The organism is Lewinella sp. W8 (assembly GCF_004375085.3).
In the GTDB taxonomy this organism is placed as follows: Bacteria; Bacteroidota; Bacteroidia; order Chitinophagales; family Saprospiraceae; genus Neolewinella.
Map to the genome: position 1 here is coordinate 230,687 of NZ_SNAQ03000002.1, position 57,671 is coordinate 288,357.

Here is a 57,671-nt window from a genome sequence, read left to right on the forward strand (position 1 = left end):
GAACCGCTCCAGTAATCTGGTGGACGCCTACAAGCGCAATGAGCTGGACCGGGCTTCCGGCATCGGCATCTTTGCCCTGAGTGCGATCATCGTAGACAAAGCCGAACCCAGCGAGGCGTTGAAGGCCAATATCGTGTGGTCCCTCGGGCTCGAAAATCCAACCTACCTGGTTTCTTCGCGCCAACTGGAGGCCTTCCGCAACGGAGAAACCCTCCGGGAAGAGACCGACGTAAAGGGAGAGAAGGGAGCCTACTTTGCCCATCAACAACTGGAGCTTGCCGCGGTAGGCCAGCAATCGTGGACGATGGTGGCCAACGTCAACCAGAATCACGCCGCGGTGGCCCGACTGCAGCAAGCCCTTGAGCACCCTCAGCGCCTGGAGGTGGAGGTGCGCGAAGACGTGGCACTGGGCACGAAACGCCTGGTTGGCCTGTGTGCCGCGGCGGACGGCATTCAGCAGACCGCTGACTCCAAGCGGGATACCCGCCACTTCTCCAACGTGCTGTTCAACATCATGCGTGGAGGCATATTTGACGACAACTACAACATTGAGCGGCAAGACTTCCTTCCCTACCTGAAGAAAGCCAACCAGGCCGCCTTTGCGGCCCACCGGGAGCTACTGGATAGCCTGCCGGCCATTTTCACCCTGGAAGAACTGAAATCCCTCCTGGAGCAATCCACTGATCCGGATTTCCAGCGACTATGCCTGGAATATCTCCCCCTGAAATTCAGTCGGCGTCACGGTGACCCCAGCCGCCCCTGGAACCGCTTTTCGATCAACACCAACAGTGAGATTGACGGCTCAAAAATCCTGGATTACGAAGGGAACTGGCGGGATATTTTCCAGAACTGGGAGGCGCTGGCCTACGCCTATCCGGAGTTCATCGAGGGGATGATCAGCAAGTTCGTCAACGCGACCACCTTTGATGGCTACAACCCCTACCGGGTAACCAAAGACGGTTTTGACTGGGAGACCATTGAGCCCGACGACCCCTGGTCCTACATCGGGTACTGGGGAGATCACCAGATCATCTACCTGCTGAAATTCCTCGAACTGATCGAGAAACATCAGCCGGGTCAGTTAGAGCGTTACTTCTCGCGGGACTTGTTCGTGTACGCCAACGTTCCCTACAAGATCAAGTCGTACGAGGACATTCTGGCGAACCCCAAAGACACCATTGATTTCGATCAGCAACTGGACGCCGCCATCCGGAAGCGGCGGAAAGAAATGGGCGCCGATGGCGCCTTGCTCACCGACCGCAGCGGGGACATCTACCGGGTGAACTTTATGGAAAAATTACTGGCCACCCTGCTGGCCAAGCTTTCTAACTACATTCCCGAAGGGGGCATCTGGATGAACACCCAGCGCCCGGAATGGAACGACGCCAATAACGCCCTGGTGGGCAACGGCGTCTCCATGGTCACGCTGTACTACCTGCGTCGTTTCCTCAACTTCTTCGACGGTTTACTGGATCAGGCGGCCGACGGCCCCTACGCCGTATCCCGGGAACTGAAGGAACTTTTTGAGCAGATCACCGCGACCCTGTCCAGTAACGAAAACCTTCTGCAGGGTTCCATCAACGACAAGGATCGCAAGGCTGTCCTAGACGGCCTCGGGAAGGCTGGCGACCGTTTCCGGACCACCATTTACCAGGAATCCTTTTCCGGCGAGAAGGAAAAGCTTTCCCGGGAAGAACTCCGGGCGTTTACCCGGACGGCCCTGGCCCACATTGACCATTCCGTTCGGGCCAACCGCCGCGAGGACGGCCTTTACCACGCCTACAACCTCATGACGCCGGAGCCCCAGGGCGTATCGATCAGTTACCTGAGCGAAATGCTGGAGGGACAGGTAGCCGTACTGAGTGCGGGATCGCTGACGCCCACCGAAGCCCTTTCGGTACTGGATGGTATGAAGCAGAGCGCCTTATTCCGTCCGGATCAGTACAGCTACATCCTGTACCCGAACAAGCAGCTTCCCGGCTTCCTGTCCAAGAATGTAGTTCCCGCCACGGCGGTCGACAACTCCCAGTTGCTGAGCAAGATGGTAGCAGCCGGAGACGGGCGCATCGTGGAGCGGGACGTCCACGGGGCGTACCACTTCAACGGCAACTTCAAAAATGCCGCGGACCTGGGGGCCGCACTCGACACGCTGGAGGATCCCACCTACGCCAAGCTGGCCGAGGCGGAGCGCAAGCAACTCCTGGGCGCCTTTGAGGCCGTCTTTAACCACAAGGAGTTCACCGGTCGATCGGGCACCTTTTTTGGCTACGAGGGGCTGGGGTCCATTTACTGGCACATGGTATCCAAACTACTGCTGGCCGTTCAGGAATGCTGCCTCGACGCCATCGAGCAAAATGCCAGTGCCGAAACTACGGGCCGGCTGCTGGAGCACTACTACGAAATTCTGGAGGGGATCGGGGTTCACAAATCCCCTACCCTATACGGGGCTTTCCCGACGGATCCCTATTCGCACACACCGGCAGGAAAGGGTGCCCAGCAACCCGGCATGACCGGTCAGGTAAAGGAAGACATCCTGAGTCGGATTGGCGAACTGGGCGTGATCGTGCACCGGGGGCAGCTCACCTTCCGTCCGGATTTGTTGCGAAAGGCGGAATTTCAGACATCCGCCACCGAGTTTGAATACGTGGATTTGGCGGGCAAACGCCAAAGCATTGACGTGCCCGCGAAGTCTCTCTGTTTTACCTACTGTCAGGTGCCGGTGATTTACTCCATCTCCGGAGAAGAAGGGTTAGACATCCACTTTACGGACGGCAGGAAAGAATCCCTCCAGGGAGCAAGTCTGACGCAGGACTACAGTCGGCACATCTTCCAACGGACCGACGCCATCCACCACCTCCGGGTGAAGCTGGCCGAAAGTAGCCTGAAATAGTTCACTCCAAACGATGAACAGTAAAACAGAACTCATGCAAAAAATTCACGTTTCGTTACTGTTTTTGGCCGTACTATTCATGGCCGCATGTTCTACTAAAAATCAACCAGTTATGGAGGTGAACAGCCTCACTGCCGCCGATATTCTTGGCAACCCCGATTACCAGGCCATTTCCTACGGAGGATACCGGGGAACCACCAGAGACGAGCAACCCACGATTGCGGAGTTGAAGGAAGATATGCTGATTCTATCCGCCATGGGTATCAAGGTATTGCGGACCTACAACGTACAATTCCCCCACGCCGGAAACGTGCTCAAGGCCATCCGGGAACTAAAGCAGGCCGACCCGAATTTTGAGATGTACGTGATGCTTGGCGCGTGGATCGACTGCAAAAACGCCTGGACCGACCTTCCCCCGGATCACGATCAGGAAAGTGAGCAAAATGCCGGTGAAATTGACCGTGCGGTTGCCCTGGCGAACGAGTACCCCGACATCGTCAAAGTAATTGCGGTAGGAAATGAGGCCATGGTGAAATGGGCCACCAGTTACTTCGTCCAACCGGGCGTAATCCTCAAGTGGGTCACGCACCTTCAGAACCTGAAGGCCGAAGGAAAGCTGGCCAGTGATTGCTGGATAACCAGCTCCGACAACTTTGCCTCCTGGGGGGGCGGAGATGCCGAATATCACGTTCCGGACCTCACGGCACTCATCAAAGCGGTTGATTACCTGTCCATCCACACTTACCCCATGCATGACACCCACTACAATCCCGTATTCTGGGGGGTGCCAGCCGAAGGGGAAGGAAGTAGTGAAAAAGAACAGATCCAGCTGGCCATGGACCGGGCCAAAGACTATGCGGTATCCCAGTACAATGCGGTCGTTGAGTACATGAAGGCGCAGGGCGTTGACAAACCCGTACACATCGGAGAAACGGGATGGGCGAGCAGCTCCAATGGTTTTTACGGCGATCCTGGTTCCCGGGCCACGGACGAGTACAAACAGTCGCTGTTCTACCAGCAGATTCGCGACTGGTCCGACGAAAATGGCGTTTCCTGTTTCTTTTTTGAAGCCTTCAATGAACCCTGGAAAGATGCGGCCAACCCCGGAGGGTCGGAAAACCACTTCGGACTGTTCACCGTCGACGGTAAGGCAAAGTATGCCCTGTGGCCGCTGGTGGACGAAGGCATATTTGACGGTCTGAGCCGGGGAGGGAATCCAATCGTAAAGACATTCAACGGCAACGAAACGGAACTTTTCCAGACCGTTGCGCTTCCGCCTGACGCCACCGCCGTTGCTCAGTAAAACAATCAAGTCGCATGAAGTATCTGATTCACTTTCCTCTTTATCTGGCGCTGCTGATATCCGGATGTGCGTCGGATGCTGACCCCGCCAATCGTGACGCGAGTATGTCCACCGCCGCCTTTACCATTGTCGAAACTTCCGCTGCGGGCAACAAACTCCAGGAAATCATTCCGGAAGAAAACCTTGAGCCCCGCGCATCCCTGACGCTACGCCCCCAGGAGACCTTTCAAACCATTACGGGTATCGGGGGCTCCTTTACTGAAGCATCGGCCTACCTGCTCAACCAACTCAGTGAGGATAAGCGAAGGGAAATCCTGGAAGCCTATTTCGGTGATGCGGGCGCCCGGTATTCCCTGACGAGAACGCACATTAATTCCTGCGATTTCTCCCTGAGTAATTACTCTTACGCTCCCGTAGCGGGTGATAAGGAACTGGAGAATTTCTCCGTCGAAGAAGATCGGGAAGACCTTATTCCAATGATCAAAGATGCCCAGGCAACGTCCACCGAAGGGTTCAGGATCATCGCTTCCCCCTGGACGGCTCCCCCCTGGATGAAGGACAACAATGACTGGCGGGGCGGAAAGTTGCTACCAGAATATTACGACACCTGGGCGCTGTTCTTTTCGAAATACCTTGATGCCTACCGGGCTGAGGGCATTGACATTTGGGGTGTCACCGTCGAGAACGAACCGCTCGGCAATGCGAACAACTGGGAGAGTATGCACTTTTCCCCCGAAGAAATGACGGCGTTCGTCGCCAATCACCTGGGACCAAAGCTGGCCGCTGATGGGCAAGAGGTCAAAATTTTGGGCTACGACCAAAACCGGGAGGAACTTGACAAGTGGGTGGACGTCATGTACGCCAACGAGGCCTCCGCCAGTTACTACGACGGTACGGCCGTCCACTGGTACGCGAGTACCTTTGACTGGTTTCCCGAAATGCTGCAGTACGCTCACAAAGCGGCGCCGGACAAGCATTTAATCCAGACGGAGGGCTGCATCGACGCGGAGGTTCCCGCCTGGCAGGACGATGACTGGTACTGGAGCAAGGAAGCCACCGACTGGGGCTGGGACTGGGCCCCCGAAGACCAAAAACACCTCCACCCCAAGTACGTACCCGTTTACCGGTACGCCCGTGACATCATTGGTTGCCTGAACAACTGGGTGGATGGCTGGATCGACTGGAACATGGTGCTTGATCGCCAGGGCGGCCCCAATTGGTTTAAAAACTGGTGCGGTGCTCCGGTAATCGTAGATCCCGACGCCAACGAGGTGTACTTCACGCCCCTGTACCACACCATGGTTCACTTCAGTCGGTATATCCGCCCCGGTGCCCGACGGATTGGGTTTACCCTCTCCGATGACAGCCTCATGGCTACAGCTGTGCAAAATCCTGACGGGAGTATCGCCGTCGTGGTTCTCAATCAAACGGAAGAAAAGAAGACGTTTACCCTCACCCTGAACGAACACACACAACCGGTGAGCATCAGCCCCAGGGCCCTACAGACTATCCTGATTTCACGGGGGTAGTCAACATCCATTAAACCGCTTAAATTCTAGATCATGTCACAAGTCGAGCAGGCAGTCAAAAAAGTACCCTTCATTCAAAAAGTCGCCTTTGGTCTTGGCATGCTGGCCAACCAAATGTTCCCCGCCATCCTGGGGATTTTCATGGTCGTCTTAATTGAAAACCTGGGCTTCCCGGGCTGGATGTACGGCCTCATCGCTTTCGCCCCGCGGGTTTTCGATTCGATTACCGACCCCATTATGGGTTTCATCTCCGATAATACCCGGTCAAAGTGGGGCCGGAGGCGTCAGTACGTTTTGATTGGGGGCGTCGTGATGGGAATTGCCTTCATCTTCATGTGGCAGCTCTTCAAGGAGAACTCCCTGCAGTTCAACTTCTGGTACTTCTTCCTCTGGTCCATCGTCTTTTACCTCGGCCTCACCATCTTCAGCGTGCCCTACGTGGCCATGGGATACGAAATGAGCGATGATTTTCACGAACGGACCAACATCATGGCCACCGCCCAGTGGATCGGGCAGTGGGCGTGGGTGATTGCCCCCTGGTTCTGGATCATTATGTACGACCCGGAATGGTTCGCTACCGCCGAGGAAGCGACCAGGACACTCGCATACTACGTGGCCATTCCCTGTGCGATTTGTGCCATCATACCGGCCATCTTCATCCCCGGAGAGTCCACCGTCGACCGGGAAGACTATGAACCTTTGACGCTGTCAAAAATCGGCGGCAGCCTGACGAAGATTTTCGGCGGATTCAGAGATGCCTTCCGGATCAAATATTTCCGCCAGCTTTGTTTCTCCACTTTCCTGATCTTTAATTCCTTCAATACCGTTGCGGCGCTTACCTTTTTCGTCATTGTTTACAAGTTATTCAACGGTGATGCGGCGGCAACGGGCGTCTGGGTGGTCCTCTTCGGCAGCATTGGGGCACTGTGTACGACCTTCATCGTTATCCCCATCGTAACCTGGATGTCGAAGGCCATCGGTAAGCGTAAGGCATTTCTGCTTTCTCAGGGTATTTCGCTTATCGGCTATACCCTGATGTGGTTTCTTTTCGTCCCCGGAAAGCCCTGGCTTTATCTCATTGCGCTCCCCTTCTTTTCCTTTGGTATCGGCAGTCTGTTTACCATCATGATGTCCATGACGGCCGACGTGATTGACATCGACGAGCTCAACACCGGCCTGCGGCGGGAAGGAATTTTTGGGGCCATTTACTGGTGGATGGTCAAATTCGGCTTTGCCATTGCCGGCGGACTGAGTGGTTTGATGATTGCCGTCGTCGGTTTTGATTCTTCGTTGCCCACTACGGAACAACAGGGAGCGGTAGATGGCCTGCACGCCTTTTTCTGCTTCTTCCCCATGCTCGGCACCATCGGGGCCATCCTGATTATGTGGTCCTATGACCTCACGGAGGAGAAGGCCAACAAAATCCGCGCCACGATCAACGCCAGAAAACTGGGCATCACCGGTTCCTCCGCTTACCTGCCGGGTAAGCTGGTGGCGCTCCACGGCCAGGCCATTCCCGCCTTCGGGGTGGACTTCAGCGGATTCTCCTCTCCCGACCTTCACCGGGGATTCACCGGTGCGCTGGAAGACCAAATCCCGGGTCTTTGTTTCAGTCCCTATCTGGAAGGTCAGGATACGGATGACGTACTCTCCGCGGCCCAGATTCGGCACCGGATCAGCATCATCAAACCCTACACCCGAAGTCTGCGGTCCTTCTCCTGTACCGGGGGTAACGAACTTACGCCCGGCATTGCCCGAGAGCACAATCTGGACACCATGGTAGGGGCCTGGATCAGCCGGGACAAAAAACGGAATCAGGAAGAAATTGCGAACCTTATCCAACTGGCCCAAGCCGGCGAGGTCAACATTGCCGCCGTCGGGAACGAGGTGCTGCTCCGGAATGAACTGGCTCCGGGAGAGATCATCAAATACTTGAAAGAAGTAAGGGCTCAAGTCCCCGCTTCCGTCCCCGTTGGCTACGTCGACGCCTACTACCAGTTCCTCGATCATCCGGACCTGATTGAGCAGAGTGACGTCATTCTGATCAACTGTTATCCCTTCTGGGAGGGCGCCACCATTGAAACCGCCCTGGGCTACCTGGAAAGAATGTACGAAATGGTGAAGGCCGTAGCCAAAGGCAAGGAGGTAATCATTGCCGAAACGGGTTGGCCGAGTAAAGGACAGGAAGTAGAAGGTGCCCGGCCCTCCGCCGAAAACGCCATGAAGTACTTCATCAACGTCCAACAGTGGTCCAAAGAGAACAACATCACCGTGTACTACTTTACGTCCTTCGACGAAACCTGGAAAACCCAGCAGGAAGGCGAAGTAGGAGCCCGTTGGGGACTCTGGAACAAGGACGAACAACTCAAGTACGGTGACAACAATTAATTCCACTACTCAACTAACCATCGATCATGTCATATAAACCAGGTAAAAACCTCGCCCTCTCCGGGGTCAACTTCACGGATAAAAGCCGCGAGGAGGTGGCCGAAGCCTTTCTGAAAATGCTTGAAGGCGGAATGCATGGCCTTTGTATGAGTCCCTACGTGGAGGGGCAGCAGCCCGGAGATCTGTTGTCGGAAGAGCAGGTCCGGCGCAGAATCGGGATCATGCAGCCATTTACCAACTGGGTCCGTTCCTTCTCCTGTACCGAAGGCAATGAGCTGGTCGCCAAAGTAGCCCGGGAAATGGGCCTCAGCACCATGGTGGGGGCCTGGCTCGGCAAGGACCAGGAAAAGAACGAAGCCGAAATCGAGGGGCTGATTAAACTGGCCAAAGCAGGCTTTGTGGATATTGCCGCCGTCGGCAACGAGGTGATGTACCGGAAAGACCTGACCGAAGACGAGCTGCTCGAAGCCATTGAACGGGTAAAACAGGCCCTTCCCGGCGTACCGGTGGGCTACGTGGATGCCTACTACGAGTTTTCTCACCGTCCCCGGATCACCGCCGCCTGTGACGTCATCCTGGCAAATTGCTACCCCTACTGGGAAGGCTGTCATATTGACTACTCCCTGGTGTACATGAAGCAAATGTACCACCAGGCCAAAGCCGCCGGTCAGGGTAAAAAGGTAATCATCACCGAAACGGGCTGGCCAAGTCAGGGCGAGGGCCTGGAGGGGGCCATGCCCTCCGAAGTGAACGCCATGCGTTACTTCATCAACGCCCAATCCTGGGCCCGGGAAGAGAACATCGATATTTTCTATTTCTCTTCCTTCGATGAATCCTGGAAGGTGGGCGCAGAAGGTGACGTCGGGGCCTACTGGGGCATCTGGGACAAGGACGAAAAGCTGAAGTTTGTCTGACGCCTACGCTGCTTCGAGGGGATTTAATATCTTCCACGCGGATGGATAGGATCACGATCATCATCATTGCCCTGTTGGTGGGTCTCCCGTCGCTGCGGGCACAAAAGTTTCCCAGCAAGGGCATTCCGCAGGTGAGCAATTACACCCCGGAGGCCTACGGCAATGCCGGAAAGGTTTGGCGTATCGCATCGGCCGACAACGGTATCGTGTATTTCGCCACAGATCGCGGGCTCCTTGAATTTGATGGCGCCCGGTGGCAGCGGTTTCCGGGTAGTAAAGGTTTCACGAGATCAATTGCACTGGCCTCAGACTCTATCTTCTATACCGGGGCCGACAAGGACTTTGGTCGCTGGCGCAAGGATGAACTGGAAAGATTCCGGTACACTTCCCTCAACCCTTTCCGGGAAAGCACCAGAGGACTAAATCAGGAGTTCTGGGGCACCCACCGAATTGATGAGGACATCATTTTTGTTTCCTTCGACAACATCTACGTATACCGGAATGAACAGCTCACCCAAATTGCTGCCCCCAGCCGTTTTACCGGAAGCTTCTCCTCAAGTAATAAGGTTTATCTGCACGATGAGGCCGAAGGATTAATGGTCTTTGATGGCCTCTCGCTCACTCCCCTGCTTGACTTATCCACGCCCACCGGTTTCTCCATGGAAGTGGTAGGCATGCAGGAGAATGAAGGGGGCGCCCTGGTGGTTACGCGCAACCAGGGGCTTTTCCAGTTTAACGGCGGCACCCTGGAGCCGATTGACAATGAGGTGAGCAGCTTCCTGCGGAGAGATCAGGCCTTCTCCTTCACGGTCATCGAGGAAACCCACTATGCCTTTGGTACCATCCTGAATGGCGTTTACATCACTGATGCCGAGGGAAGGATTATTCAGCACATCAACAAGCAAAAAGGACTACTCAACAATACCATCCTCAGCCTACACTACAGTGAGCAGGGGAAACTATGGGTGGGCATGGACTTTGGCATCGCTGCCATCAGCTTATGGAGTGACCTGGCGTATTTTCTGGACCAACGTGGCCAGGTGGGTACCGGCCAGACGGCCTTACTGGTCGATGGCGTCTTTTATTTAGGCACCAATCAGGGACTCTACACCATCCCCTGGGAAGACCTCGAAAATGATGACCAGGTCATCGACTTCCAACTGGTTCCCGGTTCCTCCGGTCAGGTGTGGAGCCTGGAGTACGTTAACGGAAACATCCTCTGCGGCCACGACCTGGGACTCTTTCAACTCCAGAACGGTCGCCTGGAACCCCTCCACGATGAGCCGGGGGTGCTCTTCATCACTTCCCCCGACGACGACCACCTGATCACGGGAAACTATAATGGAGTATCCCTCTTCGAGTTGCAGAACGGAAAATGGACCTTCCTGAGAAAAATACCGCCCCTTCAGGGAGCCGTAAATCAGGTATTCGTCCGGGATAACCTTCTTTGGGCCAACCTCCCCAACTTCGGGGTGATCAAAGCAAGTCTCGGAGAAGACTACCAGATTCTGGATCAGGTCATTTATCCCCTTGATACCTTCGGGGCCAGTCAAGTCGAACTGGACCTTTCGGGAGAGTCGGTGCGGGTGGTCACCCACCGGGAAATTTACGGCCTGGGGGAAAAAGGAGACCAATTCATGCCCCAGGGTATTACGCCTCACCCGGACCGGATCAACAATCTCCTCCCGGGCACCCTGCTGCCAAGAAAAATTAACGAAGACTTTGGCTTCTACCCCGTTTCCAACGGATTCGCCCTCGAAAACATCGCATATACGGGACAGGCACCTGCTCCCCCACCCCTCAAAATCCGCACCGTTACGGCCTTCAACAACGATACCATCAGACCGCTGCAGAACGGGGAAGAAGTACCCCGTAGAATCGGTAATCTGAGGTTTGACTACATCGTGCCCCAACATGACGGTGTATTGTACCAGTATCGCCTGGTAAATTATGACGATACCTGGAGTGAGTGGACGCACCAAAACTCGGCCGAGTTCCTCAACCTTGATGCCGGGGTGTATGAGTTTCAGGTCCGGGCCAAGACGGAAGAAGAGGTCGGCACACCAGCTACCTTTTCGCTTAGCGTGACCGTTCCGTGGTACCGAAGTAGCGCGGCCTTCATCGGATATGGATTACTGATTCTGGGGGGCATTGTCCTTAATCACCGGTGGCAAAAGCGGCGGATCAGAAGGCAACAACAGGCCGTTCTTGAGCGGGAGAAACATTCTCTTCAGGAAAGGGCCATCATCCAGGAGCGGGATAACATGACCAGACGTTACCAGATGATGGAAGACGCTATTGCGGACGTAAAAAAACAATTACGGAGCAAGACCATCGAACTGGCCAAAAAAGCCAAAGAAAGTGAGGAAAAAAGTCGCGTTCTGATCGCCATGAAGGAGAAAATAGCGGCCCTGGACAAAGGGGACGGTGCCCCGCAGCGGCTGGGGGAACTCAAGCGGATGCTGGCCCATTTTCCCGAAACGGAAGACAGCAGTTTTGAGCTCCAGATGGAGGAGCTGCACAACGAATTTCTCTCCATCATGAGCAGCCGGTATCCGGACCTGACCAATTACGACCTCCGGCTTTGTGCCTACCTGAAGACCGGCCTCAGCACCCGCGAAATCGCCGGGCTGATGAATGTGCTGCCTTCGAGTGTCAACGTCAGTCGGTCGCGACTGCGCAAAAAACTTGGCCTGGCCCCCAAGGAGGATTTGTACAAGTTCCTGAATGGGGTGGCGAAAGCCTAGGCAGCTAAATTATCGCACGAGCCTGGCTCTTTTTCGCATCCGCTCGGCACCTGCACGCCGTGGCCGATGAAAAGACCTTGCAGCATTAAAGATAGTTTTGGGCGTGACCGCAGGTGCTCAGGTATTGGGTCCGGCAAAGTCGCGCCCCCTTTAACGCCCCACCCGGGTGGAGTGCATCATGCGCAGCTTCCAGCCATTGTCCGTCCGTACGGCCACGACACTTTCCAGCCATTCGTAGGCACTCACCGTATCCTGGGCGGCATTCACCCAGTGCCCGTAATTGTGGTAGGCCGTCCAGATTTCATCACCGTTTTGCTCCGTGCGGAAAAAGGAGAAGCTGTTCTTGCGCGCCGGGGCATCCGGTTGCGCATTGGCGGCCTTGCGCAGCTGATAATTTCGGATGGTATCGTTGGTCCATACTTCGCCGTGCTCCAGCAACACAAAATCCTCCGTGTGATATCTACCTACGTAACTGGTGTCGGTTCCCGACCAGATATTGTCGAAGATGTCCTGAATCAGTTGGTGCACCGCAGCCTGATCTTCTTCCGGGTTAGTGGTGACTTCGGCCGCTTCTTCTGCCGGTTGGGGAGAGCAGGCAAAGCAACAACTGAAAAGGGTCAGGGCAATTATTAATCGCATGAGTCAGTGGATTTGGGACAAATGTAATCAGCCCTGACACTCCCTACGGAATCTTTGTCTTAGAGTTCCTGGGAGCGGGAAGTAAAGGAAGTTGACGGGTCAGGCATGGTAAAGTGACGCAGATGCTCAATACTGATCGCTCCGGGCTTTCGGAGCAATGAATTGCGTTGTTCCGGACCACTTTGGTCGTACTTCTACATATTTACGTTCTTTACCGGTAAGTTCTCCCTCTGACAAACCTCTCTTCAATGCGCTACTTACTCTTCGCCATCTGCTTATCTCTGGTCACAACTACCCTGGAAGCCCAAAAGATATCTCCTCAGGAAATCCTCAACCGCCTGGACCAACGGTCAGCAGCCTACGGCACCCTGGCGCACACCATTTGGGAGTACGCTGAGGTAGGCTATCAGGAAGAAAAGTCTTCGGCCCTCTTACAGGAAAAACTGCGCGCTGCCGGATTTTCCGTAGAAGCGGGGGTAGCGGATATTCCTACTGCCTTCGTCGCAAGCTACGGTTCAGGTAAACCCGTCATCGGGTTACTGGCGGAGTTTGATGCCCTCCCCGGTGTTTCTCAAGAGGCCGTGCCCGAGCCCCGGCCCCGACCGGGCAGTTCGGCCGGTCATGCCTGCGGGCATCACCTGTTCGGGGCCGCCTCCACCGCAGCGGCCATCAGCCTCAAAGAATGGCTGGAAGCCAATGGTGGGTCCGGCACCATCAAACTATTCGGCACGCCCGCCGAAGAAGGTGGCGCGGGAAAGGTATACATGGTACGCGCCGGACTGTTTGACGAGGTGGATGCCGTGATCCAGTGGCATCCGTCCGATGGCAACTCCGCCGACGCCGGTACCTCCTTATCGAACAAGTCGGCTAAGTTTCGCTTCTACGGGGCCGCCTCTCATGCCGCCGCTGCACCGGAGTCCGGGCGGTCCGCCCTCGATGGGGTGGAAGCCATGAACTACATGGTCAACCTCATGCGGGAGCACGTACCGGAAAGCACCCGTATCCACTACGTCATCACCAGTGGCGGCGAAGCACCCAACGTTGTGCCCGCCTTCGCCGAAGTATTCTACTACGTCCGGCACCCCCAAATGCGGGATGTGCGCAGCATCTTCGAGCGCGTGGTCAAAGCCGCTGAAGGCGCCGCCCTCGGCACCGGAACCACCATGGAGTACGAAGTCATACACGGTTCCTTTAACCTCATGCCCAACGAGACCCTGGCCCGGGTCATGCACGCCAATTTGGAAAAAGTGGGCGGCATCACCTACGACCCCGAAGAGCAGGCCTTTGCCGAGGCCATCGTGGAGACCCTACCGGAGGCCCGAAGAAAGCCCCTAACCTCCGCCGGAGAAGTCCAGGGGTTCCGCATGCCCGAAAAGGCCTATCCGGCCTCCACGGACGTAGGGGACGTCAGCTGGACGGTGCCCACTGCTGGTCTGCGCACCGCCACCTGGGTGCCCGGTACCCCACCCCACTCCTGGCAGGCCGTGGCGGCCGGCGGCACCAGCATCGGCACCAAGGGCATGATGGTGGCCGCCAAGACGCTTACCCTGACCGGCATCGATCTGTTTACCAATCCCGAACTCTGCACCAGGGCCCAACAAGAACTTAACCGCCGCCGGGGCGCCGACTTCAAATATGAAGCCCTGCTAGGTGATCGGGAGCCTCCGCTGGACTATCGGAATTAAGCGCACAATGGTTAAGACGCTATGCGTCGACCTAAAATCCCGAAACATAACCTCAAACAGGAGAGTAGCAAAACCAGCATTCAAGCCCATATGCTTCCCCGCAAGCCTGGCGGACGCGCAGCGTCGCCACCACAATGGTCAAGACGCTATGCGTCGACCCAAAATCCCGAAGCATAATCTAAAGCAGGAAGGTAGCAAAACCAGCATTCAAGCCCGTATGCTTCCCCGCAAGCATGGCGGACGCGCAGCGTCGCCACCACAATGGTCAAGACGCTATGCGTCGACCCAAAATCCCGAAGCATAATCTAAAACAGGAGGGTAGCAAAACCAGCATTCAAGCTCGTATGCTTCCCCGCAAGACTGGCGGACGCGCAGCGTCGCCACCACAATGGTCAAGACGCTATGCGTCGACCCAAAATCCCGAAGCATAATCTAAAACAGGAGGGTAGCAAAACCAGCATTCAAGCTCGTATGCTTCCCCGCAAGACTGGCGGACGCGCAGCGTCGCCACCACAATGGTCAAGACGCTATGCGTCGGCCCAAAATCCCGCAGCATAATCTAAAACAGGAAGGTAGCAAAACCAGCTTTCAAGCCCGTATGCTTCCCCGCAAGCATGGCGGACGCACAGCGTCGCCACCACAATGGTCAAGACGCTATGCGTCGACCCAAAATCCCGAAACACAATCTTCATCATTTCATGACTCTGCCCGTCCGGAAAAGCAAGTCGTAATCAGGATTTAGATAAGTTCCGTTCCAATTCCTCCAATCAGCAACCAAGCCTGCTTTTACCGGATTATTGAGTACATACCACATCACCCTGATGAATTTCCCTTTCCGAATCACCCGATCAAAGTAAAAGTGTTCCCAGAACCGAGTCCCTGTTTTCCCCAAAATTTTGTTGCACTCCCTTGAAGTATGGGCTTTGTGCCGATTCATTAATCCTCCAATGTCTACGGATTCCTTCCCTGGAGGCGTACTTACAATTACGTGAACATGGTTACTCATTACACAAACAGCATACAGATAAATGTCTTTTTGTAGATGCAGAAATTTCCACGAGTCGATTACAATCTGTGCCAATTGAGGATGCTCTAAATGAAAGGGGCCTTGCTTAGTATGATGAAGCGCCTCGTCGATTTCCCATTCAAACTGGGCCATGACCTTTGCTTTTTCGTTGGAATAAAGTCCAGAATGTAATACATCAGATTGCCGTTCAACTTCAAAGGCCAGCTTCTTCTTTTTCGCTAAAAAATCGGCCCGAATTCTGCTTACAATCTCCTTAGGCAGAGAACCCTCAAGCCGATAGGTGATGTGCACTGGCATAAGACCAATGTCCCAATGTGGAACCCTGGAATACTTACTTTCCATGCAGGAAAATAAACAATTAATTTTAAATTAACTTATAAATAATAAATTATTTAAAACAAGCTCTCTCCACCCTGGTCAAGACGCTATGCGTCGACCAAAATCCCGAAGTATAATCTAAAACAGGAGGGTAGCAAAACCAGCATTCAAGCCCGTATGCTTCCCCGCAAGCATGGCGGACGCGCAGCGTCGCCACCACAATGGTCAAGACGCTATGCGTCGACCCAAAATCCCGAAGCATAATTTAAAACAGGAGGGTAGCAAAACCAACATTCAAGCCCGTATGCTTCCCCGCAAGCATGGCGGACGCAAAGCGTCCTCACCTCCTCATCACTTTATCACCTGCACCCGCGGATTCACCGGATAAATCCACTCCACCCCACGCTCCGTGACGATGGCGTCATCCTCCAACGCCACCCGAAGTTTTTTCCCGCCCCACTCCGGCAGACGCGTGTAGGCAAACAACTCGATCGACAGCAAATTCGTGGGCCTAATTTCGTACCCCAACCGCACGGGATTAAAGAAGGCAATCGAGGGCCCTACCCCGTGTCCCCAGTTTCCGACGGAGTGGCAACCGATGATCACGTCGGTCACGTCCCCGTCCGTAAACTGGTTAAAGCCCTTCATCTTGTTGAAACCCGCCGCCGTCAGGGCGGCGTAGACGGCCTCTTCGGCTTCCTTCGCCGTCACTCCCGGCTTAATCGTTTCCTTGATGATTCGCCGCACCCGAACCGCCTGGTCAAAGGCATTCTGAATGCCGGGAGGGACGCTGGTTTCCCCCTCCCGCAGCACGTAGGCCATCCGCTTCATGTCCGTGTACATGTTCATCAGTCCCACCCCCCAATCGATGAAGAGTACGTCACCCCGCTGAATGATGCGGTCACTGGAAGTCGCCAGGATGCCCCGCACCCCGGTTACGTAAACGGAAGGCATCCCGAACGAAGAGGCGAGGTTGTGCCGAAAGAGTTGTTCCTTCATCCACCACGCAACGTCTTCCAGCGTCGTCACGCCGGGCGTAATGACCTCGTTGGACAGGGCGCGTTCCGCAATGGTATACGCCAACTCACAGGCTTCTCCGTACACCGCCACCTCACTGGCCACCCGACGGGAACGAAAATCCGAAACCAGTTTTTCTGCGGACACAAATCGGGCCGCATATTTTTCGCCCAACACTTCCGTAAGTTCCAGGTAGCCCGAATGGGAAAGTCCATCCGCTCCGCCAATGTGCCGGGAATAGTTCAGGCCAATGCGCTGCGGATCACGCTCTTCCACATAGGCTTTCAACTCCAGGTCGGAGCCGAAATAGTCGTAAGTATTTCCCTCCTCCAGCAAGTAGCCACTGATACCCAACGCCGCGCGTTCAATGCGGCCTTCTCCACGATCCGTGAAAACGTAGTACCCAGTGGACGCCACGTACCCCTCGCCCAGATCCGGATACAGCGGGTCAAAACTACCCTCCCGACACATGACGATCCACATATCAATGTCGTTCTCCCGCATGACCTCGGGCAACACCAGGTCAAATTTATCCTGACGGATCTGGTTCATTTTTCGCCAGCGTCGATGGGCCTCCTGGGCCGACAGGCTGGTAGATAGAAAAAGGAGGCCAAGGAGGAAGGAGAGGCTGAGGAAACGGAACATTAATCAGTGATTATGGTGGTAGCAAAGAAAACAACTGCAAGCTTATTAAGTAGGAAGTGAACTTGAGTACCCGCAACAAAAAACCCAATCACAGCGTATCTTTAGTGACCCAACTACGTATGGCAATACGATTTTTCAATATTCTCCTGGCGTCCCTGGTCTTTTTTGGATCGGTAGGTATCCCCGTGAACCGGCATTTCTGCCGGGGAGAATTAAAGTCCTTTGCCGTCTTCTCCCAGGCCGAAAAGTGCCACCAAAATCAGCAGCGAAAGCACTGCCCGCTGCATCCACCAGCAGCGGATGAGAAGCCCTCCGACGAAAAAAAGGGCTGCTGCGACGACGAGCATGAGTTTTGGCAGACCGAAGCCCAGGAAACGATCAGTGCGGCGGACTTTCCCGCAATTACCCCTCCGCTCGCCGATCTGCTGCCGAACATTTCCCTCCCTTACCGGGCACTTCCCCTCCACGGGAAAACCCCGAATTTCGAAGTCTATCGGCCGCCTCCGCTGGCCCGCGACCACCGCGTCGACTTTCAAGTATTCCGGCTTTAACGACGTCACCAGACGCTCCGTCTCCCCTTTCCTGTAATGGTCTGGGGCTTTTGTGATTTCCGTTAAGCCTTTCCTTTATGCTTCAAGGTTTCGTCCGTTTTTTCCTCGAGAACAAACTAGTGGTCTGGTTACTCCTGGTCCTTTTTGTGGGCTGGGGCCTGGCCACCGCCCCCTTTGACTTTTCCCTCGCCGGTCTCCCCCGCGACCCCGTTTCCGTCGACGCCATTCCCGACATCGGTGAAAACCAGCAAATCGTTTTTACGAGCTGGCCGGGCCAGTCTCCCCAGGATGTAGAAGACCAGATCACCTATCCCCTTACCGCTACCCTACTGGGAATTCCCGGCGTCAAATCCGTCCGTTCCAACTCGATGTTCGGTTTTTCCAGTATCTACCTGATCTTCGAAGAGGAGGTAGAATTTTACTGGTCCCGTAGCAGGATCCTGGAAAAGCTCAACGCACTTCCTCCTGGCTTGCTGCCCGCCAATGTCGCCCCCACCCTCGGCCCCGACGCGACCGCCCTGGGACAGGTTTTCTGGTACACGCTCGAAGGTCGCTCTCCGGATGGTGAGCCCGTCGGGGGCTGGGGACTCGAGGAACTGCGGAGTATCCAGGACTTTTACGTCCGCTACGGCCTCAGCGCGGCTGATGGCGTCAGCGAAGTCGCCAGTATCGGCGGGTTTGTCCGGGAATATCAGGTGGACGTCGACCCGGATCAGCTCCGGATTCACGGCCTTTCCCTCGGGCAGGTGATGGAGGCCATTCGGGGGTCTAACCTGGACGTAGGCGCCGCCACGCTGGAAATCAACCTCACCGAATATTTCGTCCGCGGCCTCGGTTACCTTCAGAACCTGGATGACCTGGAGCTTACCGTGGTGAGTGAACGTAACAACGTGCCCGTTTACCTCCGCGACGTAGCCCGCGTCACGACCGGCCCCGCCGCCCGCCGTGGCATTCTCGATAAATCCGGCGCCGAAGCCGTCGGGGGCGTCGTGGTTGCTCGTTATGGCGCCAACCCCTTGGCGGTGATCAACAGCGTGAAGGAAAAGGTCAACGAACTCGCTCCCGGATTACCGAAAAGAATGGTCTTTGACCCCGTCAGTGGAGACAGTACGCTCAGCCAGGTGACCGTCGTCCCCTTTTATGACCGTTCGGAGTTGATCCGGGAGACCATCGGCACCCTCGAAGAAGCGCTGACGCTGGAGATTCTCATCACCGCCATTGTCGTCATTCTGCTCCTGTTCAACCTCCGCTCTTCGCTGCTGGTGGCCGGCACCTTACCGGTCGCCGTGCTGATGTGCTTCATCGCCATGCGGTACCTGGGCGTTGACGCCAATATCGTGGCGCTTTCCGGCATTGCCATTGCGATTGGCACCATGGTTGACGTCGGGATTGTCCTGGCCGAGAGCATGGTCTATCGATTGCAGGACCCTCCGGACGGCGAAACGCGCCTGGAAAGCATTTTCGCGGCCACCATGGAAGTAGGATCCGCGGTGCTGACGGCGGTGGCCACCACCATCATCAGCTTCCTGCCGGTATTCACCATGGAAGCCGCCGAGGGAAAACTGTTCCGCCCCCTGGCCTTCACCAAGACCTTTGCGTTGATCGCCGCCATCCTGGTCGCCCTGGCCATCATTCCCGCCGTGGCCCACACGGTATTGGGGTGGGATCGGAACGACTGGCGGAAAAAAACAGGACTGAACGCCTTGCTGGTCGTCGGGGGCATTTTTGCCGCCTTCTACGTGGCCTGGTGGTTGGCCGCCGTGGCCATCCTCGCGGGCAGCTACGGAGTCATCAGGGGTATTCTTGGGCGAAAAACCGAAGAAGAGATTAGTGGGCGACGCAGCGCAGGTGCCGTGAAGTTCCTGCGGGGGCCGTGGATGCAAACGATAATCAACCTCCTGATCGCCGGAGTCCTTGCCTGGCTACTGGCTGGCTACTGGCTCCCCCTCGGAGTTACCCCGGGCGTAGGCAAAAACTTCCTCTTCGTAGTGGTAGTGGCGGGCGGATTGCTGGCCTTCTTCTGGCTGATGATTCACTTCTACGATCACATTCTGCGGTTCCTGCTCCGGGTAAAATTGCTTTTCCTCCTCCTGGTAGGACTATTGCTCTACGCCGGCTACCACACCTACCGGGGGCTGGGGGAAGAATTCATGCCCACCCTCGGAGAGGGTGCCTTCCTGCTGATGCCCACCAGCATGCCCCACGCAGGTATCGAAGAAAATCGTCGAAACCTGCGCCTCCTGGACATGGCCGTAACCACCATTCCCGAAGTCGAAACGGTGGTCGGCAAGGCCGGCAGGGTCAATAGCGCCCTCGATCCCGCTCCGCTATCCATGTACGAAAACGTCATCCTCTACAAACCCGAATACGCCACCGACGCCAACGGACGCCGCCTGCGGTTTCGGGTAGACCGGGAAGGAAATTTCCTGACGCCCTCCGGACAAGCCGTCGGATCCGATGCCCGCATCGACCCGGCGAAGGACCTTATTCCGGACGACAATGGCCAGTACTTCCGACAGTGGCGGGACCACATCAAATCTCCCGACGACATCTGGAACGAGATCGTCAGCGTCGCTCAGTTACCCGGAGTCACTTCCGCCCCGAAACTACAACCCATCGAAACCCGCCTGGTCATGTTACAAACGGGCATGCGGGCACCGATGGGCATCAAGGTCCGGGGACCGGACTTGAAAACCATCGAATCCTTCGGGCTCGACCTCGAACGGGAGCTCAAGGAGGTGCCCGGGGTAAAGGCTGCTGCCGTCTTCGCCGATCGCATCGTCGGGAAACCCTACCTGCTCCTGGACATCAAGCGAGCGGCCATCGCCCGCTACGGACTGAGGGTAACGGAGGTACAGCAACAGATCATGGCCGCCGTGGGCGGTATGACCATGACCACCACCGTCGAAGGGCGCGAACGCTACGCCGTTCGCCTGCGCTATCCCCGGGAGCTACGGGATGAGCCGGAAGCCATCCGCAACATCCTGATCCCCACCCGCAGCGGACAGATTCGGTTGGGAGAACTCATCGAGGTCCGATATGAACAGGGACCGCAGTCCATCAAATCCGAGGATGGCTTTCTGGTGGGCTACGTCCTCTTCGACCGGGAGGAGGGATTTGCCGAAGTTGAGGTGGTAGAAAATGCCCGAAAGTTTTTGGAAGAAAGGACCCAGGCGGGCGCCCTGAACATTCCCCAGGGGGTCAGTTACCGCTTTGCGGGGAATTATGAACAACAGGTACGGGCCAGTGAGCGGCTGGCCCTCGTCGTTCCCATTGCCCTGGGCCTCATCTTCATCATTCTCTACTTCCAGTTCAAATCAGTATCCACGGCCCTCATGGTGTTCAGTGGGGTGTTCGTAGCCTTCTCGGGAGGATTTCTTCTCCTCGGGGGCTACGGGAATCCCGGCTTTCTGGACTTCAACTTCTTTGGCACCAACCTGCGCGATCTCTTCCAGATGCAGACGGTTAACCTGAGCGTGGCGGTCTGGGTGGGTTTTCTGGCCCTCTTCGGCATCGCCACCGATGACGGCGTTTTGGTGGCCACCTTTCTCCGCGACAGCTTCCGCCGGAACACCCCCCGGACCATCACGGAAGTACGGGAGGCCGTCGTTGAGGGCGGCCTCCGTCGGGTCCGCCCGGCCATGATGACCACCGCCACCACCATCCTGGCGCTGCTGCCCGTACTGACCGCTACCGGTCGGGGCGCCGAAATCATGGTACCCATGGCCATCCCCAGTTTTGGCGGCATGGCCCTGCAGGTAGTGACCATGTTTACGGTTCCCGTCTTGTGGAGCCTCCGCGAGGAATGGAAAATTCGCCTCACCCCAAAAGACCCAGATCATGACAATTAAGCACCTCTTTTGCCTGCTGTTGGCCAGCTTTTTTTGCACCTGCGCTTGCGCCCAACCCCTGGATACGCTGCGGGCAATGCTCCGGCAGAACAATCCGGAAATCAGGGCACTGGAACTTGACTACCGGGCCGCGCTCCAGCAATCATCCCAGGTCAGCCAGCTTCCCGACCTGGAGCTCGGGGCCGGGTTTTTCATCCTGCCGGTCGAAACGCGGACGGGGCCCCAGCGATTTCGGGTGGGCGCCTCCCAGATGTTGCCCTGGCCGGGAAAACTGGCGGCCATGGCCGCCGTAGCCGACGCCCGCGCTCGCCCCCTGCTGGAAAAGGTCGCCGCCCGCCAGCTCATGCTGATGTATCGGCTGGAAACGGCCTATTATCGATTGGCCGACAAAGCGGCCCGCGCGGAGGTTTTACGGGAAAACCTCGATCTCTTTGACGGCCTCGAGGCGCTGGCCCTCAGTCGACTGGAAAGTGGCCGGGGCAGCTCGGTGGACGTTTACCGCCTCCAAATGGAACGCCGACAACTGGAGCGACAACTGGAGGAGTTTTCCCAGGCCGGACAGCGGGAAATGGCCACGATCAATGGTCTGCTGAGCCGACCACCAGACGTCCAGATCAGTCCGTCTCTCGACCCGGTAAACCGGGTGGCACAGATTCTGGAGTATGCCCCGGATCTGGCCAACGACGACCCCGATTTAAGCGACCATCCGTCCCTGCGGATTTTTGCGTGGCAACGGGAGGCCAGCCGCTCGGCCATCGCGCTGAGTGCGCTGGAGCAACGCCCCGATTTTGGCATCGGTCTCGACTACATCGCCGTTGGCCGAAGAAGCGACCTGGATCCTCCCGGCAACGGCCGGGACATCCTCCTACCACGGGCCATGGTCAGAATCCCCCTCTCCAAAGAAAAATACTCGGCCCGCCGCCAGGAGGAAGAGATCCGGATGGAAGCTCTGGAGGCCCGCAGGCAGTCCACCGAAGATGAGCTTCGTGCCGAAATCCGCCGGGCTCTGGTGTCCATTGACGAGGCGGCCGGCGAATTGCTCTTCCTCGAAGAACAGAACCGGACCCTGGCGGCCAGTTTGACGATCGCCAGAAGTGAGTTTGCCAACGGGAAACGCCCCCTCGACGAGCTCTTACGGTTGGAATATCAGTCGATCCAGTACCAACACCAGGCCGTCATGGCCCGCACCACTATTCTTTTACAAGACGCGGCGATCAATCGCCTGCTGTACAACCAATAAATATGAATACGCGAACTGTTCTCCTTCTGATCGCGGCCCTGGGGCTAGGCCTGGCTGCCGGATACTTTCTGTTTGGCGGATCAGCCTCCGTGCCGCCGCCGGCAACCCAGGCGCACGATCACTCCGCTCACGAGACGGGGGGTGCGGAAATCTGGACGTGCTCAATGCACCCACAGATTCAGCAGGACGGCCCCGGTGATTGTCCGCTTTGCGGAATGGACTTGATCCCGCTGGAAGTGGGCAACAATACCGATCCGGCGGTGATGACCATGACCGAAGCGGCCGTAGCGTTGGCCAGGGTCCGCACGGTCCGGGTCGGGAACGGCGGAGACTCGACGGAGGGTGGTCAGTCCAGTGCGTCCCTGACCCTCACGGGGAAGCTGGCCGTCGATGAGCGGACCACCGCCGTGGAAGTCACGGAATTTGGCGGACGCATCGAGCGGCTCAACGTCTCCTTCAGCGGCGAACCCGTGCGGGCGGGTCAGCGGATCGCCACGGTATATGCTCCCGACCTGGTCGTTGCGCAGGAAGAATTCCTGCAGGCCCGGCAATTCCGGGACCTGAACCCGGACCTCGTCTCCGCCGCCCGCACCAAACTGCGCAACCTCGGAGTGACGGAGGAACAAATTACCACCCTCGAAACAACCGGCCAGGTCATCCGGGACTTTCCGATCTACGCCGATAATTCGGGGACCATCCTCGAAACCAAGGCGGAGGTGGGCCAGTATTTACCCGCCGGCGGCTCGCTGTATACCTACACCAACCTGAGTCGGCTGTGGGTGCTGCTCGATGCCTACGAGGCGGATCTGGCCAGCATCTCCGTTGGTGACCGGGTGAATTTCTCGGTGCCCGCACTGCCGGGGCAAAACTTTTCTGCCCGGATCACCTTCGTGGATCCGGCCATTGACCCGGCTACCCGCACGGCAGCCGTGCGGGCGGAAGTCATCAACCGAAACGGACGGCTGAAACCGGACATGTTCGTGGAAGGAACCATCATCACTTCCCCCGCCCGGCAAGAGGACACGGAGGAGGACTTACGCGTCCCGCGCAGCGCCGTGCTGTGGACCGGGGAGCGGTCCGTGGTCTACGTAGCGTTACCGGATACGGAAGTCCCGACCTACGAATTCCGAGAAGTCACCCTGGGGGACCGCGTCGGAGACCAGTACCGCGTGCGGTCCGGGCTGGCCTCCGGAGACCGGGTGGTGATGGAAGGGGCTTTCCAGATTGACGCCGCCGCGCAATTGAACAACAAGGCCAGCATGATGAACCGTGACGTCCTGATTGCCGGCCGGCCGGCGCCCGAGGCCGTGGCTGAGGCCATTCCCGACTTTCGGGAAAACAGCCCGGAAAAACTCCGGAATCAATTGGGCCGCGTCGTGGAAGCCTACCTGCCCCTCAAGGACCGCCTCGTGGCTACGGCCACCGCTGACGCGGCCCTCATCACCTCCCTGCTAACTGCCCTGGAGGCGGTGGACGGGGATTTGCTCACCGGTGATGCCCGTGACTACTGGAGCCAGCAGCGGGAAGCGCTGGACAGCCACGCAAAACTACTCCTGGAAAACCCGGAGGTAGCGGGGCAGCGGGAGCAGTTCGACTATCTCTCCCGGGCTCTCATCAAGGCCCTCACGGCCTTCGGCGTGAGTGGAGACTATTACGTACAGCATTGTCCGATGGCCTTCAACAATACGGGGGCCGACTGGATCAGCAACGAAACCCAAATTCGCAATCCCTATTTCGGTGACCTGATGCTTAAGTGCGGACTGGTTACCGATGAACTCTAATCATCACATTCATTTAACCGGCCGTCCTACGGGGTGGCCACCAAACTTGCTTTAAGATGCGCTTTACCCACTATTTTATTGCCTGCTTATTCCTCCTGTCCTTTGCCATCGTCAGTTGTAGCGATGCTCCCGCAGCGGAGACCGACACGACCGAAACCACGACGGAAACGACCACCGCTGCCCCGCACGGTAAGGGCAAGGAGTACACCTCAGCCTACGTCTGCCCCATGCATTGTGAAGGCAGCGGAAGCGACACTGCGGGAGAATGCCCCGTATGTGGCATGGCTTACGTGGACCAGGAGGAACACGTAAAGAACGGACACAGCCACTAGGGTGAAACCCCGAACCTTACGCATTGAAAACATGGTTTGCCGCCGTTGCGAGATGGCGGTGAACCAGGTTTTCAGCCTGGACTAATCAATCGCCTTCTGGCCTTCATTGCCGGGTGGCAAAATGCTCTTTATGAATACCCAACATAAATCCAACCCCTACCTAAAATTCGGGCTGATGATGGCCACCTCATTTATCGTTATGTATGCCGTCATGTACCTCAACGTGGACAAGTTCGACCACGTCTACACCGCCCAGACCAGAACCTACATGACCATCCTTATGATCGCACCAATGGCCATCTCCATGCTGCTGTTTATGTGGAAGATGTACCCCAGTAAGCGGATCAATTACCTCATCATCGTTGGCGCGTTACTGGTGGGAGCTGGAACTTACCACATCCTCCGGCAGCAAACCTTTGTGGGTGACGTCGCCTGGATGCGCGCCATGATCCCCCACCATAGCTCGGCCATCATGGTCAGTCAAAAGGCCAGGCTTAAAGACCCGGAAGCCATCAAACTGGCGGAAGAGATTATTGCGGCGCAGAAGCGGGAGATTGCCCAGATGAAGGCCATGATCAGTCGCCTGAAGGAAAACCAGTAAGCCGGCACACAAGGTGGGCGCGGAGCGCCGGTGCAACGTACACCCGAAAAGAGCCGTGAACGCAACCCGATTTCCCACGCCCCACCGGGCATGGTAAAAAATTTTGCTTTCCCACTAACACATCCGGTCCGGGCGGTGATCTTGTAGGTAGAATCGGGATGTAAACGGGAAAAATAACCGAAATGACTACGAAAAACCTATCACCAAAACTCCTTGATGGGTCCGCTGCATTCGCAAATATTCCCCTTTACCCCAACGAATGAGGGATGGTAAACCGTCCATCATGAGGCACCAGATGCCTATTCGGCTGATCTTCCACCCGTAAAGCGTCAGCCCGTTGACACATTTCTCGAGCGGAGAGCTTAAAATCCGCGGAGGAGTTTTGTTGACTGGACAATATTGCAAGAATCGCCTATTTTTAAGTGGTTCTTGTTCTCCAACCTAAAATACTAAACCTCGCCAGCCCATGCGCCCATACCTACTACCCTTTCTGCTTATTGTCCTACTGTTTACTGGCTGTCGCGAAGACGGCGAGACCATTTCCGTAACGACGGGAGAGTTACCCGTACCAAACGTCGTGCGGGGCACCGTTACCTCCGTGGTCATCAATACCAGCGGAGAAAGCGTGCAGGACTACTCCATTACCGGATTAAGCGAGATCAACGATCCCAACCCCGATGGTTCCCTCACCATTCCCTCCGGCATGCTGGATCCGAATGGAACAGTGGTACAGGTTACCAGTCCGGGCCACTGGCCCGAAACCCGGGTCCTCATGCCCGGGGGAGACGGAGACCTTCGGGAGACCTTCGTCCTGGAACCCAAAGTAAAGGCCGGCACCCTCAATCCTGCCGAGGGTGGGACCATCACCCTCGGGGATAATTTCTCCGTGACCCTGCCGGAAAATACCGTGGCCACCACCGAGGACGGGGAGGCCTACGATGGTCCGATCGACGTGTACGTTAACCACGACCCGCCGGAAGACCAGGAAGAAATGCTCAACAGTCCCATCAACGCCCTGGCGCAACTGGAAAACGGAGAAATGGCTGCACTGGAAAGCTACGGCATGATGGACATCGCCCTGGAAACCCCCGAGGGAGAGCTCATCGTGCTGGACGAAGCTACTCCCGCCGAAGTACGGCTGCCCCTTAAGGCCGCCACCGAAGCCAATGCTCCTCTGGAAGCTCCCTTCTGGTTCCTTGACCCCGACGGGTTCTGGTTACCCGACGGCGTCGCCACCCTGGCCCCCGGTTGCTACGTGGTCTTCATCGTGGCCAGTGGTGGGTATAACGTGGATATCCCCCACCCCGTCACCCGACTTTGTGGTCGCTTTCTGGATGCCGGAGGCTTCCCCCTTACGCACTCGCCCTTTAGTGTGAACGTGGTGGGTGGCATGGTCTGCGGCGCCAGCCGCGTAGACTGTAACGGAGAATGGTGCATCAACGTAGCGGCAGATACCCCCCTGGCGATCATCGTGAAGGACCCCTGCGACACCAGCAACGTCTTTATTGTTGAAGTGGATGGGGTTCCGGCAAATAATAGCCGAGACCTGGGCGATATCGTCATTGATCTCAGCAACGCGGCCTTCTTCGCCGACGTGGTCAACTGTGAAGGTGGCCTGGTATCCGGTGCTGCCCCCGTAGAAATCTGGGCAAAGGGTTACGGAGGTAACGACGGACAGTACTTCGCCCCGGACGAAGAAGGACGTACCGTCGTCTCCGTCGTAGAATGTGATGAGGGAGAAGTGGTGGTGCAGGCCTTTACCAGCGACTTCCGGGCGGCATCTCCCGTCTACCGTCGAACTTCCGAGGATGCCCTGCCTCAATCCTTCGTGGTTTGTGGCGATTTGGAGGACGACGAAATGTTTGAGCTGAGTATCGGTGCCGAAGACATTAGCATTACGGAACTGGCGGCCATTTATTGGCCCAACAACGAAGCATACAACTGGCAGGTCCGGGCCGCTGGCCTCCACAAGGGAGATGAATACGTGGTATTTTTCAACTTCAGTGAGCCCCAGGAGGGAGCCTTTTCCGCCGAAGACGCCCGGGTGGTCATCTACCGACTAGCTCCCGGTCAGGAACTGGCTGACGGCCGGGTCTACGTAAGACCAGACGGTGCCATCAACCTGGAGGGTACCTCCGTTTCTTCCACGGGCGACGAGTTTAGTGGAAACTTCTCCACTACAATGAACCTACAAAACAATGCGGCCCAGACCGTAGAAATCGTTGGCGTCAATATCCAGGCCAGTTTCCGGATCAACCTATGAACCCGCTGAAGGACTGGCGGCCTGACCAGCCGCCAACCGCCCTCAGTCGATACCGGACCTGGGAATTTACCCTCCTACTACTCCTCTTCGGAGGAACCTCCTTGTTCGGAGGGACTACAACATTCCCGGATGTTGCGCCCCGCCCGTTGGTCTCAGCCACGGATTCTATCCCCCTTCCGGACACTACTCGTACCCGGGCGAGGCCGGCCAAACTGACGAGTAAAGGGGTGGAACCCGCACCAGAACCTGCCGCCCAAAAATCTAAAGTTTACTCCGAGGCCGAGCAGCGGGCACGGACGGCCGACATTCTGGAGGCCACCCGCAAGGGCGTAGTCCCCGGAGCCCACCAGGATTGGAACACGGAGGATGCCGCTACTGGACGGGAGGCTCGCCGTGCAGAAATTGCCCGACGAAAGGAGCTCCGTTCGGCGCGTATCGCCGCCATCCTGGCCGAGAGAAAAGCCGCGGCCGATAGCTTGGCCGCCGAAAAAGAGCGCCCCCGCCGCGAACGGCAGGCCGCACGGGCGGAACGGCAAGCGGAAAAGCTTCGGCGAAAAACGGAACAGGAGAAGCTTGCCCTGGAGACCCGGGCAAAGCGAGCGGCGGCCAGGCGCGCCGCTCAGCTCCAGCGGGAGCGTCGCCGGGAGGAAGCCCGGCTGGCGGCCGTTGCCAAAGCGGAAGCCAAACGGATCGCTGAAGCGGAGCTATCAAGGAAAGAGGAGGCCAAACGCGTTGCCGCCGAGGAGGCTCGATGGGAAGCACTCGCCCAGCAGCGGGCGCTAGACCGAGCGCGTGCCGAGGAAGCGCGACTCGCCCGCGAAGAACAACTAAAACACCTGGAAGCCGAACGCATCGCCGCCGAAGAGGCCCGGCAGGAAGCACTCGCCCAGCAGCGGGCGCTTGATCAACAGCGCGCCGAAGAAGCACAACGCGCCCGCGAGGAACAACTGAAACGCGAGGAAGCCGAACGCATCGCCGCCGAAGAGGCCCGGAAGGAAGCACTCGCCCAGCAGCGGGCGCTCGAGCAACGGCGCGCCGAGGAAGCACAACGTGCCCGCGAGGAACAACTGAAACGCGAGGAAGCCGAACGCATCGCCGCCGAAGAGGCCCGGCGGGAAGCACTCGCCCAGCAGCGGGCGCTCGATCAGCGGCGCGCCGAAGAAGCACAACGCGCCCGCGAGGAACAACTGAAACGCGAGGAAGCCGCCGCGGAAGCTCGTGCTCTGCAAAAACGTCTTGCCGAGGAAGCCTGGCGACAACGGCAAGAGGCACGATTGGCGATGCGGGAACGGCGACTGGCGGAGGCCGAAGCCCGACGGGCTGCACTCGCTCAGCGACGCCTTGACGCTCAGGCCCGACGAGAAGCCCAGCGAGAAGCAGCCGCGGAGCGACATCTCGCCAGAATTGCCGAGCGAGCCGCCCGCCAGGAGGCAATGGCGCTGGCCGCAGCAGAAAAACGACAACGGAAGGCAGCACTCCGGGAGGAGCGACTAGCCAGTCGGGAAGCCAAGCGACTAGCATTAGAAGAACGTCGGTTGGCGCAAGCCACCCTAAAGGCCGACCGTAAAGAAGCCCGGCTACTGGTTCGGGAGGAACGGCAGCAAAGAAAACAGTTCGCCAGAGACGAACGGATGGCCCAGCGGGAAGCCCGGCGATTGAGCCGGAACGAGCAGCGATTGGCCCGGTCGCTGGCCAGGGACGAACGCAAAGCAGCCAGGTTGTTGGCCCTCAACAATCGGCGGTTAGAAAAACAATCCGCCAGGGACGAACGCCTGGCGCAGCGGGAAGCCAGAAGACTCGCCAGGGCAAATGACCGACTGGCTCGCCGGGAGGCCAAACGACTTGCCGCCGAAGAACGGCGCCTGGCCCGGGTGGCCCGGCGGGAGGCCCGCCGATCCGCTCGACTGGCCGCCAAAATGGTCAGACACAGTGCCAGACTGGCTCGTCGCGAAGCGCGACGACTTCGGCGGGAAGGCCGACGGATGTTCCGGGTCCCGCCCTACTGGACCGTAGAACCCAGCCTTGCTTTGGGCCTCCCCACCATGAATACATCCAGTGGAGAGTCCCAACTGGAGGGCATCAACGGTGAAGTGCTGATTGGCCACCACCGCGCCAGGGGGCTCAGTATCCGTACGGGACTTTCCTTCAGTCAGCTCAACACCAAAATTGAAACTACCTCCACCGAAACAACCACCGTAACCCGCACGGGAGTCGTCACCATCATCGAATACGATGACGGTACCCGGGTGGAACAAACGGGGACCGTGGAGGTCCCCCAAACCATCACGACGACCTCCCGCTACTTCAATAACGTGAACAGCCTGGACGTCCCAATTCTACTCGGCTACCGGATGCAGGAAAGCCGACTGAGCGTATTGCTGGAAGCAGGTCCTTCCCTTAACCTCAGCAGCGGGGGCGACGGCCATCGTTTCGAGGGGCAGTCTCCGGTCAGGATTCCCGGCAATTACTACGTGAATCGTCGCGTCGGATTAGGTTTCCTGGGGCAGATTTCCGGAGAGTACGGGCTCAAAAACGGCCATGCCCTCACGGGGGGTATCCGCTTCCAAAGTTTCGGGGGGAGTTTCGTAAACCCGGAGCTTGGCCGCGCCGGTGGCGCCGGCATGTTTTCTCTGCGGGTGGGGTATCGGATACGGTTTTAGTGTTTTGTGTCCCGAAGAGGGTGGACATTCTTCCATGTTCGGCAGTGCGGACGCTCCCGGCACCTCGGCAAACATGCTGATTGCTCCCTTCGATGATCCTTGCACCTGCGGTCCCACGACCAAACTCCTGATTCCGTAAGGGAAGGAAAAGAGGGCGCAAGCGCAGGTGCAAAGTTGATCAGTAACGCCACTGATGCCGGACGCAATGGTCAGCTCACCAGTGTATGGGTAGGTTAGCCCGGCAAATTCCCCGAGCCCAGGAAAGGCTGACGGTACTTGCGTTCTCCCGTGGCCTTGTACAGCGCATTGGCCACGGCCCCGAAAATGGGCGGGAAGGGCGGTTCGCCAAGTCCGGTGGGATTGACGTCACTTTCCACGAAGTGCACGTCGATGGCCTTGGGTGCTTCCTCCATCCGGATCATCCGGTACTGGTCGAAGTTCCGCTTGTCCGGCACACCGTCGGTGAAGGTCAGCTCCCCGAAGAAGGCGTTGCCGATACCGTCCACGATGCCGCCCTCGGCCATGTTGACGGCCGCGTCGGGATTAACGACGATCCCGCAATCAATGGCGCAGGTAACTTTCTGTACCACCGGTCGGTCGTTCTCCACGGTGAGGTCCAGTACGTGCGCAGCGTAAGAATTGTGGCAGAAGTAGGCAGACACCCCCCGGTGCACGCCGGGAGCCGGCTGGCGCCAACCGGCCTTATCCCGTACCAGTTCCAGCACCCCGGCATAGCGGGCCGCGTCGTAGTCGTTGTTCTCCCCTACCGGGTCATTTTCGGCGCGTTGCAGGAGTTCCAGGCGGAAGTCAATGGGGTCTTTGCCCATCGCTTCGGCCAGTTCGTCGAGGAAAGACTGCTCCGCTCCGGCCATGAAGTTGGAGCGGGGTGCCCGGAAGGCACCGATGGTGATGTTGGAATCCAGCGACCATTCTTCGGCCAGATAGTTATCGATGGCCCCCGCGGGGAACCGATTGGCGAAGAGCGGGCTCTCGGGAATACCCCCGGCCTTGACGTGGAAGGCCAGCAGTTCATTGTTCTCGCCCAGGGCTGCCCGGTAGGTCGCCTGGTAGGTCGGGCGGTAGATGCCGTTGGTCATGTCGTCTTCCCGGGTGTACATCAGCTTGACGGGAACACCCGCCTGCTGGGCGATCAGGGCCGCTTCGAGCATGTAGTGGGAGTAGGCACGGCGGCCGAAGCCGCCGCCCATGCGCGTCATCTCGATGTCGATGTCTTCCGGAGTAAGGTCCATTCTGGCGGCGATGGTCCCCTCGATCAGGCCCGGGGCCTGCAGCGGTCCGGCAATCCAAACCTTACCGTTCTCCACCTTGGCGAAGCAGTTGATGGGCTCCATGCAGTTGTGCGCCAGGAAGGGCGCCGAGTAGGTGCGTTCGATGACGCGGCTGGCGCGGGCGAAGGCGCCCTTCGGGTCGCCGTCTTCCCGGACTACTTCCCCGGGACGGGCCGCAGCTTCCTCCATGGCGGTTTGGTGGGCGGCGGTGCTTTCCAGTCCGGCGGGCACTTTGCGGGTAGACGTATCTCCCCGGAAGCCCATTACCGTTTCGGTGTAGTCGGCAAAGGGTTCCCATTCCACTTCGATGGCCCGTTTGGCCTGCATCACTTCCCAGGTGGTTTTACCGACGATGGCCACCAGTTCCGGGAAGGCGTTGGTGTCAAAGCCGCCCTTGGCGAAGCCGTCCTTGTAGGTCTTGATCGGAAAAACGTCGTGGATGCCCGTCATGGATTTGACTTCATCCAGGTTTTTAATGCTCACGTACCGCTGGCCGAAGGCGGGCGGATGCACGATCATGGCCACGTGCATACCCTCTTCGTAGTGATCGAGGGCGAAGAGGGGTTGTCCGGTGACGATCTTCTTGGCGTCCACGTTCTTCTTGGAATGGCCGATGATGGAAAAGTCCTTGATGTCTTTCAGGTCCACTTCCTCCGGAACGGGCAGGGTGGCGGCCAGTTCGGCCATTTCTCCGTAGCCGGCCGAGCGTTCGCTGGCTTCGTGGTACAGCATGCCGGCGGCCGTGGTTACTTCCGCAACGGGTACCGACCAGGTCTGGGCGGCGGCTTCCCGCAGCATCTGCCGGGCGGTAGCGCCGGCCATCCGCAGGCCTTCCCAACGGGAGCTGATACCCCGGCTACCGCCGGTAAACTGGAAGCCAAACTTTTCGGCGTTGTGGGGTGCTTGCTCAGAGATGACCTGCTCCCATTCCACGTCCAGCTCTTCGGCGACGATCATGGGCATGGAGGTCTTGATGTTTTGTCCGAACTCCGGATTCGGCGTCATGATGGTCACCGTGCCGTTTTCCCCGATCTTCAGGTAGGCGTTTACGTCGTACCAGTTGTCGGGTAGTGCGGGTCCGGTAGCCACCTTCGTTTCTTCCGGCCGACAGCCGGAAAGCCAGCTAAAGCCCAGCACCATGCCGCCTCCGGTGACGGCCATGGACTTCAAGAAAGAACGGCGATTGTAGGAGGTATTGATCTTGGTCATGGGAATTAGCTTTTGGCGGCGGCCGTCTTAATGGCTGCTTTGATTCTCGTGTAGGTTCCGCAACGGCAAATGTTGCCGGACATCATCGCGTCGATATCTTCGTCCGAGGGATTGGGGATGTCCTTCAGTAGGGCGGCCGCGCTCATAATTTGTCCGGCCTGGCAGTATCCGCACTGGGGCACGTCATGCTCCCGCCAGGCTTCCTGCACGGGATGCGTGCCCTGCTCCGAGAGTCCCTCAATGGTGGTGATGGCCCGGTCCGCGGCCTGACTGACGGGAAGAGAACAAGAGCGCATCGCCACCCCGTCTACGTGAATGGTGCAGGCTCCGCACTGAGCGATCCCGCAGCCGTATTTCGTGCCGACCAACCGCAAATGATCCCGCAGGACCCAGAGAATGGGCGTATTGGGGTCTACGTCTACCTGATGGGTTTTGCCGTTGACGGAAAGAGTATAAGATGCCATATTGATACAGTCTATTGGTATTCAGAGGAGGAAACATTACTAACTTTCTCACCACGTCAAAAATAGTTCTTGTCCGTTGCATTGTACCTACCCAGATTACGGATACTTCGATAAAGTATTCCAACCGGCGGGTGATTCATCCGCTAATCCAGTCGATTTCGGAATTGCGTGGGCGTCATTCCGAGCAACTTTTTCACGTAGCGGGTGAAAAAAGAGCGGCTGGAGAAAGCCATTTCGTCGGCGATTTCGGCGACGTTCAGCTTATCGTTTTGGAGCAAGATCACGATGCGATCCCGTGCGTATCGCTGAATCCAGGCGGATGCCGTAATACCGGAATTTTGTTTACAGATAAAATTCAGGTGCTTGGCCGAAACGTGTAAATGGTCCGCGTAAAATTGAACCTTTCGCTCCCGCAGGCAGTGGGCCTCCAGTAAGTGGATGAAGCGTTCGTAGAGTGTGCCACTCTGAACCGTTCGCTTCCGTCGCTCGTACTCATTGGCGAAGGTATGCCACATTTCCAGGATGAAGAGGCGCATCTGTAATCGAAGCACCTCTTCATAAAATCGATGATCAGTATCACCGAAGCGGTCGTTAAGGCGATCAAAATTGGTCAGCACCCGGCGACGGTCTTCTGGATTATCCAGCTTCTTTACCGGGTACTGCCGGGAATAAAGGGTCGCATCAATGCCCCATTGTTGATCCGGGACGTTGTTGATCATGAAGCTATCCTCCACGAAAAGCCAGGTCGCCCGAAAGTTTTTAGAGAAGGACAACTCCCCCAGTCGGCTACCGGCAAACCAAAAAACAAATTCTTCCTTTCCGCAAGCTATTTGCCGTTCATCCAGGGTAAAGGTCATGCTTCCATCATGACAAAAGACATGGACATGGTAGTGATTAATAAAGTCCGTAGGCAAGTCGTTTCCGTCGGACAGTTTCCGCAAAACTATCCGGGGAGAAGGTTCGACATTTAGGGGATTATCATTAGAAGAGGCGGGCAAAATACGTGATATTTGACATCAAATACGAAAATAGTGTAACAAATGTAATTAAACCAGGGCGTAATTTTGGGATGATCAAAACGCGCAATTATGAAAACTACTTCTCTATTCGGACCTGGGCTTATGGTACTTTTGCTCTACGCATGCGCCCCGACGTCGCCGGATGAACCAACAGAATCAACGGCAGAGGAGAATACCCTCCAGGCCATTTTTCCCCGTGGCCAAAAAGGATCCGAGGATCTTTTTAAGGGGAATGCTTACCACCACGGATTAATCGCTCCCGACTCCATTTTTACGACCTTGGCGGGCAACGTCTACTTTGAGCCCGGCGCCCGGAGTAATTGGCACTGCCATCCCGCGGGCCAGATTCTGATCATTACCGACGGTATTGGCTACCACCAGATTGAGGGACAGGACATTGAAATCATTCGTAAAGGAGACGTCGTGACCTGTCCTCCGGGAGTAAAGCACTGGCATGGTGCCAGCCCCGACGTTGGGCTGCAGCAGCTTTACGTAATTCCTAATACCGAAAAGGGGATCGTAAACTGGCAGGAGGCCGTTACGGAAGACCAGTACAGCATTGACTGATAAACAATAAAACAATCTATTAAACCTACTAAACGAAAAACCAAATGAAAGATTTAAGTGAAAAGGTAATTATCATCACCGGAGCCTCTTCCGGCATTGGGGAAGCAACGGCTAAATTATTGGCAGAAAGGGGTGCTAAAGTCGTCCTGGGTGCCCGCCGGACGGAAAAGCTGGCGCAGATTGTCGAAGATATTCAGGCGGCGGGAGGCGCGGCCGCGTACGGAAAACTGGACGTTACCGTTCCGGAGGATAATACCAACCTGGCGCAATTAGCAAAGGATAACTTTGGTGGTATCGACGCGATTTTCCTCAATGCGGGAATCATGCCCACCGCACCGCTTTCTGCGATGAAAACGGACGAATGGCGGCAAACGGTAGACGTGAACGTCAACGGCGTACTCAATGGGATCGCTGCTGTCCTCCCAACTTTTCTGGAGCAGAAATCCGGTCACGTCATTGCCGTTTCTTCGGTCGCCGGTCTGAAGGCTTATCCCGGTAGTGCCGTTTACGGTGGTACCAAATGGTTCGTCAGAGACTTTATGGAAGTCCTGCGCATGGAATCGGCACTGGAAGGTACCAACATTCGCACGGCAACGATTTATCCTGCAGCCATCAACACTGAGTTGCTAGATAGTATCACCCACGAACAATCGGCCGAACAAATGGAAGGCCTTTATCAGCAACATGGAATTGCCCCCGAACGGGTGGCGAACGTAGTAGCTTTTGCCCTTTCTCAACCCGAGGACACAAACGTCAATGAATTTACCCTGGGTCCCACAACACAGCCGTGGTAAGGGTTCGGTGACCACAAAGCTTTTCGATCATTCATCTAAACTTTCAATCCATCTTCCTATGTCTAAGCATTCCTTTGGTCTTCCCTTGTTGTTCCTGATGGGCCTTCTTCCTGGCTTGATGTTCGCGCAACAGGATATTTTTGGTGCGGCCGGCCTCGTTTCACCCCAAATCAACGAAGACAACTCCGTCACTTTCCGGCTAAAAGCTCCTAAGGCAGACACGGTATTGCTATCCGGCAACCTACATGTGGAAAATGCCTTTTCTCCGATTACGTATCAAATGACCAGGGGGGAAGATGGCATTTGGACGTACACGACGTCCCCCCTCCCTTCCGAATTATACCGCTATAACTTCGTGGTAGATGGTGTCCGTACGGTGGATCCCAGCAACGCCCACGTACAGCGGGACGTAGCCAACATCTCCAACATTTTCCTTATCGGCGGTGGAAAGGCGGAGGACTATAAAGTACAGGATGTCCCCCACGGCACCGTTGCCTATCGTTGGTATGATTCTTCGAGGAACGAAAAGAAGCGTCGCCTGACCGTCTATACTCCGCACGGTTACGAAAACGGGACCTCAACCTACCCGGTAATGTATCTGCTACACGGAATTGGTGGCGACGAAGAAGCCTGGTTAGGTACGGGGCGGGCCGCACAGATCATGGACAACCTGATCGCTCAGGGGGAAGCTGAACCCATGATTGTGGTGATTACCAACGGAAACGTTGCCCAGGAAGCCGCTCCGGGCATGGGGAGCAACGGTATGCCTCAACCCTCCTTTCAGTTACCGAACACCATGGACGGCAAGTTTGAAGAGACCTTCGGTGAGATTATGGAATTCGTAGAAACGGAATACCGTACCGAAGGCACGAAAGCCGGACGGGCCATTGCCGGCCTGTCCATGGGTGGTTTCCATACGGCCAACATCTCCCTGAACTACCCCAATACTTTTGATTACGTCGGGTTATTTTCCTCCGCGCTAGGGGTGCGTTCCCCCGAAGCGACTTCACCGATCTACCAGGATCAGGACAAGAAGCTACGGCAGCAAATGGAAAACGGATATGAATTATACTGGATGGCCATTGGCGAAGATGATTTCCCCATGCTCCTGAAGGGAAATACGGATTTCCGCAAGAAAATGGACGATATGGGCATGAAGTACGAATACCTCGAAACTGCCGGTGGTCACACCTGGAACAACTGGCGGGATTACCTGGTGCTGTTTACGCAACGGCTCTTTAAGTAAGTGACTGCATCTCTTCCCCAGTAAAGGTTTCCCCCTTAATACCCCTAAATTATGCTCGTTTACCGGAACAATTTTGATACATGGAGAAACTAGCCGACAAAAACATCTTCGTCCGGCTCAGAGCCGGAGAAGTCGTGCCCATGGACGACCCGGAATACGGTGACATCCGGGAAGTGGTCAACCGAACGATGGAGCTTTCCCGGAAGCTCAATAAGGCCGCAAACGTTGATGACATCAGAACCTGCCTCAGTAAGCTGATCGACCGGGAGGTCGACCAAAGTACGGTACTGTTCACGCCGTTTTTCACCAACATCGGCATCAACATCAGCCTGGGAAAGCGGGTCTTCATCAATCACGCTTGCAGCTTCCTCGACCTCGGAGGCATCACCATTGAAGACGACGTTATGATCGGTCCCCGGGTGAACATCACCACGGAGAACCACGGCGTTGAGGTGGCAACCCGCAAATCCATGATCCCCGGAGCGGTCGTCATCAAAAAAAATGCCTGGATCGGTGCCGGTGCCACCATTCTTCCCGGCGTAACCGTCGGGGAGAATTCCGTGGTGGCCGCCGGAGCGGTCGTTAATCGCGACGTCCCTCCCAATACGGTGGTGGCGGGCGTACCCGCCCGGGAGATCAGGCGAATCGTATAGTTTATCGCCGTCTACTGAACCTGGATAGTGTATTCCCCCGACCCAAGCCGGAAGTGTAGGCGCCCCTCCCGACGTTCTCCCGCCACGGCTCTTCCGTCGGCCCATTGCACCTGCGCGCGCGCCAAAACGGGAAGCGCCACGGCGGCCTGCGTATTGGGCGGCACCCGAAACCGGTACACCACCTGTCCCTCCGTTTGCTCCCAACTGCTCTCGATCCGGCCGTAGGGGGAGTCGTAATGCCCCCGGGCAAAGGTCATTTGCCCCGTGGGGTCCGGCGTGGGGGCCAGGATAAAGCGTTGAAAGCCCGGAACGTCGGGGTCTCGCTGAATACCCAGGGATCGCTCGTACATCCAGCTGGCCACGGCACCGAAGGAGTAGTGATTGAAGGAATTCATGCTGTTGTTGCCGTCAAAGCCCCGGTCGTGGGTGTAGGAATTGAGGCGTTCCCAGATGGTGGTCGCTCCGTTCTTCACCGGGTAAAGCCAGCCGGGGTACGCTTCCTGCTGCAGCATCCGGTAGGCCAGATCGTCGCGGCCGGTTTTGCTGAGCGCCTCGGCGATGGCCGCCGTCCCGATGAAGCCGGTCATCAGCGCGTAGGGCGGGCGGGTTACGCCCCCATCATCGACGTTCTCCCGCTCCACGGCTTTCGCCAGCAACTGGCCGGCGCGCCGGGTACCCTCCCCCTCCGCAAAGAGGTTGAAGGCCAGCGGAATGGCGTAGGAAGCCTGGGTGTTGACCGGTGTTCCAACTTTGGTGGAATCCACCGTCAGACCCCGACCAAAGGAAAAGCCAACGCCCTGACTGAGGGTTTGTCCCGTCGTAGGGTCCACGTATAAATCCCTGAATTGTGCTTTGCTCTCGCGAAGGATTTCGCGGTAGTGCCGCGCATCCTCCCGTTCGCCCAGAACCTCCGCGGTAGTCGCTACGAGGTACAGATCGTGGAGGTAGTAGGCGTGCCAGAGCATGGAGTTGTCGTTCTTGTTGTTTTCCGGGCTCAGCCAGTCGCCGAGGGGGCCCTCGGCCATTAACCCGTTCTCGAAGCGATCGCCCAGAAACTCCACGTAGGATCGCATGGCCGGGTAGTGGTCCCGCAGGGCCACCAGGTCACCAAACTGCCGGTAGTTTTCCCAGGGCACCACGATACCGGCGCTGCCCCAGATCGTACCGCCGAAGCCGTTTCCGACCGGCGCCACGTCGCTGAACCGGCCATTGTCGCCCTGCATGTCCCGGATGGCCAGGGCGTGGCGATTGAGGAACAGATTGACGTCCGCCAACCAGGTTGCCGCCCGGCCGAAGACGTTGATGTCTCCGTTCCAACCCATGCGCTCATTACGGGCCGGCGTATCGGTGGGGATGGACAGGAAATTGCCCCGCAACGACCAGATGATATTCTCCCAGAAGCGATTTACCAGCGTATTTGAGGTTTCGTAGGACGAGGCCAGCTCCCGCACCGAGCTGATCACCAAACCTTCGACGGCATCCAATGGCGGTGGCTCCGCTACTCCGGTAATCTCCAGATACCGGAACCCATGGAAAGTGAAGCGGGGCTGAATCACTTCCCGGGCGGCTCCCTTAGTGACGTAAATGTCCTGGGTGAGCGCCGCGCGGATATTCTCCAGCATAATCATTTGCTCCAGCCCCGCGTAGTCCGGCAACTCCGGGTAGCGGACTTCCGCATAGCGGAGGGTGATCGTATCGCCCGCCCGGGTATCTTCCAGGGTGATGCGGGGCACGCCCACCATATTCTGCCCCAGGTCGTAGACGAAGACGCCGGGACGGACTTCCTCTACACGCTGCGGAACCAGGGATTCCACGATGGTCGCGTTTTCGCCCAGTTGGCTGCGCAGGTTCCAGTCGGTGTACTCCAGGGAAAGCCGACGACCGGCAAAGCCGTACCGCACGCCCGTTTCCGCGGTTCCTTCCAGGGGCACCTCCACAGCGGGCTTCCAGGCCGAATCGTCGTAGTTCGGTTCCGCCCAGCCACCGATTTCCTTACGGGCGTCGTAGACCTCACCCTGGAAAAAGCTGCCGTACCGAACGGGACCGTCGGTGTATATTTTCCAATCCGCTTCGTTGGTGGTGACCACTTTTTCGGTGCCATCCGCGTAGGTGATGATGAGTTGCGCCAGTAGTGATTGGCGGTCGCCGAAGTAGTTCCAGTTGCTTCCCGTGAAGGTGATCGCTCCGCTCCACCAGCCTTCGCCCAGCCACGCCCCGAGGGCGTTGGGGGCCCCGGCGCGGATCCGGTCGGTCACGTCGTAGGTCTGGTAAAAGTGGGTTTTGTTGTACTGGGTCAGGCCGGGATTAAAGTAATCCTCCCCCACCCTTTCCCCGTTGAGGTAGAGCTCGTAAATACCGCGGGCGCTTACGTAAAGGCGGGCCCTGGCGATGGATTTATCCGCCGCCTCGAACTCCGTGCGCAGCATCGGTGCCGCGTTCTGGCTGGGGTCGGCAAGGTGCAGTACCGTTTCCCCGGTGGCCCGGGCCGACTGGTCGGGAATTCGCCCGATGACGGGAAAGTTGCGGCGGTAATTCGTCACGAAGGCCTCCTTCAATTCCCCCCGTTGGCCGGGGCGCAATAGCAGGCCCATCTCGCCCACCATCGGTGCGGAAATGAAGTCGCCGCCCGGGCCGTAGGGGTTAATCGTCATTCGCTCTGCATTGAGCTGGTGGGGCCGCTGATCGGGTGCTGCGTAATGCTTCAGGTTCGGATCCTCCGGAAGTGGAGAATTTGCGTCATCTGCGTTCGGCCCGTAGATGAAGAGGTCTCCCTGACCGTAGACCAGCGCCAGCTGAAAGCGGTGTTCCGCGTGGCGGTTGTCGGCGTTAATGATGTCCGTGGGAATCTCGTAGGTCAGGAGTGGGGTATCCGCCCGGTCGTCCGGTGTGTAGCCGGCGCGGTAGACGTGCATGCTGGCGGGTTCTCCCTGGTCGATACCGGAAACATCCAGTTCGAGGGCGAAGTAGCTGCTGTCCTGCGGATTTTCTTGTTGGTAGAGATTTTTGTTGGCGTCCAGAAGGCGCGGATCATTGGCCCCGAAAACAAAGGCAGCGCGCGTCGAGGACTCGTCGATGCGCAGCGAGAAGTAAAGGCGAAAGACGGAGAGGTAATCGCTGTAGAGGGGGATATCATCGTCTCCCCCGCCGATCCATTGGGCGTCATTCCAGGCGTTTTTACCGTCCGCTGAACCCCGTTGGGAGTAGCCGTTGAGCGTCAGGGCGGTTTCAAAATGGGCGCTGGCCGAAGTGGTATTCCCGAGCTCGTCCCAGCTGGTCACCGTCCACCGGTAACGCGTGCGGGGCGACAGGGGAAGGCCTTGATAAATGATGTTCTGCGATTTGGTTCCGGCTATTTTTCCGGAATCCCACCGACTATCTCCGGAAGGGTCAGTTACCCGAATCTGGTAGGCTTGCTGGACGGCGTTTCGCCGGTCATCCGGGGTGGTTAACCGCCACCCGAAACGGGGAGCCTCGGTCTCCACCCCCAGCGGCTCCGACAGAAATTCCGTGCGCAAATCGGCCAGGCTGGTCTGGGCCATCAGCCCCGTAGTGGCCAGAAGCCATAATACCGTCATCGAAATTCGCATAATCGTGACACTTTTAGTGAGCAAAACCATTTGTAATCAAAGCTTCAAACTACCAATTCTGGAAAAGAACGGGCGATCAGCGAGGCCGATACCCAGGGTGATTTATCCTAGCGGGAATAGGAAGATAACTATTTGGCGCAAGCGCGGGTGCCGCGCAAACCAGTAAGAGCCAGGTCTTCGCATCTACTCCCTTAGCGTTCGCTCAATCACCGGGACGACAATGGTTTTCATGATCGCGTAGCCCGCAGCCGTAGGGTGTACACCGTCCTCCGCTAATTCGACGTCCATGCCCCCGGCATCGTTGGTGAGGGCTGCGTGGTAGTCCACGAAGGGAATATTTTCTGACCGGGCGAAGGCGGCAATACTTTGGTTCAGTTCAATGATCATGTTAGAGCGGTCCCCCAGGGCGGGTCGCCAGCTAAATTTGGTCGCCGGCAGTACCGCCGCCAGGATAACCTTGATGCCGTTGGCCCGGGCGATGTCTACCATGGAGCGAATGTTCCCCAGGGTAAATTCCGGATCGTAGGGACCGGTATTCTCGGCCACATCGTTCGTCCCGATGTGGATCACGACGGCCCGCGGCCGCAGGTCGAGCACGTCCTGCCGGAAGCGCAGGAGGAGCTGAGGGGATGTCTGCCCGCTGATTCCCCGGCCCACAAAATTATGGTCATCAAAAAAGGCCGCGTCCGTCCGTACCCAGCCTTCGGTAATGGAATTCCCCAGGAACACCACCCGCTGCTCCCCGGGCTCCGGCGGGGGAAGTGCTTCGTTGGCGGCACGGTAACGGGCAAGTTGGGCGAAATCAGCCTGGGCCGATACAACCGCCGTGGAGAGCAAAAACAACAGACTGAAGAAACTTCGCATGGTGACTTTATCTTGGGAGTAGTTGGAAAAATTGATGGTACCAAAACGGTAGCGCTTCTTGCCCTCCGTCAAAAAACTGACCCGCAATGGCCTACCCTACCCTTACATCGCCCCGGGTCTCCCGGGCGATTGCCGTCGGGTTTTGCCGGCCAACCCCAAAAATTGAGTGCCTAATTACCTGGCGATAAAAAATTTCGTAGCCTTTGTAACCTATTTCATGTTGGGGAGTATACGGGCTACGAGGACTGGCCAGTAAATGATGCTGCTTAAATTACCTTTAACGCCTTCCCAATCTTCCCCACGAAACACAATTTAAACTCCCGATTTAGCGCCCCGAATATGCCCAGCACTTTCCGCCAAAACATAACGTCCCTGGTTTGCACCCTCCTCCTGATGATCGTATCTACGGCATCCGGAACGGCCCAATCCGCGGGTGAGGAACACCAGTACCTTGGCCAGCAACCACCCGGGTTGGAGCCACAGAAGTTCGCCCCCGGCTTCATATCCCTGCCCGAAGAATATGAATATGGCTCGGTATTCAACCGGGAGGCAACCGAGTTTTATTATGGCGTGGACCTGGGCAATCGCGTCGAAATCAGATACTCGGCCTGGGACGGCAAAAAGTGGAGTACTCCGCGGACCATCCTGCCCAACCAAAATTACGGCATGAACGACCCGTTTCTTTCTCCCGATGAACAACGGCTCTACTTCATTTCCCCCAAGGCTCTGAAGGGTGAGGGGACCAAAGAGGACTACGACATCTGGTACCTGGAAAGAAGAGGAAGTACGTGGTCCAAACCCATTAATGCGGGGCTAAACATCAATACCGGGAGTAACGAATACTACATCTCCTTCACCCGGGAAGGCACCATGTATTTCTCTTCCAATCGCAGCGTTCCCGAAAAATCGGGCCGTGATTTTGACATCTATTCCTCCGCCTACGTCGACGGAAAATTTCGGGAAGCCAAACGCCTGGGAGAAGCCATCAACACCCCAAATTACGAAGCCGACGTCTTCGTAGCCCCGGACGAAAGCTACCTGATTTTCTGCGCCACCCGGCCCGATGGCTTTGGCCGCGGAGACCTCTACATCAGCTTCAAAGCTTCCGACGGAAACTGGACCCCTTCCGTTAACATGGGGGACGTCATTAATTCGGAAAGCCACGAACTCTGCCCCTTCGTCACCCACGACGGGAAATATCTCTTTTACACCAGCGATCAGGATATTTACTGGGTAAGCACGGAGATTTTCGAGGGGATGAGGAAAGGGAGGTAAGACTGAGGCTGAGGCTGAGGCTTAGGAGAAGGACATTGGCGCATTCGTAGAACGGAGGTATCGCCGATGGCGATGGTATCCGTCCGACGACGAAAAAGAGCAGTGCCCGGGAAAGGCTTGCTCCGCAAGCCGGTCGTAATGGCTGAAGAAAAGACGAAGCTAAAACGAAAAGGAAGCTCGAACGCCCAGGCGTGAGGCACGAGCGGGCTGGTCGGCCGAGTGGAGAGAGGGCCAGCCAAAATTATCCAATCAATTTGGCAAGCCACCATCGACTTTTCGAAGCGCACGCGCTTCACCCAGCTCGAAAATGAGCGTCCCCTTCAGGAGGTTTCTGATTAACATCATCGAAGGCTAAAGGGAAAGGACGTTGGCGCATTCGTCGGACGGAGGTATCGCCGATGGCGATATTATCCGTCCGACGACAAAGCGGTGATTTACAGGTTCAACCAGTAGGTCACCTTGAGATTGATGGACCGGAAGCGGGGCGACCAACTGTCCGTGGTGCGGTAATTGTCGTTGTAGACGAGGAAGAGGTCCGACAGCGGCGCAAAGCGCCACTGCAGGCGGGAGTTGATGCCCAGGTTCTCCCGCTGATTGGAATACTGGACGAGGGTGAGCCAGAACAGGTTCTTGGTGAAGGTGATGTCAAAGCGGGGAGACACCAGCCACAGATCAGCGTCGGCGTGGGGGTCCGGCAGGCGAATACCGTCATAGTTGACGGCCAGGCCGAGCTGCGCCCAGGGTTGGATGCGCAGTCCGATGGTACCGGCCACCGAAAATCTTTGCCCCGTAAAGAACTGCCCGGCACCTGCGCTTGCGCCATAGGTAAATAACTGGGTGGGCGAGGAAGTATAATTGGCCTCCACGCTGCTGAAGCGGTAATCCTGCTGCCCGGGTAAGGGGGTGGCACCGGGCGTGCGGGTCGGGTCAAAGGGGTTGACCAGAAAAATGAACTGGTTCTGGAGCGTAACGTCCAGCACGCTCTGGTTGCGGAAATTCCCGGTGTAGGTCAAACGCAGGTCGTGATCCGTACGCTGCATGTCCAGCATGGGCCGCCAGAAGTTCAGCGCCAGGGCCCGGATATCGTGCCGGGCCACGGCCCCGGAACGAGGATAAAAATAACGCGTGATGCTCTGCCCGGTCTTGAAGATGTCCTTTCGGGGAATGAAGCCCAAATCAGAGGTGAAATCCTGATTAACGTAGACAAAGTCAAGCACGAAGCGCCAGTCACGGGTGGTGCGATTCAGGAAAAACTGACTGGACAAATTTCCCTCCGTGTCTCCGGGCTGAAAGGATTTATGGAGGTAGGCCTTACCGCTCCAGACGTTGTCGGCCGAAGCCAGGTCATAATCCACCCCGACCACCCGGTTCCAGGGATCGCGGCCGTTGAGCGTTTCGGGGTCGTCGAAGGACTGGCGGTTGACCACGAAGGCGCCGAGGGTAGAGCGCTTCCCCACCCGGCGCTGCAGGGCCAGCATCCCGTTGTTGTTACCGACGATGCCGTTTGCCTCATCGGATGCCGTTTGCATACTGAGGGCTCCGATGCGCCAGTTATTGTCCAATTTACCGCTCAGACGCGCTCCACCAATGATGCCGTTCTCGATGAGGGCCCCAGAGGTATCCCGGGCCAGGCCGATACGCCGGGAGAAAAACGGTTGAGCATCCCGACCGCTCCCGAAACTATTAAACAGGTCACCGTTATCGATGAAGAATTGCCGGCGCTCCGGCAGCAGAAACTCAAAGCGGCTCAGGTTGGTGAAAATGGCGTCCACCTCCACGTTACTGAAGTCCGGATTTACCGTCAGGTCCAGGTTGAGGCCGCTGCCGATGGACAGTTTGGCGTCGCCGCCAAAATCGAAATCTGTTTCCGTGCCCTCCCCGGCGGTAAAATCCCGGGCGGCCAGGGTGTTTACGTAGGGGATAAGGTAAAAGGGCGTGCGGGTTTTGCGCAGGGGACGGTCGAAGACCAGTTCGCCCATGAAGGCCAGGCTGGAGAGGATTTGCTCCTGGGGTACCCGCACCCAGCTGCTCTGTTCGTTATTCTGCAGATTCCAGCGGTAGCTCCGGAAGCGCCAGCGATTGCCCCCGTCGGGAAACTTGAGACTGAAGAACGGGATGGCAATTTCGATGGTATAGTGGTCGTCGTGGCGTTCGGCGGCCGTTTGCCAGCGAGCGTCCCAGGTATTGTCGAAGGCCGAACCGCCGTTGGCCACCAGTCCCTCCCGCTGGACGCCGTAAGGCGTTACGCCGAAGAAGTAGGCGTTTTGTCCGTCGCCGAAGGTATCGAAGAGCAGGGAGACGTTGTCGTTGGTGGTGCCGCCGAAGTCCCGCCGCAGGGTAGACACCACGTATTTACCCGACTGGGCCTCGGCGCGAATTCCGACGTAGAGAAAGTTGTCGTTGAAGAGGAAGCGTACCTCCGTGGCAAATTCGGTGGGGAGAGAGTCGACGGGGAAGTACTGCGAAAAATCTCCGGCGGGGATGGCCTCTTCCCAGGCGCTTTCGTCGAGGCGGCCATCGATGTCGATCCTCGCCTCCGTGAATTTGGCCGTTACCGATTTAGTGGGTAACAGAGCATTCGTTTTTTGCGCGAACGCGGGTGCCGTGAACTGGGTCAAAGCCAGGAACAAGCCGGTAAGTGCCAGGGAGAAAACCCGATTGCCCGACCGGAAGACTGTGGAGAAAGTTGTTGTCGCTTTTGCCATGACACAAAGTTCCGACCGCTATTTTCCCGGTGACCTACCACAATTACGGGATCACCTACCCCACTTACGTATTTGACGTATTCCCGGGTTTATCAAGCCCCAAATGCTTCCCCCCCACCCTATCTTTAGAACATGGAAACCTTACGCATTGACCAGGTTCGTGACTACACGACCCGCTTTGGACAGGAAGCCCTCCATCCACTACTGAGCGTCATTGACCTCAATACGGTAGACTATGTTCCCGGTGCCCGGGCGGAGAGTATCCTCTTCAATTGTTACGCTGTTTTCCTCAAAGGAGCGGAAAAAATCCACATTCGCTACGGCCGGCAGTCCTACGACTATCAAGACGGCACGTTGATCTTTTTCGCGCCCGGCCAGCTCGTGGACATCTCCACCGACGGCCCCAACTACCGGGCGAGTGGCCAGGCCCTACTCTTTCACCCGGACCTTCTGTTGGGCACCGCCCTGGCGGGTAAGATGCACGAATACCACTTCTTCGGCTATGCGGTCAACGAAGCCCTGCACCTCAACGAAAAGGAACGGCACCTGGCCCAGGGCTGCTTTGAGCGGTTGCAGTACGAGTTGGAGCGCGACGCCGACCGCCACAGCCGGCGGGTGATGGTGTCCATCCTGGAGATGTTCCTCAATTACTGCGACCGCTTCTACGACCGGCAGTTCGCCACCCGCGACGTTAGCCACGAAGGCGTGCTGGCCGGTTTCGAACGGGAACTGCAGCAATACTACCGCTCCGGGCAGGCGCGGGAACGGGGCCCGGCCACGGTGGCCTTTTTTGCCGACCGCTTCCACCTTTCCCCCAACTACTTTGGCGACCTCATCCGCAAGGAAACCGGGCGTTCAGCCCAGGACCATATTCAGTCCACCATGATCCGCGTGGCCAAGGAACGACTCTACGAGCCCGAAATCTCCGTCAGCGAAGTAGCCTACGCCCTCGGGTTTGAGCACCCCCAACACTTTACCCGGATGTTCAAGAAGAATACCGGTATGACGCCAAAGGCGTTTCAGTTGGCGGGATAGCAGAGGGGGAAGGCTTGAGGATTCAGGGTATAGGGAGGCTAAGACTGAGACTGAGGAGGAGGAAGTTGGCCGTTCAGTTTGAATTTTCGCGACACCTAGGAGCAGCTCGTTACACTCAACGGCTCCGAGGAGCGCTCTAGTCAAAGATAGCATAGCCGTTTCTTCGAGCTGTCTTTACTGGGCCGGAGGCCCGGAATGTTGTTCGGAGGTCTCGGCGGAGATCATCAAAGCTATTCCAGGTATCCGCAAACTGAACAGCCTAGGTCGGACGAGTGGAGTATGACTTCGCTGGTGACCTCCTGCTCCTTTTTTTTAAAAAAATCCGTCCCCCACTGTGATAAATTGTTGTCGCCCGACACTAACTCCCCGACAACAATCCCCAACCGCCCCCGTGCAAATTCCCGCAGACTTCGTCGACTTCATCCAGCGGCACGCCGGACTCATTTACAAGGCCGCCGGCCTGTACACTACCTCCGTGGCGGACAAGGAGGATTTGGCGCAGGAAATCATTTTCCAGCTGTGGAAGTCCCGGCACACCTACGCGGGCAAGGCCGCCGCCAGCACCTGGCTCTACCGGGTGGCCGTCAATGTCGCCCTCCACCACCAGCGGATGGAGGGTCGCCGCCGCGACCGATACCCCCTGGAAGCCACCACCGCCCCTCCGCATGCCGCTTCGGACGAGGTCGAAGCGGACCGCTGGGAGTTGCTGCGGCCCCACCTGGCCACCCTCAGTAGACTGGAAAAGGGAATTCTCTTCCTCTACCTCGAGGAGAAGAGCTACGCCGACATCGCCGACATTACCGGCCTCAGCGAAACCAACGTCGGCTCCCGCCTCAACCGCATTCGTCAAAAGCTCCGCCGGAGCGTAAACGCCAACTGATATGGAACTCGAACAATTCAGGGACCGGTGGAAGCAACTGGAGGATCATCCCCCCAGCCTTGACCCCGAAAAAATTCAGCGGATGGTCACCCGGCGCTACCGACGGGAGCTACGGTCGTTGCTCTGGCCGGAGCTGTTTTTTGCCCTCCTATACCTATACTTTGCCGCCCTGATCGTGGCCTTCTTCGGTCAGCTCGGCAACGACTTCCACTACCTCCTGGGGGGCGCGATGGTGGTGATCCTGATCGGGATTCCCGTTCTTCGGTTCATCCTGATTCGCCGCTTGTTTCTCCTGGGCAATCGGGCGCAATTACTGAATGGCCGGCTGCAGGATTTTGCCAGGTACCGGGGCCGCTTGCTGTGGTTACGCCGGGCCCAGGCCGGCATCGGCACCATCGTTTTTGTGTCCGTGGCCATGCTCACGGCGCGCATCTACGGAGAGCCCGAGGCCTTTGCGTCCAAAACGTCCCAATTCCTGCTGCTCGGTGTTGCCATGATCCTGGCCGTCTCCTACAATCACTTCATTCTTCGTCGCTACCAGCGGCGGACCGACACGGCCCGCAGCTTGTTACGAGAACTTGAGGATCCCTTCGTTTAACCACTTGCCTAAACTCCCCACCGATGCAATTTCCCGCTTTTTCCGCCCTCGCCGAACTGGGGGCGCGCTGGTACGTTTTTTTCTTCCTCAACGTCTACGGCTGGGGTAAAATCTTCGGCGGACAGTTCTTCCGTCGGGGTCACCTCCCCGCCGAGGTGGCCGCCACGCCACTCGGAGAAGCCTCCGCCTTCGAGCTGGGGTGGACCTTCATGGGCTATTCTCCCGCCTACATCGCCTTCATTGGTGTCTCTCAGCTCATCGGCGCCTGGTGTTTGCTCTGGCCACGGACCAAGCTCCTGGGGGTGGCCATCCTCCTGCCCATCCTGGTCAACATCATCGCCTTTGACCTTGTCTACCTCGACGCTCCCGGAGCCCTGCTGGCCGCCTGCCTCTACTTAAGCTTGCTGCTGTACGTGCTGTACTATAACCGGGCGACCGTCCGGCGGGCACTCCTGGCGCTGACCAACCAGGAAGGCAATAAGGCCCTCCAACCTCCCTTTCGCCGCTGGCAAAGCGTTGCCGTGGTCCTGATCATGATTGGGATCTTATTCTGCCTGGATCAGGGATTGGTGAGTCTGGTTGGGCGTTAACTCTTCTGCTTCCTACCTTTCGGCATGACCTACCAACTCACCGCCGGCTCCCTGGCCAACCTCCAACTGGTTGATCGTCTTCTCCCCCACCCGGAAGCGGGCGAAGTGACCGTCGCCGTGGAGGCCATCGGCCTCAACTTCGCCGATGTTTTCGCCATCTGGGGGCTCTACAGCGCCACGCCCGCGGGCATCTTCACTCCGGGACTGGAGTACGCCGGTCGCATCACGGCCGTTGGGGAGGGCGTGCAGGACCTCCGCGTTGGCGATGCCGTCATGGGCGTCACCCGCTTCGGGGCCTATACTTCGGCGCTGAACATCGACCGGCGCTACGTGCTTCCCCTTCCGCCGGGATGGACCATGGCCGAAGGAGCCTCCTACCTCGTGCAGGCCCTGACGGCCTACTACGGATTGGTGAATCTCGGACAGTTGGCGGCCGGCCAGACGGTGCTCATTCATTCGGCCGCGGGAGGCGTGGGCACCTACGCGGGCCGCATCGCCCGCCAGCTGGGCGCCTACACCATCGGCACCGTTGGTCACGCGGATAAAGTGCCCTACCTCGAAAAGGAAGGCTACCAGGACTGGATCGTCCGCCATAAGCGCAGTTTCCGGCAGGACCTGGAACGGGCACTCGGCGATCGGGACCTCCACCTGATTATGGAATGTATCGGGGGAAAGATCTTCCGCGACGGTTTTGACGTCCTGGCCCCCATGGGCCGCAGCATCGTGTACGGAGCGGCCCGCTACGGCTCCGTGGGGAACCGGCCCAACTACCCCCGCCTATTGTGGCAGTACCTGACCCGGCCCAAAATTGATCCCCAGAACCTGCCGGAACTCAATAAATCCGTGATGGGCTTCAACCTGATCTGGCTGTACGAGCGGGCCGAACTGATGCACGACATTCTCGGGGAGTTGGCCGCCCTGGATTTGGGCCGCCCCCACGTCGGCCACCGCTTCCCCTTCGAGGAATTACCCCGGGCCGTGCGGACGTTCCAGGGAGGAAAAACGATGGGAAAGGTAGTGGTGGAGGTGAAATGAATTCCGGCAGGACGACCGTTGCCGTGATTAACCCTGAGAACAAAAAACCGGTCCGGGATTGCCCCGAACCGGTAATACACGTAGTTTGAACCTTTGCCCAACCCGGGCAGCGCTTACTAGGCGGGGAGCTCAACATAATTTGACTCCACCGCCGTGGTGACCTTACGGAGGGTACACTTTGACCCCCAGGGCCAGACTCCTCCGCAGTCGATGGTCCGCTGGCCCGTCAGCCAGGTAGCAATGGGATTAGGCCAGCTGAAGTGAAAGGTATCACCGGCCTCGAAGGCGCACTGCACCTTGAGGTTGGTGGCGTTGAGGGGAATGCCACTGATTACCTTCTGCTGCCCTCCCGGAGCCGTAACTTCTTGCGATACGGGCTTATCCTGTCCGGGGACATTGTAGGTCGCCGTCATGTGGACGATGTAGGTTCCACCGTGGGCGTTATCGAGGTTGATGGTAAAGTTTTGCAGCGGCATGATCCAGGAAGGCATGATGGTCTTGCCGTTGAATGAGGCAAACTGGTAGCTGATCCCCACCTCGGAAGGCGGCACCTCATTCGCCCCGGCGGGCCAGTTATGGCGCTCGAAACTGCTGCTGGAGTTCATTTCTTTGTAGGAGCCCTTGATGCTGGCGTTGGCACTGCCCCCGCCGGTCATTTGTTTGACCCCATCGACGGAGCCCGTCAGGCTGAAGGTACTGTCTTTGGAAAGGGAGCCCAGGTTGATGCCGCCGTTGCACAGCTTGACGTGCGTGATCATGCCGAAGCCCTGAAGAATACCGTCGCCGTTAACGTAGTTCGCATCCCTGGCCTGCTGAAGTAGCCAGGCGTAGTTTTTCTGCATCAGGGACGTAAAGTCACTGACCATGTTTTCGCCGACGATCGTCGCCTGGGAAGAAATTCCTCCTTCCTCGGAAAAGCTCCAATCCACCTTCAGTCCGGCATTGACCTTGACGCCACTGGAGGGGTCATCGTAGCCCCCCTTGAACTCTACGCTGGATTCGGTGCGGTGAGCCGAAGAGCTCTCCACGCTCCAGCTGTAGCCGGCTTTCGAGTTGATGATTTTTGCGTCGGGTATTTGGGTGATGGCCGTGAAACTGCCGGTATTCGGGTCAAGAATACCCACGGCTCCGGCCTGGATGCCCGTGCTGAGGGACCAGTTGCCCCAGGCCGCCTGATTGGTGTTCCGAATGAGGCCCGTGAAGGCCTGATTCCATAGTGTATTACTCATGATGGATTTTTTGCCACCGCCAATGCGATGAGGTTGAATTGCTCCAGCAAATTGCGTGGACCAACCGCGGACCATCAAGTAAACGGCTCGAGATCAAGAATTTACCCTGGTTGAAACAGGTAAAAACACTTAGCGGAAGAGAAATGAATGGCTGGGCGACATAATACTCCCCCGCCCCGTGCTTGCCGTTCCGTCGGGGGACATGGCTTCGGCGAGACTGCACCTGGCATCCCGGCAGAGCACGAGGATTCCACTACGTTGCATCCCGGCAGAGCACGAGGATTCCACTACGTTGCATCCCGGCAGAGCACGAGGATTCCACTACGTTGCACCTGCGGTCCCTCGCCCAAAAAATTCCCTTATTTGGCATTTCCCCGTGAAGGGCACCAATTTGTGGGTAACCGTTTGGAGGATCCCCGATTATTCTTTCACAAAAACCATACAGTGTTGCCAGGGGAGATTGTCAATATTTTCCCGTAACCGCAGGCCGACTGATTCCATCTCCCTCACGGCCTGTTGCTCCGACATTTTGTGTAATTTTTTGATGGGCACCAGAGGGTCTTCCATCCGGTATTCCAGCAAAACAAAGCGGCCCTGCGGCTTGAGTGCCCGGACGATTTCCTGCATCATCTCCCGGGGATGGGATAGTTCGTGGTACACGTCTACCATGATGACGAGGTCTACCGAGTTTTCGTCCAGCCGTGGGCTCTTCTCGGTCCCCTGCACCAATTCCACGTTCTCTACCTCCTCCCGGGCAATTCTCTCGCGCATGATGGCCAGCATTTCCGGTTGCAGGTCCACGGCGTAGACTTTTCCCCGGGGTGCTTTCCGGGCCATCCTGAAGGTGTAATATCCAGAGCCCGCGCCAATATCCGCAATGTGTTCATCGGGTTGAATTTCCATGTTTTCAATGGCCTGACTGACGTTTTCTTCGCGCTCCCGTTCCGGGCGCTCCAACCAACCGGCCGCCTGGTGGCCCATGACGAAACTGATTTCCCGGCCAAGGTAGACCTTACCCGTGCCGTTGCGGGAAGGCGTTTCGTAGGTGTAGGGAGCGGTGCTGGCCTGGGCCGAAAGGTCCTGTTGACCACCACATCCACTGAGGACAGAAACCAAGATTAATAGCATTAAAATACGGAAAGGCATGGCGCGACTCATTGTTGTAGAAGGGAGACGGAATTCGGGCTGATTGGTTCTCGAAAAAGGGAACAAAAGCATTCGCTCGTCCCCGCCAGCTACCACGACGACGTCATCCCCGGCCAGATCATCGGGAGTAGCTTGCGCCGTGGCTACAACTCCCCATTCATTCCAAACTCATCAACTTTAGGAGAACGCCCTTCCTATTCCGGCATCAACACCTCATCCACGAAGCCATAGGCCCGGGCCGCTTCGGCCCGCATCCAGTTATCCCGATCGGCGTCTTTCTCGATCTGCTCGGGCGTTTGCCCGCTGTGCCGGCTCATGATGCCGTACAGGTCTGCCTTTAGTTCCCGGAACAGGTCGTAGGTGATTTCCATGTCGGCAAACTTCCCCTGCATCCCGCCACTGGGCTGGTGGATCATCACCCGTCCGTGGGGCAGGATGGTCCGCTTCCCGGCCGCTCCTGCACAGAGCAATACGGCGGCCATACTGGCGGCGATACTTGTACAGGCCGTGACTACGTCCGGCCGGACGTGTTGCATGGTGTCGTAGATGCCCAGCCCGGCGGTAACCGAGCCACCGGGAGAATTGATGTACAGGGTGATGTCCCGGCCCGGATCCACACTGCTCAGGTAGAGTAATTGTGCCTGAATGACGTTGGCCACGTAATCATCGATGGCCGTACCCAGGTAGATGATCCGGTCCATCATGAGCCGGCTGAAAACGTCCAACTGAGCAACGTTGAGGGGCCGCTCCTCAATGATGGTCGGGGAGATCGAAGCGGACAATACGGTGGGGTCCAACCCGTGGTCGAGTTGGGCGTAACGAAGAAAATCATGCATGGTAAAAGGGGTTTAATTGGGTTTGATCAGGCCAACGCGGGCCAGCCAGACCGTGAGGTAGCGCCACCGGCGCCGGGGGGTTGCCGACCGCACCCACCCACGTACCCGGTGCAGGGATACGGAAGGTGGCCGCTGCCGGAGGTGGGCCAGTAGCTTATCGAGTTCAGCGTCGGTCATAGTAGAATGGCGGCGTAGATTCTCAGGCGTTGGGTGACGGTCAGCGGCCGACCGTCCTCGGCCAGCATTTCCCGTAGCCGCTTGCGGGCGCGGCTTACCCGGGTTTTGACCGCTCCCGGGGAAATTCCCTGAATGTCGGCCACCTCCCGGACGGAAAACCCACTTACGGTGCGCAAGAGTAAAGCTTCGCGTTCCGCGGCCGGCAACATATCGACCGCCCGGAGCAGAAACTGTAGATCGAGGGCGGCTTCGGGATTGTTGGGCAGGCGCTCGTCGAGTACGCGTTTACGGTCCAGCAGGTACCGTCGGTGTACCTCCCGGGAGCGCAGCCGGTTCTTCACCTGATGATTGACGATTCCGATCAGGTAAGCCAGGAGGCGGTTTTTGTCCTCCAGGGCCGTCCACTGCTCCAGGGCCGCCAGCACGGCATCCTGGACGAGGTCCTCCGCCTCGGCCAGGCCAAGGAAGCGAGCGTCGCAATACCGCAGGAACGCGCCGTGGATGGGCGCGTACCAGCGCAAGAATTCGTCTTTTGTCTTGGTGGCTTCCATATTTCGGGTTTCTACGGTAATAGTAACGCTACGGGCAAAAAGGTTACCGGAGGAGGATAATTTTGGCGGTTGAGGAGAAGGTAAGGTAAAGATGGAATGGATTGAGCATGAGGGCGCAAGCGCAGGTGCAATGAAGTGAACCCTCGTGCTCAGCCGGGGTGCAGCGGAAGCTGGCGGGCAAACCATCCGCCCAATATCCTCCGTTTTTGTCTCCCCAGGTGCACAGCGCCGGAAATTGAAGATTGCTCATGGACGAATCAGGTCGACAAACCGTTCTCAGTAGGCGGCGATAAAAGCCTACAGCATGCGTTACTGGCTCCTGAGCGTTCTTTTGATTATCGGTCATGGTCTTTTGGCCCAGGAAGCCAGTGCACTCGACTGTGCTGACGGTATCGACAACGATGGTGACGGGCTCATTGACTGCGACGATCCGGGCTGCCAGGAATTACCTAATCTGGGTTGCGACATCTGCCCCGGGGGATTAAGCTTCGCAGACACTGTTCTGTTTTTCAATCAGAACTGTGGGAATCAGGTGGGAGAATTGGTGAATGCCCTGGGGGTAGCAGATTGGTCTGAAGAAGATACCGACCGGCCCGCAATTCTGTCCCTGGGACGGGGTGGAGTCTTGCGGCTGGGCTTTACCAATAATCAAATGATCAACTCCGGTAACGGTACGCCGGATTTATGGTTGTTCGAAGTAGGGGTGGCGGCAGAAAGGTCATCCATTGCTTTGCGGCCGGTAGACCTATCGACGCGGGACGCGATGATCGCAGCGGGGCTCCCGGATGAGGACGGAGAGGGCTACTTCACCGTTGGCATACTCGAAGGCGCAACCACCGGAATCGACATCGATGCCGTCTTACCCGGATTTGCGAACGGCGCCCTGCGCTATGATGCCGTGCAAATCAGGGATATCCAGGGGGGCGACTGCGCCGGGCCCGCAACCGGTGCGGACATCGACGCCGTCTGCGCGGTCTCCTCGGCCCCTCCGGTAGACTGTAGAGGAATCTCGGGAGGTTCCGCCAGGCTAGACGCCTGTGGCGTCTGCCTCGAGCCAAACGATCCCGCCTTTAATCAATCCTGTGCCGACTGTGCCGGGGTTCCAAATGGGCAGTCGGTGGTCGACTCCTGCGGCACCTGTATCCTGGCCACCAGCCCCCGATTCAATGCGGCCTGCACCGACTGTACCGGTACCCTTTTCGGCTCAGCCATCGTCGACTCCTGCGGGCTTTGCCTGCAACCCGGTGATACGCTGTTTAACCGTACCTGTTTCGACTGCTTTGGCGAACCCGCCGGGCCCGCCAGAATAGACTCCTGCGGTATCTGTTTACTGCCCTCAGACCCCGAATTCAATCGGGCCTGTGCGGATTGTGCGGGCACACCCAACGGACTGGCCGTTTTCGATGAATGTGGCTTCTGTCTCCTACCTACCGATACCACCTTCAACCAGCGCTGTGCCGATCAACTTCCCCTATTCGTTCCCTCCGGCTTCTCCCCCAACGACGATGGGGTCAATGACGTGCTGCGCATCTATAAATCCCAGGACATCCGTGCTCGTGTCCGAGCCTGTCGGATCTATGATCGTTGGGGAGGGTTAATCGCCCAAACCGGCCCCGCTGTCTTCACCGATCGGGCGGACCTTTGGCGCGGACGGGAAGCCGCCTCCGGGGTATACGTTTACGTCGTCGAGGTGCAGTACCAGGACGGTACGGTACGGTTAGTCAAAGGGTCCGTAACCTTGATTCGTTAGGGTTACGTGGGAAGCTGTGGCGTTACATCCGTTGTGTACTTCGTACGCTCTATTTCCTAAAGGCATTTTAGTGCATTGGTCAATTGCGATCAATAGAAGCCCAAGCACTTAAAATATGATTGCGGTAAGTGGAGTTTCCTTTCCCCGAAAGGGAACCCATTCGGATCAGGGGAAGCAGAATATTCCCCGCGAGAGATTGTGGCTAATTAGTCTTAGCCAATTTTACCTTCTTTGATGGTGTGGTCGCCTTTCGGGGAAAGGCGACTCCAGGTGTTTGCGCTTAGAAGGGGCATGGACTGCTTATTCATTGCTCCTCGGAGATTTAGATTGCGCCCCGCGTCCGCGACAAAAGGTCGAGCCCCGCGATCACCCTCGGGGTCCTCGCCCACCTTTTTATACAGCCTGGTCAATGCGATGAAATACCGGGCAAAAAAAAGCGTCCCGAACGCTGACGGGGCAACGTTCGGGACGGCTTAACGCGGGCGTGTCATCTAACACCCGCTACAATAATTCGGCAACTCACTACGGGTTCTGATCCGCCGGAGTGAGGTTCGGATTGGTATCAATTTCCCGCTGGGGAATCTTGAATACCCAACGTGGCTCTTCCGAAGGCCGACCAACCTGATAAGCATCCTGGTAAATCGACTGCGAAGCACCGGAACCACCGTTAGCGGCGTGGTCGATGGGGTCATCCCAGCGGATTTTGTCCTGGAACAGGAAGCCTTCGCCCCATAACTCCAGTCCACGCTGGAACTTGATGTGCTCCATGAACTCCTCCTGGGTGTCAAAAGCCGTTACGTCGTAGTTGCTGTCCCGCTCTTCACCCAGTGGGCGCAACGCTTCCTGGGCATCGGAGAGATTACCCATCATCAGTTCCGCCTCTGCCTCAATGAGGTACATTTCGGAAGAGCGCATCATGATGATATCATCTGGCTCGATACCTCCCGGAATGGCCTGCCGCAGTTTTACGTGCATGTAAGGGTGAGCGTTATGGGCTGAAGTCCAGCCCCATTGCGCTTCCAGGGCGTCTCTGGCCGCATCAAACTCCTCTTCGGTCTGGTAGAGCGGGTTGGTGTTGTTGGCCCAGCCCCCTTCTCCATTGGCGGCGGAGAGGTTAGTATTCGGGGCATTGATGAGGAACATATCCTTACGATAATCCGTGTCCGGGGTAGCGTCAATGAGGCGGCGATCCGCAATCTTGGGGTTGTTCCGGACCTGGCTACCGTTGAAGGTATTAGAAGCCAGGTAGAAGTAAGAACGGAAGAAGGTAGTCTCCGTCGGGATAACGTTATAACCCCAGATCACCTCGGGGAGTAGCGTGGTGTTAAAGCCAGACTTCCAGTCGGCTTCTCCCATGAGGGGATAATTCGCCCGAGCCTGAACCGCCGCATCAACGGCCTCTTGCCATCTTCCCGTAGCCAGCGCCGCGCGGGCGCGAAGGCCCCAGGCAACGTCGGCGTTGAGGTCGGCTTTGTCAAAAGCACTTCCCGTACCACGTGGAACGCCCTCGGCGAAATTGTCGATGGCGGCGTCTAAGTCAGCAAATATCTGGTCGTAAACCGCCTGTACGGTTTCGCGGGGCCCACTCTCGAAGGGAGCCTCGGAGGCGAACAGGATCGGCACCCCGGGATCCGAGCTGGGGTTACCGATCAGGTAGCCCTTGGCGTAGTGCTGGACCAGCGAGAGGTAGGCGTAGGCCCGGTAGGCGTAAGCCTGGCCGAGAATGGTACGCAGCGTCGGGGTCATCGGAAGATCACCTTCCGCCACCCGGTTGATGATGGAGTTGGCGTT

41 protein-coding genes (2 of these 41 running past the window's edge) are annotated in these 57,671 nt (G+C 57.4%); 26 read left to right on the forward strand and 15 right to left on the reverse strand.

The window, feature by feature from the left end; all coding sequences use genetic code 11:
* The 6 genes from E1J53_RS03465 to E1J53_RS03490 all read left to right on the forward strand — a co-directional run.
* Positions 1–2,890 carry the 3' portion of a hypothetical protein gene (locus tag E1J53_RS03465; RefSeq protein WP_134271558.1) on the forward strand. 527 nt of this gene lie to the left of the window's left edge, so 2,890 of the gene's 3,417 nt are visible here — the last part of the coding sequence; its start codon lies off the left edge, out of view; the stop codon is at positions 2,888–2,890.
* Positions 2,891–2,969: 79 nt separating this feature from the next.
* The gene (locus E1J53_RS03470; RefSeq protein ID WP_368671729.1) at positions 2,970–4,193 is read left to right on the forward strand and encodes a glycosyl hydrolase family 17 protein; all 1,224 of its coding nucleotides are present in this window, start codon (positions 2,970–2,972) and stop codon (positions 4,191–4,193) included.
* Between the two features lie 104 nt (positions 4,194–4,297).
* Entirely contained in the window at positions 4,298–5,722 is a 1,425-nt protein-coding gene (locus E1J53_RS03475) for a glycoside hydrolase family 30 protein (RefSeq protein ID WP_216650002.1), read from the forward strand.
* Positions 5,723–5,755: 33 nt separating this feature from the next.
* Complete coding sequence (locus tag E1J53_RS24215) at positions 5,756–8,110, forward strand: MFS transporter (RefSeq protein ID WP_134271556.1); 2,355 nt, start codon at positions 5,756–5,758, stop codon at positions 8,108–8,110.
* A gap of 26 nt (positions 8,111–8,136) precedes the next feature.
* Positions 8,137–9,024 (forward strand): glycosyl hydrolase family 17 protein, encoded by an 888-nt coding sequence (locus tag E1J53_RS03485; protein ID WP_134271555.1) that lies wholly within the window; start codon positions 8,137–8,139, stop codon positions 9,022–9,024.
* Between the two features lie 41 nt (positions 9,025–9,065).
* Positions 9,066–11,771: a triple tyrosine motif-containing protein gene (locus E1J53_RS03490; protein WP_134271554.1), complete on the forward strand. Its 2,706-nt coding sequence runs from the start codon at positions 9,066–9,068 to the stop codon at positions 11,769–11,771.
* Positions 11,772–11,921: 150 nt separating this feature from the next.
* Here the strand turns inward: E1J53_RS03490 and E1J53_RS03495 are convergent, their stop codons facing one another.
* Positions 11,922–12,410: a hypothetical protein gene (locus E1J53_RS03495; protein ID WP_134271553.1), complete on the reverse strand. Its 489-nt coding sequence runs from the start codon at positions 12,408–12,410 to the stop codon at positions 11,922–11,924.
* A gap of 248 nt (positions 12,411–12,658) precedes the next feature.
* Between E1J53_RS03495 and E1J53_RS03500 the strand changes: the two genes are divergently transcribed.
* A complete protein-coding gene (locus E1J53_RS03500; RefSeq protein WP_134271552.1) occupies positions 12,659–14,095 on the forward strand; it encodes an amidohydrolase in 1,437 nt (478 codons plus the stop codon).
* Between the two features lie 691 nt (positions 14,096–14,786).
* Here the strand turns inward: E1J53_RS03500 and E1J53_RS03505 are convergent.
* Together E1J53_RS03505 and E1J53_RS03510 are read right to left on the reverse strand one after the other, a co-directional pair.
* Complete coding sequence (locus E1J53_RS03505) at positions 14,787–15,464, reverse strand: transposase (protein ID WP_134271551.1); 678 nt, start codon at positions 15,462–15,464, stop codon at positions 14,787–14,789.
* A 327-nt stretch (positions 15,465–15,791) separates the two neighbouring features.
* Complete coding sequence (locus E1J53_RS03510) at positions 15,792–17,102, reverse strand: Xaa-Pro peptidase family protein (protein WP_134271550.1); 1,311 nt, start codon at positions 17,100–17,102, stop codon at positions 15,792–15,794.
* A gap of 119 nt (positions 17,103–17,221) precedes the next feature.
* Between E1J53_RS03510 and E1J53_RS03515 the strand changes: the two genes are divergently transcribed.
* The 8 genes from E1J53_RS03515 (at position 17,222) to E1J53_RS03550 (ending at position 30,381) form a co-directional block, all read left to right on the forward strand.
* Positions 17,222–17,653, forward strand: coding sequence for a hypothetical protein (locus E1J53_RS03515; RefSeq protein WP_134271549.1), 432 nt, complete (start codon positions 17,222–17,224; stop codon positions 17,651–17,653).
* A 77-nt stretch (positions 17,654–17,730) separates the two neighbouring features.
* Positions 17,731–21,504, forward strand: coding sequence for an efflux RND transporter permease subunit (locus E1J53_RS03520; RefSeq protein ID WP_134271548.1), 3,774 nt, complete (start codon positions 17,731–17,733; stop codon positions 21,502–21,504).
* Positions 21,494–22,744 carry a TolC family protein gene (locus E1J53_RS03525; protein WP_134271547.1) on the forward strand — a complete coding sequence of 417 codons (1,251 nt, stop codon included), beginning with the start codon at positions 21,494–21,496 and terminating at the stop codon, positions 22,742–22,744. The genes E1J53_RS03520 and E1J53_RS03525 overlap by 11 nt, the downstream gene beginning before the upstream one ends.
* A gap of 2 nt (positions 22,745–22,746) precedes the next feature.
* The gene (locus E1J53_RS03530; protein WP_134271546.1) at positions 22,747–24,525 is read left to right on the forward strand and encodes an efflux RND transporter periplasmic adaptor subunit; all 1,779 of its coding nucleotides are present in this window, start codon (positions 22,747–22,749) and stop codon (positions 24,523–24,525) included.
* Between the two features lie 56 nt (positions 24,526–24,581).
* Entirely contained in the window at positions 24,582–24,857 is a 276-nt protein-coding gene (locus E1J53_RS03535; RefSeq protein WP_134271545.1) for a heavy metal-binding domain-containing protein, read from the forward strand.
* 130 nt (positions 24,858–24,987) lie between these two features.
* Positions 24,988–25,458, forward strand: coding sequence for a DUF305 domain-containing protein (locus tag E1J53_RS03540; RefSeq protein WP_134271544.1), 471 nt, complete (start codon positions 24,988–24,990; stop codon positions 25,456–25,458).
* A gap of 466 nt (positions 25,459–25,924) precedes the next feature.
* Positions 25,925–27,721, forward strand: coding sequence for a hypothetical protein (locus tag E1J53_RS03545; RefSeq protein ID WP_134271543.1), 1,797 nt, complete (start codon positions 25,925–25,927; stop codon positions 27,719–27,721).
* Positions 27,718–30,381, forward strand: coding sequence for a hypothetical protein (locus E1J53_RS03550; protein ID WP_134271542.1), 2,664 nt, complete (start codon positions 27,718–27,720; stop codon positions 30,379–30,381). The genes E1J53_RS03545 and E1J53_RS03550 overlap by 4 nt, the downstream gene beginning before the upstream one ends.
* 233 nt (positions 30,382–30,614) lie before the next feature.
* Here the strand turns inward: E1J53_RS03550 and E1J53_RS03555 are convergent, their stop codons facing one another.
* The 3 genes from E1J53_RS03555 to E1J53_RS03565 all read right to left on the reverse strand — a co-directional run bounded on the left by E1J53_RS03555 (position 30,615) and on the right by E1J53_RS03565 (position 34,200).
* Entirely contained in the window at positions 30,615–32,879 is a 2,265-nt protein-coding gene (locus E1J53_RS03555) for a xanthine dehydrogenase family protein molybdopterin-binding subunit (RefSeq protein WP_134271541.1), read from the reverse strand.
* A gap of 5 nt (positions 32,880–32,884) precedes the next feature.
* Positions 32,885–33,343 carry a (2Fe-2S)-binding protein gene (locus E1J53_RS03560; RefSeq protein ID WP_134271540.1) on the reverse strand — a complete coding sequence of 153 codons (459 nt, stop codon included), beginning with the start codon at positions 33,341–33,343 and terminating at the stop codon, positions 32,885–32,887.
* Positions 33,344–33,486: 143 nt separating this feature from the next.
* Entirely contained in the window at positions 33,487–34,200 is a 714-nt protein-coding gene (locus E1J53_RS03565) for an AraC family transcriptional regulator (RefSeq protein ID WP_216649994.1), read from the reverse strand.
* A gap of 231 nt (positions 34,201–34,431) precedes the next feature.
* On the opposite strand from E1J53_RS03565, the gene E1J53_RS03570 reads away from it, so the two are divergent.
* The 4 genes from E1J53_RS03570 to E1J53_RS03585 all read left to right on the forward strand — a co-directional run bounded on the left by E1J53_RS03570 (position 34,432) and on the right by E1J53_RS03585 (position 37,622).
* Complete coding sequence (locus E1J53_RS03570) at positions 34,432–34,929, forward strand: cupin domain-containing protein (RefSeq protein WP_253929850.1); 498 nt, start codon at positions 34,432–34,434, stop codon at positions 34,927–34,929.
* 44 nt (positions 34,930–34,973) lie between these two features.
* Positions 34,974–35,723 carry an SDR family oxidoreductase gene (locus E1J53_RS03575; protein ID WP_134271538.1) on the forward strand — a complete coding sequence of 250 codons (750 nt, stop codon included), beginning with the start codon at positions 34,974–34,976 and terminating at the stop codon, positions 35,721–35,723.
* Positions 35,724–35,781: 58 nt separating this feature from the next.
* Positions 35,782–36,969, forward strand: coding sequence for an esterase (locus E1J53_RS03580; protein WP_134271537.1), 1,188 nt, complete (start codon positions 35,782–35,784; stop codon positions 36,967–36,969).
* Between the two features lie 80 nt (positions 36,970–37,049).
* Positions 37,050–37,622, forward strand: a complete 573-nt coding sequence (locus tag E1J53_RS03585; RefSeq protein WP_134271536.1) for a DapH/DapD/GlmU-related protein — start codon at positions 37,050–37,052, stop codon at positions 37,620–37,622.
* An 11-nt stretch (positions 37,623–37,633) separates the two neighbouring features.
* On the opposite strand, the gene E1J53_RS03590 is transcribed toward E1J53_RS03585, so the two are convergent.
* Together E1J53_RS03590 and E1J53_RS03595 are read right to left on the reverse strand one after the other, a co-directional pair.
* Positions 37,634–41,209: a family 78 glycoside hydrolase catalytic domain gene (locus E1J53_RS03590; RefSeq protein WP_134271535.1), complete on the reverse strand. Its 3,576-nt coding sequence runs from the start codon at positions 41,207–41,209 to the stop codon at positions 37,634–37,636.
* Positions 41,210–41,392: 183 nt separating this feature from the next.
* On the reverse strand, positions 41,393–42,073 hold the full coding sequence (locus E1J53_RS03595; RefSeq protein ID WP_134271534.1) for a GDSL-type esterase/lipase family protein: 681 nt from the start codon (positions 42,071–42,073) through the stop codon (positions 41,393–41,395).
* A gap of 339 nt (positions 42,074–42,412) precedes the next feature.
* Between E1J53_RS03595 and E1J53_RS03600 the strand changes: the two genes are divergently transcribed.
* Positions 42,413–43,348 carry a sialidase family protein gene (locus tag E1J53_RS03600; protein ID WP_216649995.1) on the forward strand — a complete coding sequence of 312 codons (936 nt, stop codon included), beginning with the start codon at positions 42,413–42,415 and terminating at the stop codon, positions 43,346–43,348.
* A gap of 434 nt (positions 43,349–43,782) precedes the next feature.
* On the opposite strand, the gene E1J53_RS03605 is transcribed toward E1J53_RS03600, so the two are convergent.
* Complete coding sequence (locus E1J53_RS03605; RefSeq protein WP_134271533.1) at positions 43,783–46,053, reverse strand: DUF5916 domain-containing protein; 2,271 nt, start codon at positions 46,051–46,053, stop codon at positions 43,783–43,785.
* 132 nt (positions 46,054–46,185) lie between these two features.
* Here E1J53_RS03605 and E1J53_RS03610 point away from each other — a divergent pair, with 132 nt between their 5' ends.
* The 5 genes from E1J53_RS03610 to E1J53_RS03630 all read left to right on the forward strand — a co-directional run bounded on the left by E1J53_RS03610 (position 46,186) and on the right by E1J53_RS03630 (position 50,191).
* On the forward strand, positions 46,186–47,088 hold the full coding sequence (locus tag E1J53_RS03610) for an AraC family transcriptional regulator (RefSeq protein WP_134271532.1): 903 nt from the start codon (positions 46,186–46,188) through the stop codon (positions 47,086–47,088).
* 391 nt (positions 47,089–47,479) lie between these two features.
* Positions 47,480–47,968, forward strand: coding sequence for an RNA polymerase sigma factor (locus tag E1J53_RS03615; protein WP_154640126.1), 489 nt, complete (start codon positions 47,480–47,482; stop codon positions 47,966–47,968).
* Position 47,969: 1 nt separating this feature from the next.
* Positions 47,970–48,566, forward strand: a complete 597-nt coding sequence (locus E1J53_RS03620) for a hypothetical protein (RefSeq protein WP_134271530.1) — start codon at positions 47,970–47,972, stop codon at positions 48,564–48,566.
* A gap of 23 nt (positions 48,567–48,589) precedes the next feature.
* Positions 48,590–49,156, forward strand: coding sequence for a hypothetical protein (locus E1J53_RS03625; protein ID WP_134271529.1), 567 nt, complete (start codon positions 48,590–48,592; stop codon positions 49,154–49,156).
* Positions 49,157–49,180: 24 nt separating this feature from the next.
* Positions 49,181–50,191 (forward strand): zinc-binding dehydrogenase, encoded by a 1,011-nt coding sequence (locus tag E1J53_RS03630; RefSeq protein WP_134271528.1) that lies wholly within the window; start codon positions 49,181–49,183, stop codon positions 50,189–50,191.
* Positions 50,192–50,307: 116 nt separating this feature from the next.
* Here the strand turns inward: E1J53_RS03630 and E1J53_RS03635 are convergent, their stop codons facing one another.
* From E1J53_RS03635 to E1J53_RS03655, 5 genes are all read right to left on the reverse strand, one after another.
* Positions 50,308–51,420, reverse strand: a complete 1,113-nt coding sequence (locus tag E1J53_RS03635) for a hypothetical protein (RefSeq protein WP_134271527.1) — start codon at positions 51,418–51,420, stop codon at positions 50,308–50,310.
* 420 nt (positions 51,421–51,840) lie between these two features.
* Complete coding sequence (locus E1J53_RS03640) at positions 51,841–52,548, reverse strand: class I SAM-dependent methyltransferase (protein WP_253929852.1); 708 nt, start codon at positions 52,546–52,548, stop codon at positions 51,841–51,843.
* 212 nt (positions 52,549–52,760) lie between these two features.
* Entirely contained in the window at positions 52,761–53,402 is a 642-nt protein-coding gene (locus E1J53_RS03645; RefSeq protein ID WP_134271525.1) for a ClpP family protease, read from the reverse strand.
* Positions 53,403–53,414: 12 nt separating this feature from the next.
* The gene (locus E1J53_RS03650) at positions 53,415–53,579 is read right to left on the reverse strand and encodes a hypothetical protein (protein WP_154640127.1); all 165 of its coding nucleotides are present in this window, start codon (positions 53,577–53,579) and stop codon (positions 53,415–53,417) included.
* The gene (locus E1J53_RS03655) at positions 53,576–54,130 is read right to left on the reverse strand and encodes an RNA polymerase sigma factor (protein ID WP_134271524.1); all 555 of its coding nucleotides are present in this window, start codon (positions 54,128–54,130) and stop codon (positions 53,576–53,578) included. Before E1J53_RS03655 ends, E1J53_RS03650 begins: the two co-directional genes overlap by 4 nt.
* 304 nt (positions 54,131–54,434) lie before the next feature.
* Here E1J53_RS03655 and E1J53_RS03660 point away from each other — a divergent pair, with 304 nt between their 5' ends.
* The gene (locus E1J53_RS03660; protein ID WP_134271523.1) at positions 54,435–55,880 is read left to right on the forward strand and encodes a gliding motility-associated C-terminal domain-containing protein; all 1,446 of its coding nucleotides are present in this window, start codon (positions 54,435–54,437) and stop codon (positions 55,878–55,880) included.
* Between the two features lie 522 nt (positions 55,881–56,402).
* Here the strand turns inward: E1J53_RS03660 and E1J53_RS03665 are convergent.
* On the reverse strand, positions 56,403–57,671 hold the 3' portion of the coding sequence (locus E1J53_RS03665; RefSeq protein WP_134271522.1) for a RagB/SusD family nutrient uptake outer membrane protein. The gene runs 399 nt beyond the window's last position; only the last 1,269 of its 1,668 coding nucleotides appear in the window; the start codon falls outside the window, past its right edge; it ends in the stop codon at positions 56,403–56,405.

Bases quoted from the DNA above. Each gene is read 5' to 3' on its own strand.
- E1J53_RS03495 (WP_134271553.1), bottom strand. From the start codon at position 12,410: ATGCGATTAATAATTGCCCTGACCCTTTTCAGTTGTTGCTTTGCCTGC.
- E1J53_RS03610 (WP_134271532.1), top strand. From the start codon at position 46,186: ATGGAAACCTTACGCATTGACCAGGTTCGTGACTACACGACCCGCTTT.
- E1J53_RS03590 (WP_134271535.1), bottom strand. From the start codon at position 41,209: ATGCGAATTTCGATGACGGTATTATGGCTTCTGGCCACTACGGGGCTG.
- E1J53_RS03660 (WP_134271523.1), top strand. From the start codon at position 54,435: ATGCGTTACTGGCTCCTGAGCGTTCTTTTGATTATCGGTCATGGTCTT.
- E1J53_RS03505 (WP_134271551.1), bottom strand. From the start codon at position 15,464: ATGGAAAGTAAGTATTCCAGGGTTCCACATTGGGACATTGGTCTTATG.
- E1J53_RS03550 (WP_134271542.1), top strand. From the start codon at position 27,718: ATGAACCCGCTGAAGGACTGGCGGCCTGACCAGCCGCCAACCGCCCTC.
- E1J53_RS03650 (WP_154640127.1), bottom strand. From the start codon at position 53,579: ATGACCGACGCTGAACTCGATAAGCTACTGGCCCACCTCCGGCAGCGG.
- E1J53_RS03570 (WP_253929850.1), top strand. From the start codon at position 34,432: ATGAAAACTACTTCTCTATTCGGACCTGGGCTTATGGTACTTTTGCTC.
- E1J53_RS03655 (WP_134271524.1), bottom strand. From the start codon at position 54,130: ATGGAAGCCACCAAGACAAAAGACGAATTCTTGCGCTGGTACGCGCCC.
- E1J53_RS03520 (WP_134271548.1), top strand. From the start codon at position 17,731: ATGCTTCAAGGTTTCGTCCGTTTTTTCCTCGAGAACAAACTAGTGGTC.
- E1J53_RS03645 (WP_134271525.1), bottom strand. From the start codon at position 53,402: ATGCATGATTTTCTTCGTTACGCCCAACTCGACCACGGGTTGGACCCC.
- E1J53_RS03625 (WP_134271529.1), top strand. From the start codon at position 48,590: ATGCAATTTCCCGCTTTTTCCGCCCTCGCCGAACTGGGGGCGCGCTGG.
- E1J53_RS03600 (WP_216649995.1), top strand. From the start codon at position 42,413: ATGCCCAGCACTTTCCGCCAAAACATAACGTCCCTGGTTTGCACCCTC.
- E1J53_RS03620 (WP_134271530.1), top strand. From the start codon at position 47,970: ATGGAACTCGAACAATTCAGGGACCGGTGGAAGCAACTGGAGGATCAT.
- E1J53_RS03595 (WP_134271534.1), bottom strand. From the start codon at position 42,073: ATGCGAAGTTTCTTCAGTCTGTTGTTTTTGCTCTCCACGGCGGTTGTA.
- E1J53_RS24215 (WP_134271556.1), top strand. From the start codon at position 5,756: ATGTCACAAGTCGAGCAGGCAGTCAAAAAAGTACCCTTCATTCAAAAA.
- E1J53_RS03475 (WP_216650002.1), top strand. From the start codon at position 4,298: ATGTCCACCGCCGCCTTTACCATTGTCGAAACTTCCGCTGCGGGCAAC.
- E1J53_RS03490 (WP_134271554.1), top strand. From the start codon at position 9,066: ATGGATAGGATCACGATCATCATCATTGCCCTGTTGGTGGGTCTCCCG.
- E1J53_RS03635 (WP_134271527.1), bottom strand. From the start codon at position 51,420: ATGAGTAATACACTATGGAATCAGGCCTTCACGGGCCTCATTCGGAAC.
- E1J53_RS03510 (WP_134271550.1), bottom strand. From the start codon at position 17,102: ATGTTCCGTTTCCTCAGCCTCTCCTTCCTCCTTGGCCTCCTTTTTCTA.
- E1J53_RS03515 (WP_134271549.1), top strand. From the start codon at position 17,222: ATGGCAATACGATTTTTCAATATTCTCCTGGCGTCCCTGGTCTTTTTT.
- E1J53_RS03540 (WP_134271544.1), top strand. From the start codon at position 24,988: ATGAATACCCAACATAAATCCAACCCCTACCTAAAATTCGGGCTGATG.
- E1J53_RS03500 (WP_134271552.1), top strand. From the start codon at position 12,659: ATGCGCTACTTACTCTTCGCCATCTGCTTATCTCTGGTCACAACTACC.
- E1J53_RS03535 (WP_134271545.1), top strand. From the start codon at position 24,582: ATGCGCTTTACCCACTATTTTATTGCCTGCTTATTCCTCCTGTCCTTT.
- E1J53_RS03545 (WP_134271543.1), top strand. From the start codon at position 25,925: ATGCGCCCATACCTACTACCCTTTCTGCTTATTGTCCTACTGTTTACT.
- E1J53_RS03530 (WP_134271546.1), top strand. From the start codon at position 22,747: ATGAATACGCGAACTGTTCTCCTTCTGATCGCGGCCCTGGGGCTAGGC.
- E1J53_RS03640 (WP_253929852.1), bottom strand. From the start codon at position 52,548: ATGCTATTAATCTTGGTTTCTGTCCTCAGTGGATGTGGTGGTCAACAG.
- E1J53_RS03560 (WP_134271540.1), bottom strand. From the start codon at position 33,343: ATGGCATCTTATACTCTTTCCGTCAACGGCAAAACCCATCAGGTAGAC.
- E1J53_RS03585 (WP_134271536.1), top strand. From the start codon at position 37,050: ATGGAGAAACTAGCCGACAAAAACATCTTCGTCCGGCTCAGAGCCGGA.
- E1J53_RS03630 (WP_134271528.1), top strand. From the start codon at position 49,181: ATGACCTACCAACTCACCGCCGGCTCCCTGGCCAACCTCCAACTGGTT.
- E1J53_RS03555 (WP_134271541.1), bottom strand. From the start codon at position 32,879: ATGACCAAGATCAATACCTCCTACAATCGCCGTTCTTTCTTGAAGTCC.
- E1J53_RS03485 (WP_134271555.1), top strand. From the start codon at position 8,137: ATGTCATATAAACCAGGTAAAAACCTCGCCCTCTCCGGGGTCAACTTC.
- E1J53_RS03565 (WP_216649994.1), bottom strand. From the start codon at position 34,200: ATGACCTTTACCCTGGATGAACGGCAAATAGCTTGCGGAAAGGAAGAA.
- E1J53_RS03470 (WP_368671729.1), top strand. From the start codon at position 2,970: ATGGCCGCATGTTCTACTAAAAATCAACCAGTTATGGAGGTGAACAGC.
- E1J53_RS03575 (WP_134271538.1), top strand. From the start codon at position 34,974: ATGAAAGATTTAAGTGAAAAGGTAATTATCATCACCGGAGCCTCTTCC.
- E1J53_RS03580 (WP_134271537.1), top strand. From the start codon at position 35,782: ATGTCTAAGCATTCCTTTGGTCTTCCCTTGTTGTTCCTGATGGGCCTT.
- E1J53_RS03605 (WP_134271533.1), bottom strand. From the start codon at position 46,053: ATGGCAAAAGCGACAACAACTTTCTCCACAGTCTTCCGGTCGGGCAAT.
- E1J53_RS03525 (WP_134271547.1), top strand. From the start codon at position 21,494: ATGACAATTAAGCACCTCTTTTGCCTGCTGTTGGCCAGCTTTTTTTGC.